Origin of the sequence: Microvirga sp. CF3016 (assembly GCF_036314085.1) — a bacterium.
GTDB lineage: Bacteria > Pseudomonadota > Alphaproteobacteria > Rhizobiales > Beijerinckiaceae > Microvirga.
This window is the reverse complement of sequence record NZ_JAYGGM010000006.1, coordinates 281,823-339,493: the sequence shown is the minus strand read 5'-3', so window position 1 is coordinate 339,493 and position 57,671 is coordinate 281,823. Positions and strand designations below refer to the sequence as shown.

At 62.3% G+C, this 57,671-nt stretch carries 43 protein-coding genes and 3 pseudogenes (2 of these 46 cut by a window edge); 26 read left to right on the top strand and 20 right to left on the bottom strand.

The annotated features are described in order from the left end of the window. The 3 genes and pseudogenes from VB672_RS11715 to VB672_RS11705 form a co-directional block, all read right to left on the bottom strand. Nucleotides 1–957 (bottom strand): annotated as a pseudogene (locus VB672_RS11715) (NADPH-dependent assimilatory sulfite reductase hemoprotein subunit); its annotated part reaches 753 nt to the left of the window's first position; the annotation flags it as partial. 21 nt (nucleotides 958–978) lie between these two features. Then, on the bottom strand, nucleotides 979–2,730 hold the full coding sequence (locus VB672_RS11710) for a diflavin oxidoreductase (RefSeq protein ID WP_329784363.1): 1,752 nt from the start codon (nucleotides 2,728–2,730) through the stop codon (nucleotides 979–981). A gap of 175 nt (nucleotides 2,731–2,905) precedes the next feature. Continuing rightward, on the bottom strand, nucleotides 2,906–3,367 hold the full coding sequence (locus VB672_RS11705; RefSeq protein ID WP_329784362.1) for an Lrp/AsnC family transcriptional regulator: 462 nt from the start codon (nucleotides 3,365–3,367) through the stop codon (nucleotides 2,906–2,908). 184 nt (nucleotides 3,368–3,551) lie between these two features. On the opposite strand from VB672_RS11705, the gene VB672_RS11700 reads away from it, so the two are divergent. From VB672_RS11700 to VB672_RS11685, 4 genes are all read left to right on the top strand, one after another. Beyond that, entirely contained in the window at nucleotides 3,552–4,316 is a 765-nt protein-coding gene (locus VB672_RS11700) for a phosphoadenylyl-sulfate reductase (protein WP_329784361.1), read from the top strand. A gap of 52 nt (nucleotides 4,317–4,368) precedes the next feature. Further along, complete coding sequence (gene cysD, locus VB672_RS11695; protein ID WP_329784360.1) at nucleotides 4,369–5,286, top strand: sulfate adenylyltransferase subunit CysD; 918 nt, start codon at nucleotides 4,369–4,371, stop codon at nucleotides 5,284–5,286. Further along, a complete protein-coding gene (gene cysN, locus VB672_RS11690) occupies nucleotides 5,286–6,902 on the top strand; it encodes a sulfate adenylyltransferase subunit CysN (protein WP_329784359.1) in 1,617 nt (538 codons plus the stop codon). The genes cysD and cysN overlap by 1 nt, the downstream gene beginning before the upstream one ends. Before the next feature lie 87 nt (nucleotides 6,903–6,989). Next, entirely contained in the window at nucleotides 6,990–8,186 is a 1,197-nt protein-coding gene (locus VB672_RS11685) for an O-succinylhomoserine sulfhydrylase (RefSeq protein ID WP_329784358.1), read from the top strand. 4 nt (nucleotides 8,187–8,190) lie between these two features. Here the strand turns inward: VB672_RS11685 and VB672_RS11680 are convergent, their stop codons facing one another. Both VB672_RS11680 and VB672_RS11675 read right to left on the bottom strand, forming a co-directional pair. Next, on the bottom strand, nucleotides 8,191–9,054 hold the full coding sequence (locus VB672_RS11680) for a sulfurtransferase (RefSeq protein ID WP_329784357.1): 864 nt from the start codon (nucleotides 9,052–9,054) through the stop codon (nucleotides 8,191–8,193). Between the two features lie 10 nt (nucleotides 9,055–9,064). Continuing rightward, nucleotides 9,065–9,730: a peroxiredoxin gene (locus VB672_RS11675; RefSeq protein WP_329784356.1), complete on the bottom strand. Its 666-nt coding sequence runs from the start codon at nucleotides 9,728–9,730 to the stop codon at nucleotides 9,065–9,067. Between the two features lie 704 nt (nucleotides 9,731–10,434). On the opposite strand from VB672_RS11675, the gene VB672_RS11670 reads away from it, so the two are divergent. The 5 genes from VB672_RS11670 to VB672_RS11650 all read left to right on the top strand — a co-directional run bounded on the left by VB672_RS11670 (nucleotide 10,435) and on the right by VB672_RS11650 (nucleotide 15,697). Next, nucleotides 10,435–11,427 (top strand): sulfate ABC transporter substrate-binding protein, encoded by a 993-nt coding sequence (locus tag VB672_RS11670; protein WP_329784386.1) that lies wholly within the window; start codon nucleotides 10,435–10,437, stop codon nucleotides 11,425–11,427. Between the two features lie 3 nt (nucleotides 11,428–11,430). Continuing rightward, on the top strand, nucleotides 11,431–12,279 hold the full coding sequence (gene cysT, locus VB672_RS11665; protein WP_329784355.1) for a sulfate ABC transporter permease subunit CysT: 849 nt from the start codon (nucleotides 11,431–11,433) through the stop codon (nucleotides 12,277–12,279). Then, on the top strand, nucleotides 12,272–13,153 hold the full coding sequence (cysW, locus tag VB672_RS11660; RefSeq protein ID WP_329784354.1) for a sulfate ABC transporter permease subunit CysW: 882 nt from the start codon (nucleotides 12,272–12,274) through the stop codon (nucleotides 13,151–13,153). The genes cysT and cysW overlap by 8 nt, the downstream gene beginning before the upstream one ends. Then, on the top strand, nucleotides 13,146–14,204 hold the full coding sequence (locus tag VB672_RS11655) for a sulfate/molybdate ABC transporter ATP-binding protein (RefSeq protein WP_329784385.1): 1,059 nt from the start codon (nucleotides 13,146–13,148) through the stop codon (nucleotides 14,202–14,204). The genes cysW and VB672_RS11655 overlap by 8 nt, the downstream gene beginning before the upstream one ends. A gap of 359 nt (nucleotides 14,205–14,563) precedes the next feature. Further along, the gene (locus VB672_RS11650) at nucleotides 14,564–15,697 is read left to right on the top strand and encodes a spore photoproduct lyase family protein (protein WP_442931998.1); all 1,134 of its coding nucleotides are present in this window, start codon (nucleotides 14,564–14,566) and stop codon (nucleotides 15,695–15,697) included. A 280-nt stretch (nucleotides 15,698–15,977) separates the two neighbouring features. Here the strand turns inward: VB672_RS11650 and VB672_RS11645 are convergent, their stop codons facing one another. The 7 genes and pseudogenes from VB672_RS11645 to VB672_RS11615 form a co-directional block, all read right to left on the bottom strand. Further along, nucleotides 15,978–17,357, bottom strand: a complete 1,380-nt coding sequence (locus VB672_RS11645) for a phosphatase PAP2 family protein (RefSeq protein WP_329784352.1) — start codon at nucleotides 17,355–17,357, stop codon at nucleotides 15,978–15,980. Between the two features lie 444 nt (nucleotides 17,358–17,801). Continuing rightward, nucleotides 17,802–18,572: a 2-keto-4-pentenoate hydratase gene (locus VB672_RS11640; RefSeq protein WP_329784351.1), complete on the bottom strand. Its 771-nt coding sequence runs from the start codon at nucleotides 18,570–18,572 to the stop codon at nucleotides 17,802–17,804. A gap of 168 nt (nucleotides 18,573–18,740) precedes the next feature. Continuing rightward, a complete protein-coding gene (locus VB672_RS11635; RefSeq protein ID WP_329784350.1) occupies nucleotides 18,741–19,724 on the bottom strand; it encodes a Bug family tripartite tricarboxylate transporter substrate binding protein in 984 nt (327 codons plus the stop codon). Nucleotides 19,725–19,939: 215 nt separating this feature from the next. Continuing rightward, a complete protein-coding gene (locus tag VB672_RS11630) occupies nucleotides 19,940–22,363 on the bottom strand; it encodes an AI-2E family transporter (protein WP_329784349.1) in 2,424 nt (807 codons plus the stop codon). Nucleotides 22,364–22,572: 209 nt separating this feature from the next. Further along, a pseudogene (locus VB672_RS11625) lies at nucleotides 22,573–22,704 on the bottom strand (helix-turn-helix domain-containing protein); the annotation flags it as partial. A 382-nt stretch (nucleotides 22,705–23,086) separates the two neighbouring features. Continuing rightward, nucleotides 23,087–23,305: an alpha/beta hydrolase gene (locus VB672_RS11620; protein WP_329784348.1), complete on the bottom strand. Its 219-nt coding sequence runs from the start codon at nucleotides 23,303–23,305 to the stop codon at nucleotides 23,087–23,089. A gap of 41 nt (nucleotides 23,306–23,346) precedes the next feature. Then, nucleotides 23,347–23,796 carry a helix-turn-helix domain-containing protein gene (locus VB672_RS11615; protein ID WP_329784384.1) on the bottom strand — a complete coding sequence of 150 codons (450 nt, stop codon included), beginning with the start codon at nucleotides 23,794–23,796 and terminating at the stop codon, nucleotides 23,347–23,349. 67 nt (nucleotides 23,797–23,863) lie between these two features. Between VB672_RS11615 and VB672_RS11610 the strand changes: the two genes are divergently transcribed. The 3 genes from VB672_RS11610 to VB672_RS11600 all read left to right on the top strand — a co-directional run bounded on the left by VB672_RS11610 (nucleotide 23,864) and on the right by VB672_RS11600 (nucleotide 29,582). Continuing rightward, nucleotides 23,864–25,096: an MFS transporter gene (locus VB672_RS11610; RefSeq protein ID WP_329784347.1), complete on the top strand. Its 1,233-nt coding sequence runs from the start codon at nucleotides 23,864–23,866 to the stop codon at nucleotides 25,094–25,096. A gap of 296 nt (nucleotides 25,097–25,392) precedes the next feature. Further along, nucleotides 25,393–28,650: a PAS domain-containing protein gene (locus tag VB672_RS11605; RefSeq protein WP_329784346.1), complete on the top strand. Its 3,258-nt coding sequence runs from the start codon at nucleotides 25,393–25,395 to the stop codon at nucleotides 28,648–28,650. A 269-nt stretch (nucleotides 28,651–28,919) separates the two neighbouring features. Beyond that, complete coding sequence (locus VB672_RS11600) at nucleotides 28,920–29,582, top strand: DUF6766 family protein (protein ID WP_329784345.1); 663 nt, start codon at nucleotides 28,920–28,922, stop codon at nucleotides 29,580–29,582. 60 nt (nucleotides 29,583–29,642) lie between these two features. Here VB672_RS11600 and VB672_RS11595 read toward each other — a convergent pair whose 3' ends face one another. Next, on the bottom strand, nucleotides 29,643–30,035 hold the full coding sequence (locus tag VB672_RS11595) for a response regulator (protein ID WP_329784344.1): 393 nt from the start codon (nucleotides 30,033–30,035) through the stop codon (nucleotides 29,643–29,645). Nucleotides 30,036–30,667: 632 nt separating this feature from the next. On the opposite strand from VB672_RS11595, the gene VB672_RS11590 reads away from it, so the two are divergent. Next, on the top strand, nucleotides 30,668–34,051 hold the full coding sequence (locus VB672_RS11590) for a PAS domain S-box protein (RefSeq protein ID WP_329784343.1): 3,384 nt from the start codon (nucleotides 30,668–30,670) through the stop codon (nucleotides 34,049–34,051). 18 nt (nucleotides 34,052–34,069) lie between these two features. Here the strand turns inward: VB672_RS11590 and VB672_RS11585 are convergent, their stop codons facing one another. From VB672_RS11585 to VB672_RS11570, 4 genes are all read right to left on the bottom strand, one after another. Beyond that, a complete protein-coding gene (locus tag VB672_RS11585) occupies nucleotides 34,070–34,411 on the bottom strand; it encodes a SemiSWEET family sugar transporter (protein WP_329784342.1) in 342 nt (113 codons plus the stop codon). A 3-nt stretch (nucleotides 34,412–34,414) separates the two neighbouring features. Beyond that, nucleotides 34,415–34,693, bottom strand: coding sequence for a SemiSWEET family sugar transporter (locus VB672_RS11580; RefSeq protein WP_329784341.1), 279 nt, complete (start codon nucleotides 34,691–34,693; stop codon nucleotides 34,415–34,417). Nucleotides 34,694–35,303: 610 nt separating this feature from the next. Then, on the bottom strand, nucleotides 35,304–35,603 hold the full coding sequence (locus VB672_RS11575; RefSeq protein ID WP_329784340.1) for a hypothetical protein: 300 nt from the start codon (nucleotides 35,601–35,603) through the stop codon (nucleotides 35,304–35,306). Nucleotides 35,604–35,790: 187 nt separating this feature from the next. Further along, complete coding sequence (locus VB672_RS11570; protein ID WP_442931995.1) at nucleotides 35,791–36,858, bottom strand: PhnA-like protein; 1,068 nt, start codon at nucleotides 36,856–36,858, stop codon at nucleotides 35,791–35,793. A gap of 176 nt (nucleotides 36,859–37,034) precedes the next feature. Here VB672_RS11570 and VB672_RS11565 point away from each other — a divergent pair, with 176 nt between their 5' ends. The 5 genes from VB672_RS11565 to VB672_RS11545 all read left to right on the top strand — a co-directional run bounded on the left by VB672_RS11565 (nucleotide 37,035) and on the right by VB672_RS11545 (nucleotide 42,326). Continuing rightward, nucleotides 37,035–37,526, top strand: a complete 492-nt coding sequence (locus tag VB672_RS11565) for a YsnF/AvaK domain-containing protein (RefSeq protein ID WP_329784339.1) — start codon at nucleotides 37,035–37,037, stop codon at nucleotides 37,524–37,526. Next, entirely contained in the window at nucleotides 37,523–38,482 is a 960-nt protein-coding gene (locus tag VB672_RS11560; protein ID WP_329784338.1) for a YsnF/AvaK domain-containing protein, read from the top strand. Before VB672_RS11565 ends, VB672_RS11560 begins: the two co-directional genes overlap by 4 nt. Before the next feature lie 293 nt (nucleotides 38,483–38,775). Further along, nucleotides 38,776–39,954, top strand: a complete 1,179-nt coding sequence (locus VB672_RS11555; protein ID WP_329784337.1) for a cell surface protein — start codon at nucleotides 38,776–38,778, stop codon at nucleotides 39,952–39,954. Next, nucleotides 39,947–40,930, top strand: coding sequence for a DUF6384 family protein (locus VB672_RS11550; protein ID WP_329784336.1), 984 nt, complete (start codon nucleotides 39,947–39,949; stop codon nucleotides 40,928–40,930). The genes VB672_RS11555 and VB672_RS11550 overlap by 8 nt, the downstream gene beginning before the upstream one ends. Before the next feature lie 4 nt (nucleotides 40,931–40,934). Beyond that, nucleotides 40,935–42,326 carry a hypothetical protein gene (locus VB672_RS11545; RefSeq protein WP_329784335.1) on the top strand — a complete coding sequence of 464 codons (1,392 nt, stop codon included), beginning with the start codon at nucleotides 40,935–40,937 and terminating at the stop codon, nucleotides 42,324–42,326. Between the two features lie 178 nt (nucleotides 42,327–42,504). Here the strand turns inward: VB672_RS11545 and VB672_RS11540 are convergent, their stop codons facing one another. Both VB672_RS11540 and VB672_RS11535 read right to left on the bottom strand, forming a co-directional pair. Then, nucleotides 42,505–42,795 carry a hypothetical protein gene (locus VB672_RS11540; protein ID WP_329784334.1) on the bottom strand — a complete coding sequence of 97 codons (291 nt, stop codon included), beginning with the start codon at nucleotides 42,793–42,795 and terminating at the stop codon, nucleotides 42,505–42,507. A gap of 43 nt (nucleotides 42,796–42,838) precedes the next feature. After that, nucleotides 42,839–43,048, bottom strand: coding sequence for a hypothetical protein (locus VB672_RS11535; RefSeq protein WP_329784333.1), 210 nt, complete (start codon nucleotides 43,046–43,048; stop codon nucleotides 42,839–42,841). A 263-nt stretch (nucleotides 43,049–43,311) separates the two neighbouring features. Here VB672_RS11535 and VB672_RS11530 point away from each other — a divergent pair, with 263 nt between their 5' ends. From VB672_RS11530 to VB672_RS22615, 7 genes are all read left to right on the top strand, one after another. Then, a complete protein-coding gene (locus VB672_RS11530; RefSeq protein ID WP_329784332.1) occupies nucleotides 43,312–43,593 on the top strand; it encodes a hypothetical protein in 282 nt (93 codons plus the stop codon). A 95-nt stretch (nucleotides 43,594–43,688) separates the two neighbouring features. Next, nucleotides 43,689–44,537: an SDR family oxidoreductase gene (locus VB672_RS11525; RefSeq protein WP_329784331.1), complete on the top strand. Its 849-nt coding sequence runs from the start codon at nucleotides 43,689–43,691 to the stop codon at nucleotides 44,535–44,537. A 143-nt stretch (nucleotides 44,538–44,680) separates the two neighbouring features. Then, nucleotides 44,681–45,529, top strand: coding sequence for a type 1 glutamine amidotransferase (locus tag VB672_RS11520; protein ID WP_329784330.1), 849 nt, complete (start codon nucleotides 44,681–44,683; stop codon nucleotides 45,527–45,529). 902 nt (nucleotides 45,530–46,431) lie between these two features. Continuing rightward, nucleotides 46,432–47,643 carry a tyrosine-type recombinase/integrase gene (locus VB672_RS11515; protein ID WP_329784329.1) on the top strand — a complete coding sequence of 404 codons (1,212 nt, stop codon included), beginning with the start codon at nucleotides 46,432–46,434 and terminating at the stop codon, nucleotides 47,641–47,643. A 928-nt stretch (nucleotides 47,644–48,571) separates the two neighbouring features. Next, on the top strand, nucleotides 48,572–49,150 hold the full coding sequence (locus tag VB672_RS11505) for a hypothetical protein (protein ID WP_329784327.1): 579 nt from the start codon (nucleotides 48,572–48,574) through the stop codon (nucleotides 49,148–49,150). After that, nucleotides 49,147–51,030, top strand: coding sequence for an AAA family ATPase (locus VB672_RS11500; protein WP_329784326.1), 1,884 nt, complete (start codon nucleotides 49,147–49,149; stop codon nucleotides 51,028–51,030). The genes VB672_RS11505 and VB672_RS11500 overlap by 4 nt, the downstream gene beginning before the upstream one ends. A gap of 79 nt (nucleotides 51,031–51,109) precedes the next feature. Beyond that, nucleotides 51,110–51,559, top strand: coding sequence for a helix-turn-helix domain-containing protein (locus VB672_RS22615; RefSeq protein ID WP_442931994.1), 450 nt, complete (start codon nucleotides 51,110–51,112; stop codon nucleotides 51,557–51,559). A gap of 4 nt (nucleotides 51,560–51,563) precedes the next feature. Here VB672_RS22615 and VB672_RS11495 read toward each other — a convergent pair. Continuing rightward, nucleotides 51,564–52,110 (bottom strand): annotated as a pseudogene (locus VB672_RS11495) (helix-turn-helix domain-containing protein); the annotation flags it as partial. A 2,425-nt stretch (nucleotides 52,111–54,535) separates the two neighbouring features. Between VB672_RS11495 and VB672_RS11490 the strand changes: the two are divergent. Next, nucleotides 54,536–57,671: the start of a hypothetical protein gene (locus VB672_RS11490; RefSeq protein WP_329784325.1), read on the top strand. The gene runs 3,275 nt beyond the window's last position; the window shows 3,136 of its 6,411 coding nt (coding positions 1–3,136); its start codon is at nucleotides 54,536–54,538; the stop codon falls past the right edge of the window.

Sequence of the window (57,671 nt, the reverse complement as noted above, 5' to 3'; positions counted from 1 at the left end):
GGCTTTGCCGATGCGCCGCTCGACCTCGGCGCGGAATGCCTCGAGACCGCGATCCTCGATGGTGTATTTGAGGCGCGCGTGCTTGCGGAGCGTGCGGTCACCCCAATCACGCTGCACCGTCACCACCGCCTCGGCGACCGCCAGCGCATCCTCCGGCCGGCAGAAGCCCATCACGTCGGCAGTGCGCGGATAGGTATCCTCCTCGCCATGGGTCATGCCCATGCCGCCGCCGACCGTCACGTTCCAGCCTTTGACCTCTCCTGCATCGTCGAGGATCGCGATGAATCCGAGATCCTGCGCGAAGATGTCGACCTCGTTCGATGGCGGGACGGCTACCACCGTCTTGAATTTCCGCGGCAGATAGGTCCGGCCGTAGACGGGTTCGACCACGTCCTCTCCGCCGACGACCTTCTCCCCGTCGAGCCAGATCTCCCGATAGGCCGCCGTCTGCGGCAAGAGATGCTCGGAAATCGACCGGGCGAGATCGAGGGCTGCCTTGTGGGCGCGGGATTGATGCGGGTTGGTCGAGGCCAGCACATTGCGGTTGACGTCGCCGCAGGCGGCCAGGGTGTCGAGAAGCGCCGTGTCGATAGCCTTCATCGTCGCCTTGAGGTTCGCCTTGATCACCCCATGGAACTGGAAGGTTTGCCGGGTCGTCAGGCGCAGCGTTCCATTGGCATAGTCCTGGGCGATTCGGTCGAGCTGGAGCCACTGGGTAGGCGTGCAGACGCCGCCGGGAATGCGCAGGCGGATCATGAACGAATAAGCCTTCTCGAGCTTCTTCTTCGTGCGCTCGGCCCGCAGATCCCGATCATCCTGCAGATACATGCCGTGGAACTTGACCAGTTGCTGGTCGTCCTCGGTGATGGCACCGGTCACGATGTCGGTGAGGCCTTCCGCGAGCGTGCCGCGCAGATAGCCGCTCGCTTCTTTGATGCGCTCGTTGCGCGAGAGTTCCTTGGACATCGTTTGTGCTTCTCAATAAACGTCTTGGTGATAGCGGCGGCCGCGTTCAAGCTCGACGACGGCGAGTTCGGCAGCCTCGGCAGAAAGGGCTTTCACGTCCGCATAGGTGGCCACGAGCGCTGCGCGGACATCCTTCGCCATGGCCTTGGCATCGCCGCAGACATAGAGCTGCGCTCCGTTGTCCAGCCAGTCGACGAGGGCGTGGCGCTGCTCCCAGATACGATGCTGCACGTAGACCTTCTGCGGCGTGTCGCGCGAGAAGGCGAGATCGAGCCGGGTCAGCGATCCATCCTTCAGGGCATCCTGCCATTCCAGCTGATAGAGGAAGTCGTGCGTGTAGCGCCTGTCGCCGAAGAACAGCCAGGATCGGCCGTCGGCTCCGATGGCGCGCCGTTCCTGCACGAAGGCGCGGAAGGGAGCAATGCCGGTTCCCGGGCCGATCATGATGATGTCGGTCGAGGGATCGGGCAATCGGAAGTGCTTGTTCGGCTTCAGGCGAACGCGGGTCGCTGCGCCCGTCTTGAGCCGGTCGGCCACGAAGGTCGAGGCGACACCGCCGCGCCTGCGGCCGTGCGCATCATAACGGACGGCTGCGATCAGAAGATGCGCTTCGTTGCCGACTTCCTTACGTGATGAGGCGATGGAATAGGCGCGCGGCGGGAGAGGGCGAGTAAGAGCCGTGAGCTGCTGGCCGGTCAGCGCTGCGGGAAAGGCTTCGACGAGATCGATCAGCTGGCGTCCTTCGATCCAGGAACGGGCCTGTCCCTCGTCCAGAAGCCTGCGCACCTCAGCATGCTCTGTCTCGGCGGCAAAGATTTCGAGTGTCTTGACGGAAAGGGTCGTGATGTCCCGTTCACGGGTCAGCACCCTGCGCAGGGTATCGTCGGCATGAAGTCCTGTTGCCGCAAGAACGGCATCCACGAGGATGGGAGCGTTTTCAGGAAACAGTTCGAGCGAGTCGCCGGGTTCGTAGGCAGGGACGGCGCCATCGAAGCCGAGTACCAGATGGACCGTCTCCTTGTCGGAACGCGAGGAGTTCAGGTTGACGTGTTCGATGATTTCGGCGGCCACCGGATCGCGGTTGATCTCGGTGCTGGCGTGGGAGCCGAAATCGATCGACACTACATTGTCCGAACTCTCCTGAATCGGAGCGAAAGCATCGAGCGTGCTCTTGATCCAGGCCGCTGCGGGGGCTTCGAAATCGAGATCGCAATCGATCCTGTCGACCGTGCGTACCGCCCCGAGCTCGGCGAGCCGTGCATCGATGGCTTTGCCGACGCCGCAGAATTCCGCATAGGCGGTGTCGCCCAAGGCCAGCACGGCGAATGTCGTGCGTTCGAGGCGGGGCGCCGATTCTCCCATGAGGTCCGCATAGGCCCGGGCGGCCCGCGCTGGCGGCTCGCCTTCGCCCCAGGTGGCGGCAATCACTATCAGCCGTTCATGCTTCGGCAGGTCGGCGATATCGAGATCCGCGAAGTCGACGACCTTCGGCTTGAAGCCGCCCTTCCGGGCGAGCTTCGCCACGTCCTGGGCCAGCCGCTCCGCATTACCCGATTCGCTGGCAAAAAGGATCGTGAGCGGCTCGGCCGCGCGGGTCGGGGCATCCACCCGGGGAAGGGGCGCCTGACCGGCATCGATTCCGGCAAGGAAGCCGGCAAGCCACGCGCGCTGGACGGGGGAGGCCGCACTCAGGACGCGGTCGAGGCTGAGCCTGGCGTCGTCTCCAAAGGGCGCTGTTTGGGGCAGGAGGGCAAATGCTGACATGGCTTGAGTTTCGCGCGGTATCTTAGAGCAAGTCAATGAAACGTTCTTTTTAAAGAACTTCAGCCGGTAGAAAAATCTTTCTCCGGTCATCGCTGACGGAGAAAAGGATTCTTATGGGATCTGAGCGTCGGGATGGGGCGTGCAGCCCGAGCATGAATTTAGCTGCATTCCAGTCCTAGACCGCGATCTCGATCGGCAGGGCCGTGGTGGACTTCACGCGCTCGACGCTGAAGCGGGAACTGACGTTCTTCAAAGGAACTATGCCAATCAAACGCTTGTAGAACAGGTCATAAGCCTTGACGTCCGAGACGACGACCCGGAGCAGGTAGTCCACGTCTCCTGCCATGCGATGGAACTCGACCACTTCGCTCATGGTCGAAATGACGTTTGCGAAGCGCTCGAGGGACTCCTGCGTATGATCGCCGGCTTCGATGCACACGAAGACTGTCAGGCCGAGTCCGAGCTTTTCAGGGTCCAGCAGGGCTACCCGCCGCTGGATCACTCCCTGTGTTTCGAGGCGCTGAATGCGTTTCCAGCATGGGGTTTGGGACAAGCCGACCCTCTGGCCGATCTCTGCGACAGAAAGTGTGCCATCCTGCTGAAGAAGATCTAAAATTTTTCGGTCGATGCGGTCCATCTCTGCATCCCGTCCTCTGGCGAATATTGGTCCCGTGGCTCTGACCCCTCAGGGAAGAATATTCTCTTCTTGCGACGTCTTAGTCATCCGGCTGAACGGCCGGTGGTTCGGTTCAGAACGACCTGACCTTGACATCGTTCTTTATTAAGAACAAGTTCGATTTTGCGTTTTGGAGGTCTTCACGATGGATTTGGGCTCACGAGGCTCAGGGGCCGACGATTTGGCCCGCGCCATGACGGACGCAAGCCTAGCGGACAGGCTCGCTCTCGCCTCGCGCTCGGTCGGCGGCCGACTGGTCTTCACAACAAGTTTCGGTCTTGAAGACCAGGCAATCACCCATGCGATCTTCCGGACGGGCCTGGACCTTCACATCGAACTCGTGACCCTGGATACCGGCCGGCTGTTTCCCGAGACCTACGATCTTTGGGCGCAGACGGAGGAACGTTACGGACGCCGGATCAACGCGGTCGGTCCAGACCGCTCCGATCTGGAAGCTTTGGTGGCCCGCCAAGGCATCAACGGGTTCCGTCAGTCCGTCGACGCGCGGAAGGCCTGCTGCGATGTTCGCAAGGTGGAGCCCCTGGGGCGTGCGCTTGCCGGGGCTGCAGGATGGATCACGGGCCTTCGCGCCGAACAATCGGCTTTCCGCGCCGCCGTGCCGCTGGCCTCGCGGGACGAGGCTTATGGCCTGATCAAGATCAATCCTCTCGCCGATTGGAGCCGGCAGGATCTCGTTCGCTATGTTGCCGACAACGCGGTTCCCTATAACCCGCTGCACGACCAGGGATATCCCTCCATCGGCTGCGCACCCTGCACCAGAGCAGTCCGGCTGGGCGAGTCCGAGCGTGCGGGACGCTGGTGGTGGGAGCAGGAGGCCAAGAAGGAATGCGGCCTGCACCTCGTACCCACTCATAGAATTCAGGAGCATTCCCATGATCGGCGGGCGTGAAGCAGAAAGCGTGCGCGATGAAAGACGGCCCGCTCCTCACAATTCCTTGTCCTTGGATAAGGAACTCCGATCCGGCCTGACCCATCTCGACCGACTGGAGGCGGAGAGCATCTACATCATGCGCGAGGCGGTCGCCGAAAGCGACAACCCGGTCATGCTGTATTCCATCGGCAAGGACTCCTCGGTCCTGCTGCACCTGGCCCTCAAGGCCTTCTATCCGGCAAAGCCGCCCTTTCCACTTCTTCATGTGGACACCACCTGGAAGTTTCGCGAGATGATCGCCTTCCGGGATCGCCGGGCGCGCGAACTCGGGCTCGACCTTTTGGTGCACACGAATCCGGATGGACTTGCTCGCAATATCGGCCCGATCAGCCACGGATCGGAAGTGCATACCGATGTCATGAAGACCCAGGCGCTCAAGCAGGCTTTGGAGCGCTACGGCTTCGATGCCGCTTTTGGCGGCGCCCGCCGCGACGAGGAGAAGTCGCGCGCTAAGGAGCGGGTGTTCTCGCTGCGCAACGCTCATCATCGCTGGGATCCCAAGCGCCAGCGGCCCGAGCCCTGGCAGCTCTATAACGGACGCAAGCGCCGCGGCGAGAGCCTGCGGGTCTTTCCGCTCTCCAACTGGACCGAGCTCGATATATGGCTCTACATCCATCGGGAGAACATCCCCATCGTTCCGCTCTATTTTGCCGCAGAACGCCCGGTGGTGGAGCGGGACGGCATGCTCATCCTCGTCGACGACGAGAGATTGCCGCTTCATCCCGGCGAGCAGCCGCAAAGACGGGCGATCCGGTTTCGAACGCTCGGCTGCTATCCCCTGACCGGCGCGGTGGAAAGCACGGCAGCCACTCTCCCTGACATCATCCGCGAAACGCTCGAGGCGCGGACGTCTGAACGCCATGGACGCGCCATCGACAAGGACACGGCGGCGTCCATGGAACGCAAGAAGCAAGAGGGTTATTTCTGATGTTGGTTCATTCCGAACCTGAGAGTTTCGATCTGGAGGATTATCTTGCAGCCCATGAGCGCAAGAGCCTGCTGCGGTTCATCACCTGCGGCTCCGTCGACGACGGCAAGTCCACGCTGATCGGCCGCCTGCTGTTTGAGTCCAAGCGCCTGTTCGACGATCAGCTCGCAGCACTCGAGCGGGACTCGCGCAAGCATGGGACGCAGGGCGGGAGCATCGATTTCGCCCTTCTGGTGGATGGACTTGCAAGCGAGCGCGAGCAGGGCATCACCATCGACGTCGCCTATCGCTTCTTCTCGACCGACCGGCGGACCTTCATCGTCGCCGACACCCCTGGACACGAGCAGTACACTCGCAATATGGCAACAGGCGCATCGACGGCCGATGTCGCCATCCTCCTCATCGATGCTCGCAAGGGCCTCACGCGCCAGACCCGCCGCCACGCGCTTCTTGTGTCCATGCTCGGGATCCGTCACGTGGCTCTGGCGATCAACAAGATGGACCTCGTGGAATGGTCCGAGGAGCAGTTCGACCAGATTGCAGCGGAGTTCAGGGCCTTTGCGACCAATCTGGGATTTGATCAAATCACCGCCATTCCCTTGGCAGCTCTGCACGGCGACAACGTCGTCGAGCCGTCGTCACAGGCAGCTTGGTATGATGGGCCGACGCTGCTCTCGTATCTCGAAATCGTCGAGGTCGAGCAGAAGGCGGATACCGAGCCGTTCCGCATGCCGGTCCAGTGGGTCAATCGGCCTAACGCGGACTTCCGCGGGTTCGCCGGCTTCGTCACCAGCGGCCGTGTCCGGTCCGGAGAAAGGGTGCGGATCCTGCCCTCGGGACTGGAGACATCCGTTGCGCAGATCGTGACGATGGATAGAGAACTGAACGAGGCCGTTGCCGGGCAATCCGTCACGCTCACCCTGTCCGACGAGGTCGACATCTCCCGGGGAGACGTCATCGCATCGGTGGAGAGACAGGTTCAAGTCTCCGACAGGATCGAAGCCCGCCTGTTCTGGATGGCGACGGAGCATCTGAAGGAAGGGGACCAGTTCCTCCTGAAGCTCGGTGCCGCAGCCGTGCCGGCCAGGGTCGTGCGCGTGCATCATAGGATCGACCTTGGATTGCTGGAATCTGTCCCTGTGTCTTCGCTCGGGGCGAACGACGTCGGCCATGTGGTTCTTGCCCTGGACCAGCCCGTCGCCTTCGATCGCTATACGGAGAGCCGCCGCACGGGCGGCTTCATCCTCATCGACCGGGAGAGTTTCGATACGGTTGCGATCGGGCTCGTGGACGGCGCTGTGGTCGAGCAGACTGTCAGCCCCCGGGTCATTCGGAACAATGCCCCATGGGCTTGGATCAAGTGGACCGGCGAGCAGAAGCGGCGGAGTGCCGTCAAGGCGATGTCATGGCGGGTCATCGGATCTGTCGCGACGGTTGGCGTCGCGGTCGTCCTGACCCAGGATATTCGCTTGGCCGCGGCAATCGGCGCGACCGAGGTGGTGACCAAGCTCGTGCTCTATTACGGCCATGAGCGTTTATGGGCGCGCATCCGATACGGCCTGTCCGTTGCAACCGGGCAGCATGGTGGTGGGCCCCAGAGTTCGAGCGCCAACTAGGCGCTGGCTCCCGCCCGGAGAACCAATCGTCAGAGCAGATATTTGTCAAGCCGCCCTGAGAGTCAGGGGCAGGTTGAAGGAAGACCAATGAGCGAGCGCTCCCGTCGAGACCGGCCCCTGCATGCGGATACCCGACTTGTCCATGAGGGCACGTTACGGTCTGATTTCGGTGAGACCTCGGAGGCGCTGTTCCTCACTCAGGGCCACGTCTATGCCAGTGCCGAAGAATGCGAGGCCCGTTTCACCGGGGAGAGCCCGGGCTTTCTCTATGCCCGCTTTTCGAACCCGACCGTCACGATGTTCGAGCAGCGTATGGCGTCCTTCGAAGGAGCCGAATCCGCTCGCGCGACGGCAACCGGCATGGCTGCCGTGACGGCTGCTCTAATGGGCCTGCTGCAGGCAGGTGACCACATCGTTGCCGCCCGTGCCCTCTTCGGTTCCTGCCGTTACGTGGTCGCCGAGCTTCTGCCGCGGTTCGGCGTGGCATCCACTCTGGTGGACGGAACGGATCTCGACGCTTGGCGCAAAGCCGTGCGGCCGGAGACGAAGGTCTTCTTCCTTGAAAGCCCGGCCAATCCTACGCTCGAGGTCATCGACATCGAGGCCGTTGCGGGAATTGCCCGTCATGCAGGGGCGAAGCTAGTGGTCGATAACGTGTTCTCGACGCCGGTGTTTCAGAAGCCGCTGCAGCTCGGAGCCGACTGCGTCGTGTATTCGGCCACCAAGCACATCGACGGCCAGGGACGCTGTCTTGGCGGGGTCATCCTCGCGTCCGAGGAGTTCATCCAGACCCATATCCATACGCTGCTGCGGCAAACGGGTCCTTCCATGTCCCCGTTCAACGCATGGGTGCTTCTGAAGAGCCTGGAGACGCTGCCTCTGCGCGTCGAGCGCCAGACCCGGACGGCGGCCCTCGTCGCCGACGAATTGGCAGGCCATTCCAAGATCCGCCGTCTGATCTATCCGGGCCGCCCCGATCATCCGCAGGCCGACATCATCGCCCGGCAGATGTCGGGAGGCTCGACCTTGATCGCGCTCGAGATCGACGGCGGCAAGGCAGGGGCCTATCGTTTCCTCAACGCCCTCGAACTGATCCGGATCTCCAACAATCTCGGCGATGCCAAGAGCCTGATCACTCATCCGGCAACCACGACACATCAGCGCTTTACGCTGGACGAGCGGAGGGAGATGGGGGTCTCGGAGGGACTGGTCAGACTCTCGATCGGCCTCGAGCACACGGACGACCTGGTCGAGGATTTGCTGCAGGCTCTCGAGCGGGTTTGAATGCTCAGGTGCCGCTTTCCAAGTCTGTAGTGACGGGCCTGTCAGGATCCTGCGTCCATTCCGACATCGAGCCGTCGTACAGCGTGACGTCGGGACGTCGAAGCACTTCCGAGAGGACGAACCAGTTCGTGGAAGCAAGATGGCCTGTGTTGCAGTAGCTGATCACCGGCCCAGGCGGAACCTGCTCGAAAAGCTGCTCCAGTTCGGCGGGAGGCCACAGACGTCCTGTGCCCGGTTGAAAGGCCATGCCGTGATCCAGGTGGATGGCACCCGGCAGATGCCCGGCGCGAGCAACCTGCGGGCTCTTCTCACGTCCATCGAACTGCGCCGGCGAGCGTCCATCGAGCAGCGTCGCGTTTGTTCGTGCAATGGCGGTTTCGACACGAGCGACCTCGGCTCTCAAGCTTGCGATAAACTGGACGGGGTAGGGCTCGCTTGCTCTTGGCAAAGGCGGCCCCGTCTCTTCCGGATTGCCGCTTTCATACCAAGCCTTGTAGCCGCCGTCGAGGATCGAGACCCGCACATGGCCTGAGACCTTCAAGGTCCAATAAACCCGGGCGGCGGCGCTGAAATCGGACGGGGTGTCTCCGGCCGATACGATAATGGCATGGTGTTGCGGCGTGAGGCCGATGCGGCTCAGGAGAGTGGACAACCGCGCCGCATCCGGCAGAAGGCCGCCCGCTCCTCCCTCGGCGATCCGCCATCCATCGGCTGCATAGTCGCTGTGAACGGAGCCAAGGATGTGTTTCGCCTCGAAGGATGTCCGGCCGCTGCTCTCCGTCGAACGGATGTCCACGATCAGGAGCGAAGCATCGCCGAGACGGTCTGCAAGCCAATCGACGGAGACGAGCGGTGGAACAACGGTCATGGTCGGCGGCTCAACTCGCTCTCGGCTGAGGCACGATGCGCAGGTAAGGCTTCGGCGCCTTCCAACCGCCCGGATAAAGATTCTTGGCCTCCTCGTCCGAAACCGAGCCTGCGATGATGACGTCCTCGCCCTGCTTCCAGTTCGCCGGCGTCGCAACCCGGTGCTGCGCCGTGAGCTGGAGGGAATCGATCACGCGCAGCACCTCGTCGAAGTTGCGACCGGTGGTCATGGGATAGACGAGGACGAGCTTGATCTTCTTGTCCGGGCCGATGATGAAGACGTTGCGGACCGTCTGATTGTCGGCGGCCGTGCGGCCCTCCGACGTTTCTCCGGCATGGGCCGGGAGCATGCCATAGAGCTTCGAAATCTTCAGATCGGGATCGCCGATGATGGGATAATTCACGGCTGATCCTTGCGTTTCCTCGATGTCGCGCGCCCAAGCCTCATGCTTTTCGACGGGATCGACGGAAAAGCCGATGACCTTCACGCCGCGGCGGTCGAATTCGGGCTTGAGCCGCGCCACCTCGCCGAGTTCCGTCGTGCAGACAGGGGTGAAGTTCTTCGGATGCGAAAACAGCACCGCCCAGGAATCGCCGATCCATTCATGAAAACGAATAGGACCCTCGGTCGTTGCCGTTTCGAAATCTGGGGCGGTCTGGCCGATTTGAAGTGTCATAGGGGGGTCTTTCTGTGAGGTGCGTCTGTTGGCTGATTTCTCGATCAACGAAACTGGGTGCATTCCCGGTCGTCCATCCTGTCAGGTCGCTCGCATTCATAAGAAGCATCTTACAAACCCTCGTGCGGCTCGACATGAGGATCGAAGCGACCCCGCTGCAGACAGGACATCGCGGATCGCCCGACGTGGGAAATCCGAGTAGCGTCACGAGTTTCGAGCGGCAGAGGGACAGAGTCAACAAAATGTTCTTTTTAAAGAACAAAGATTCGGGATAATTTTTGCCTCTTGAACGCTCTTTCCATAGAAAAACATTCTTGGAGGTGCATTGAGAGACCCATAGAAGCACAACTTAGATGCCTTCCATGGCGCGGGAACAAATAAGAATGAACTTCTGCTCAAATCGGCTCAAGCAGAACAGATATTTCTCTGCTGAAGCGACCTATTGAAATACACTTCTCCCGAATGACTGGACTGAATTAGAAGTGGGCAGAAATCCCTTAAACGAAGCGAATCTGACACTCGAGTGAATTTGACATTCGTTCTTTTTAACGGATAGTTCTTTGCTCCATTCCAGCGGGTTCCGCGCTCGATGCTTCACGGCTCGTGCCCGCTGAGGTCAGACCCAGGAGGGTTACGTGCAAGGCAGATCCCTGAATGTCGCCGAAGAATACCTGCATTCCTCGTTCCGGACAGTCCTATCGGCCATCGGCTTGATCGGGCTGAGCGTTGCAAGCCTGTTGATCCTGTCCGGCGCCGCAGCGGCGCAGACGCAGTTGCTGAACGTATCCTACGATCCGACGCGCGAACTCTACCGCGAGGTCAATCAGGCCTTCGCCGATGAGTGGAAGGCCCGGACCGGCGAGACCGTCAATGTTCGCGCCTCCCATGGCGGATCGGGGGCTCAGGCCCGAACCGTGATCGATGGTATCGATGCCGATGTCGTGACGCTTGGCATCCCGTCCGACATCGATGCGATTGCAAAAGCCACCAAGAAGATCCCGGCGGATTGGCGCAGTAGACTGCCCAACAATTCGCTGCCCTACACGTCGACCGTGGTCTTTCTGGTCCGTAAGGGCAATCCGAAGGGCATCAAGGATTGGGACGATCTCGTGAAGCCGGGGATTCAGGTCATCACCCCGAACCCGAAGACCTCTGCGGGCGGGCGGTGGAATTTCCTGGCCGCCTGGGGCTACTCCCACTCCAGGGATGGGAATGCCGACAAGGCCAAGGACTTCGTGAGCGCGCTCTACAAGAACGTGCCCGTGCTCGACACAGGTGCGCGCGGATCGACCGTCACCTTCGCCCAACGCGGTCTGGGAGATGTGCTGCCGGCCTGGGAGAACGAAGCCTTCCTCGTTCTCGATGAGTTCGGCCGCGACAAGTTCGAGATCGTGGTGCCGAGCCTGTCAATCCTGGCAGAGCCTCCGGTCGCGCTCGTCGACGGGAACGTGGACGCCAAAGGCACGCGCAAAGTCGCTGAAGCTTATCTCAAGTTCCTCTATTCCGATAAGGCGCAGGCGATCTTCGCGAAGCATCATTACCGGCCGAGCAAGGCCGAGGCAGCCAAGCCGGAGGATCTCGCGGTCCTGCCGAACCTGAAGCTGTTCACGATCGAATCCCTGCAGGGCAGCTGGGACGACATCCAGAAGAACAACTTCGACTCGGGCGGGCTCTTCGATCAGATCAGCAAGCGTTGATCCATGCGCTCTGCTTCCTTTCTGCCACTCAAACAAGCGAGCGTGCTGCCGGGCTTTGGCGTCACGCTCGGCTACACTCTGCTCTATCTCGGGCTTCTGGTGCTTCTGCCGCTCGGGGCGCTCGTGGCCAAGGCTTCGGGCATAGGCTTCGCCGGTATCATTGCGGTCGCCCTTGAGCCGCGGGTCGCCGCTGCGCTCTGGACGAGTTTCAGCATCTCGCTCGTCGCGGCAGGCGTCGCATCCCTGTTTGGGCTCCTGGTCGCCTGGGTCCTCACCCGGTACGACTTTCCAGGCCGAAGGATCGTCGATGCCATCGTCGATCTGCCGTTCGCCCTTCCGACGGCGGTCGCAGGCATTGCGCTGGCCGCGCTCTATGCGCCCAACGGGTGGGTGGGCGCCTTCCTCGATCCTCTCGGCCTCAAGGTGGCGTACACCCCGGCCGGCATTTTCATCGCCCTGGTCTTTATCGGACTGCCCTTCGCCGTCCGCACAGTCCAACCCCTGATTGCCGAAATCGAGCGCGAGCTGGAGGAGGCTTCGGCAACTCTCGGGGCATCGCGATGGCGAACCGTGTGGAGCGTTCTTCTCCCGCCGCTTCTCCCAGGCGTGCTGACGGGCTTCGCCTTGGCCTTCGCCCGCGCCGTCGGGGAGTACGGCTCCGTGATCTTCATCGCGGGCAACCTACCTTATGTCTCGGAGATCGCTCCGCTGCTGATCGTGATCAAGCTCTCCGAATACGACTATACCGGTGCGACGGTGATCGCGACGATCATGCTGGCGATCTCCTTTTCGGCCCTTCTTGCGATCAACCTGATTCAAGCCTGGAGTCGGAAGAGGTTCGGCCATGTCTGATATGAGTGCCGCTCTCCTTCCATCAGCTCGGTCGGCGGCGCCTGTCGCGACGGAGCGGGACTGGGTGCGGCGGCTGACCATTGCCGTCGCGCTCGTCTTCCTGGTCCTGTTCCTGATCCTGCCGCTCGCCGTCGTGTTCGTAGAGGCGTTCCGGCGCGGATGGGAAGGCTATCTTGCGGCGCTTCAGGAGGCGGATGCATGGGCGGCGATCAGGCTCACGCTTAACGTGGCGGCCATCTCCGTTCCGTTGAATGTCGTCTTCGGCCTTGCGGCGTCATGGGCAATCGCCAAGTTCGAGTTCAAGGGCAAGAGCCTTTTGATTACGCTGATCGATCTGCCGTTCTCCGTCTCGCCGGTCGTGTCGGGCCTCATCTACCTGCTCCTCTTCGGCGCCCAGGGATTATGGGGGCCTTGGCTCATGGCGCATGGCATCAAGATCGCCTTCGCGCTGCCGGGCATCGTGCTTGCCACCGTCTTCGTGACGTTTCCGTTCGTGGCGCGGCAGCTCATCCCTCTCATGCAGGAGCAGGGCATTGCGGAAGAAGAGGCCGCGCTGACGCTGGGCGCCAGCGGGTGGCGCACCTTTGCCACCGTGACCCTGCCTAACATCAAATGGGGGCTGCTTTACGGTGTTCTGCTGTGCAATGCCCGCGCCATGGGTGAGTTCGGCGCGGTCTCCGTCGTCTCAGGGCATATCCGCGGCCTGACCAACACCATCCCGCTTCATGTGGAGATTCTCTACAATGAGTACAACTTCGTTGCGGCCTTTGCCGTCGCCTCGCTCCTCGCTTGCCTTGCCCTCCTCACATTGGCGCTCAAGTCCTTCCTCGAGTGGCGTCACGGAGCCGATCTCGCCGGTGGCGCGCATCGCTGAGCAGCGCCAAGCCGTCGACATCCGCGTCGCCGGAGTGACGAAGGTGTTCGCAGGCGCGGCCGCGCTCGACGACGTCGATTTGGACGTGAGGCCGGGAGAACTCTTGGCACTGCTCGGACCATCCGGGTCCGGAAAGACAACGCTCCTGCGCATTATCGCGGGATTGGTGGAAGCCGACCGCGGGCAGGTGTTCTTCGGCGGCCTAGATGCCACCACTCTGCCCGTGCAGAAGCGTCAGGTTGGCTTCGTCTTCCAGCATTACGCCCTGTTCAGGCACATGAGCGTCGCGGGCAACATCGCCTATGGGCTGCAGGTACGCGAGCGCGCGAGCCGGCCGTCCAAGGCCGAGATCCGGCGCCGTACGTCGGAGCTGCTCGATCTCGTCCAGCTCTCCGGCTATGAGAGCCGTTTCCCGGCGCAGCTCTCCGGCGGCCAACGTCAGCGGGTCGCCCTGGCTCGGGCGCTGGCGGTGGAACCCCGCGTCCTGTTGCTCGACGAGCCCTTCGGTGCCCTCGATGCCAAGGTGCGCAAGGATCTGCGCGCCTGGCTGCGCGACATTCACGAGCGCACCGGGAAGACGACGGTCTTCGTCACGCACGACCAGGACGAGGCGCTGGAACTGGCAGATCGGGTGGCGGTCCTCAATCAAGGACACTTGGAACAGGTTGGAACGCCCGACGAGGTGCAGGATCACCCTGCGACGCCTTTCGTCATGGCGTTTCTCGGTCAGGCGGCTCGCTTTCCCGCGGACATCCGCGACGGGCGTGTGCTGGTTCACGGAAGATCCGTGCCTGTGGCCGCGCCGAGAGCCACCATCGGGCAGGCCAGTCTCTACTGCCGTCCCTGGCACCTGAAGCCGGTGGCCCTCGGCCAAGGGCACGTCACAGGCTCCATCAGCGGAATCCGGCGTCTCGGATCCATGCGGCGGATCGAGGTCTCTCATGTCGATGGAACGAAGCTGGAGGTCGAGGTTCCTCTAGTGACGAGCCTGCGCCCAGGCGAGGAGATCGGCCTTGAAATCCTGGACGGCGTGTTTTTCCCAAGCTCGTGAAGCTCCGATCATGGGGCATCTTAAACAATGCATCCCTAGAAGGGGATCGGATGTCATGCCTCTACGCCTTCTGCGAATAGTCAGGAAAGGCCGCGAGGCAGACCTTGTCCGAAGTCCCGCTTTTGCGGCGTGAGCGGGTCTTCACTTGGTCTCCAGCATTTCCTGGCTCGGCCCTAAGCCGATCTTTGATCGTCCAAACAGCGTCAACGGGGCCATCGTGGCACGATGCACGCTCAGCCTGCGTAGAGGCGGCCGCCGATAGACATCCTTGATCTGCTCGACCGCCTTCCAGCGCAGCTTGGGTATCCGCGGCGCTCTGCCACTTTGGATCTGCGCCTTCGGCTGCTCACATCATCCCGATGCAAACGCTCCCAGCCGGATTCCTATCCAACGGCTCAGCCAACAAAGACGCTAGGCCGACGATCAACTTGCCTCGGCCCAAACTCTGGCGGCCCAAGCGCGTCTTCGTCACACCTTCCGCTCTCGAGTGGGAACATGGCCACGCCATGCTCGCCCGTGCCGAAGCTCTCGGTTGCGAGATCGTGCGTCTGAAAGCCAATCGTCTCGTGAGACTTGCGGGTGAGGACCCGCGGCGCACCTATGTGGATGCCAAGAACACGCTCGCGATCGTCGTCGCTCCACCTGCCAAGCTGCACTTACAGCCCATTCCGCCGAGCGCGGATTGGCGCCTTGATCTGGCGGAGGGCTGCCCGGCTCATTGTCAATACTGCTACCTGGCCGGTAGCCTCACTGGTCCGCCGGTCACGCGTGTCTATGCCAATCTGCCGGAGATCCTGAGTGCGGCGGAGCGTCATCTGGATCGTGGAGCGATCACCTCCCGGTCTGCCAAGCGCCGACATGAGGGCACCACGTTCGAGGCGTCCTGTTACACCGACCCGCTCGGCATCGAGCACCTGACCGGCTCTCTCGCAGAGACCATCCGCTACTTCGCGCAGCTCGATGCTGCCGTTCAACTGCGCTTCACCTCCAAGTTCGATGCCGTGGAGCCGCTTCTCAATCTCGACCACAAGAGGCGCACACGCATGCGTGTGTCGGTCAACGCCCCGTCGCTTGTGTGCTTTGAAGGCGGGACGGCAGGCCTCCGGACCCGTTTGCAGGCGGCGCGCCGGATGGCGGAGGCAGGCTACCGCATTGGCCTCACGATCGCACCTATCATGCCGATGGGAGGGTGGCGGGAGGAGTATCAGACGCTGCTCGACCTTGCTGCCGCGACCCTCGGTGAAAGGCCCGGGGCAGACCTCACCGTCGAGTTGATCACGCACCGCTTCACGGCCGGATCAAAAGAGGTCTTGACGGGCTGGTATCCGGGTTCGAGCCTCGACATGGACGAGGCCACACGGGCGCAGAAGCGCACGAAGTACGGCTCTCTCAAGTATGTCTATGAACCAGAGGTGATGAGGCAGATGCGCGACTTTTTCATGGCCGAGCTGCCCATCCGACTCCCCGACGCACAGGTGCTCTACTGGACGTAGGGTCCTGGAGCCGCTGAGGATTACTAGTCGGAACGGCAGCTCTCGGCGCTGATCTGAGTAAAGCAAACGTCCCCATTTACGCAGTGAGCGGAGCTCCGTCAGGCCACATATACTACTGTGTTTGATCCCCAACAGACATCCCTAAGAGGCGTGTTCGTAGGTTCGGCAGCCAGAATGTGGACGACTGCTATCGGTGCCCGCCGAACGAGGAAGTGTATTCGTCTCCGCTGGACACGACCCGTATCCGCCTCCGAGCGCCATTGGCTCACCCGAACCAAGCCTAGTAATCAGCTCCATCCTCCTTCGCCCGGGCGATGAACCTCCCGGCAACCGCCTTGCCGAGCTGAACGCCGGCCTGATTGTCGATCTCATAATGGAGGCCAGCCCAGACGCGCGAGTCGCCAGCCTCCTTGCCGAGCATGCGGATGAAGTCCGCGCGTGTGGGGAACAGATAGGCCAGGATCTCGCTGCGCGCCGTCGAGAGCACCGAGTGGTTGGACGGGTAGCTCGGGAAGTTCGGCACTGCAAACAGCAGTGGGATGTCCGGGTCGAGCTGGTGCGGTCGCAGGTACCAGTAGGCGTACTTCCCATCGTTGCTCGCGAGAAATGCGTCGTAATACACGGTCGCAAGCAGCGCATAGGCGCGAGCCGCACGGGGCGGATTTTGATCGGTCTTGTCCTCGAACAGCCACTTGCTGGCATAGTCGTACCAGCCGGTCATCAGGCCGGCGGGGCTTTGCCAGAAATAGGCTTTGGAATTTGACACGAAGGTCCGGTCGTATTTGCGGATCGCTTCCGTTTGCGCCTTCACAGCCTCCGAACGGCAATCGGGCGGAGGAGGTGGCCTGAATTCCCCGGCGGAGGTCAACAGGATCGGCTTCCAGTTGGGCAGGGTCACGTTGCCTGGATTGTTTCCGGTCCACAAGCATGGCCCGGTTGGAACCGTGCCGGTCCACTTCGCATCGGATCCGTCAGCCTTTGCAGCCTCGATCACGCGCTCCGCAACGCGCCGACCGAGCGCGAGACCGGCAGCGGCGCCGCTGGGGAACTGCACGCCGGCTTTGACCCGGGATAGCGCCTGCTCCTCAGCCATGGCTTGGAGCGATGCCGCTTCATTGGGAAGGAAATACGCCAGTACTGTCGCGGCAGCACCTGCGGCGGCGGCATGCTCGGAGGGATAAGAGGGACTGTTGGGCGTCGGCAGGACGGTTACGATGCCGGCATCCACCTCCCGTGGCCGTGGCCGCTTGTAGTGGTACTTCGACTCCCACGTGGCGATGGTGGCGTCGTGGATGGCCATGGTCATGTAGGTGTAGATGCGGTGCGACCCAGGTGGAAGCGGCTGGCCGGTGAAGAGGCGCTTGTTGATCAGCTCGATCCATTGGTAGCCGGACGCACCCGCGTCCCAGAACGCAATTCGCGCATACGATTGCTGATCGTTCCTGCGAACAAGCTCGCGGAGCTGTTCAAGCTCGACCGCAGTAGCAGTAGAATCGGGAGGTGCTGGAACCCGGAAGTCCTTTCCGGAGGGGATCACCCACGTTTTCCAAGCTCCGGCATTGGGCTCGATCCCATCAGTTTGGGCAGCCGAGGGTGGAGCGAAAGCGCAGCTCCCGAACAGAAGCAGGGCCATGCACGCACTGCGAAGGGAATGGAGCATGTTGAGTCTCCTGAAGATGGCCCAGCCCAAGAGCAGAACCCACTGTGGTGACCGCGTCCTTTCCCAGTTCGGTAGGTATCGTATAATTCCAATCATACACCCGCAGACCAGGGTTCGGAAGAACCCTGGACGAACCGTTCCTTACCTCTTCCGGTGTGCTGGGAGGTCCGTTCATGACACCACTCGGACCAAGCGCTTGGGTTCCGCTGATGGGGCGGTCCGCGGACCTCATTGCATCGGCTGTTCGTTGCTTATCGACCGGAAGCGAACTCGCTCTTGGGCAAGCTCGCTGAACCTGTGCAGAGCGACCCTCAAGGCAAATTGCACAGGCTTGTGTCGTTAGGCTGAGATCTTGTACGGAGTTGGGACGCCGGGTTCTGGTCTCCAGCCTTTGCTAATGCCTGCTCAGGGCCAAGGACGAGAGGGTCCTCAGTATTTCGGCATCTAGCTGCCGCTGACTTCAACGCTCCCCAGCCCGCTCACGTCGAACCGGTAAGTGAAGGGCGAGGTCGGAAACCGGGTCGTGACGATGCTGCCTGTCATGACGATGTCGCCCTTGCGCAGCCGGCGGCCCTTGGCAGCGAGATGGTTCGCCAGCCACGCGAGCGGCACGAACGGATGCCCAAGAGCATCGGAGCCGCGGCCCCGCGCGATTTCAACGCCATCCTGGTAGGCGATCCCCTCGAGCAGATCGAGACGCGCAGGAGGAGGCGCGAAGTCTCCGAGGACGACGCCGGCATTCCAGGAATTGTCAGCAACCAGAGTGTTGATGTCGAGAACTCTGTAATCGGCCTGACGGTCGTCGACGAGTTCGACCGCCGCCGCAACCGCATCGATGGCCGCGCCTGCCTGCTCGGGCGTGAACGGTTCGCCACGGGCATCCAGGTCTTGGCCCAAACGGACGCAGATCTCGAATTCAAGGCCGAGGTGCCCGTAATCGGCCATCGACAGGCGAACGCCGCTCCTGAAGACTCTTCTGTTGAAAATCGTCCCGCAGATAGGCTGATCGATGCCGCACATCTGTTGCATGCGCTTGGAGGTCAAGCCGATCTTGTAGCCCGCACAGGCGTCGCCGTCGATGATGGCCGCCACATACGCGTCCTGCACGCGGTAAGCGTCCATCAGGGTGCCGATGTCATCGAACGTGTGAAAGTTCACGCCGTTGCGGTGTTCGGCAACCAGCCGTTCCGCGATCGTGCTCCTTGGCTCGCCCAATTCCTTGATTCTCCTCGCTGCTCTCGATGCGGACAAGCAAGGTCCCGCAGCCCATTCGATCTGAACCATTCACGATCGACGTCGGAAGGACTGCAGGTCCTTGGTTCATGGCGCCGGCTCCGAAGGCTTCCGCTGCACGCAAGCCAGGATCCGGGCAGGCCTCCTTTGTCATTCGACCGTAATGTTGGCCCCGCGAATGACGTCGCCCCATTTCGCAACGTCGGCAGCGTGAACCTGACGCAGGGCCTGCGGCGAGCGCTGGTTCTCCGGCGGCGGCTCGGCGCCGAGCTGCAGGAACTTTTCGCGCGAGGCCGGATCGGTGATGGCCTTGATCAGGGCAGCGTTCAGCTTTTCGACGATCTCCGGCGGCGTGCCTTTCGGAGCAAAGAGAGCGTTCCAGACCACCATATCGATGCCGCTCATGCCGGCCTCGCTCGCGGTCGGCACATCGGGCAGGACGGGGGACCGCGTCGGAGCCAGCACGGCAAGCGGCCTGACCGTCTTGGCCTGGACTTGCGACATCAGGCTCGTCACCTGGTCGCACAGATAGCCGACCTGCCCCGAGACGACGTCCTGCAGGGCCGGTCCCGTGCCCCGGTAGGGAACGAGCGTGACCGAGGCACCGACGCGGTTGTTCAGCAGCAGGCAGGCGAGATGGGAGGTCGAGCCCACGCCCGCATTGCCGTTGGTCAGCTTGCCGGCGTTCGCCTTCATATATTCGGCGAATTCCGACAGCTTGGTCACCGGAATTGAGTTGTTGGTGACGAGCATGATCGGCGCGGAGGCGGCGATGCCGATCGGCTCGAAATCCGTCAGCGGATTGAAGGCGAGCTTCGGATAGAGCGCTGGCGAGAAGCTCATCGTGCTCATCGGCCCAACCAGGATGGTGTGACCGTCCGGCTCCGCCTTGGCGACCCGCCCCGCCCCCAATGTCCCGGCCACGCCGGCGACATTCTCGATCACCACCTGCTGCCCGAGGGTACGCGACATGTGCTCGGCCACGATACGACCGACAATGTCAGTCGGTCCCCCGGCCGCGAAGGGCACGATCATCGTGATGTAGCGGCTCGGGAAGTTTTGTTGCGCGAATGCCTGGATGCTGCCAAGCGTCAAAAACGCGGCGGCTGAAAGCGTAATCTTCCACTTGGACATGATTTCCTCCGATTGCTTGGTTGTTTTTCGAAGGCTAGCGACGGGACTCTGCTGCGTCAATTAAGTATCTAACTGGTGAGTTACATCTTTGCCGCTTCGCAGGGTCCGACGCGGCACAGGGGACCAGGGAACTTTTGGCAGGGGCGCTGCCGAGTGCTCGGTCGAACGGCGCCGGATCCCGATCAGCGTGCCCTGGTTCCAAGTGGGGGACTGTCTCAGGTCCTTCCAGCAGCCATGACGGGGTCGGTTTGGCGCTTGCCCGGGTCTCCCGCGGCACGGCGCTCGATCTCGCTCATCAGTTCATCGGCCATCTCCTGTAGGCGCCGGCACTCCGATTCCGGGAACTCGCGGGGCCGGGTGTCGATGACGCACAGGGCACCGATCACCAGACCGGCGGAGGTCCGCAGGGGAGCTCCGGCGTAGAAGCGGATGCCCTTCTCCAGCACGAGCGGGTCGTCCGCGAAACGCGGATCCGTGGTTACGTCCCCGGACACCAGCACCTCGTTCGCCGCGATCACGTATGCGTCGAGGGTTGCGTCGTGATGTCCGTGGACGGCATCGGTCTCACGGGTCTGCCCTGCGGCATCGGGATGGAGCCGATGCCCGTCGTCCATGAAGGACACGAGGGCGATCGGCGCGTCAAATGTCTGCGCGACTTTCCCCACGACCTCGTCGAACTGGCGGCTCTTCGCGGCGGTCAGGCCAAGATCCTGCAGGGCCGCGAGCTGCGCCTGCTCGGAGTCGACGGGAACCGGGGGCGTTCCGCCGGGCGAAGCCGGGCGGCAGAGCCATGCATCAACTTGTTCGGTGCAGGCTTCCAGCGAGGCGAACACCGCATCGGCCGCCATCTGCCTCTTGAGATCCTCCGTCTGCCCTGTTCCGGGCGCCAGGTTCCAGCAGCAGACGACGAGCTTTATATGCGGTGCCCGGCGGCGCAGACGGCGGCAGATGTAGCGGGCATAGACCTGCGGCTGAGGGTGGAGGTAGGAGAGGCACACCACGTCCACGCCCTGCAGGTCGAGCTGCCCCAGGGCTCCTTGGCTGACAGCGATCGGCGGCAGGACCCGTGCGCCGATGTTCCGCTCCTCGAGCACCTGCGCCATCATCTCGGCCGCCGCGCGGTCGAGTTCCGTGCGCCCCGCGAGACAGAGGACGGACGACGGCCGGCTCTGGGCCGACAATGCGCGATCCTCGTCCGTGGCTGTGTCCGCACCGGCCGGGGCGTTGTCCCGGATGTGATCTTCAACCTCCCGCACGACGCGGACCGCCGTGTCGGCCACGAGCCGCCGGTAGTTGGTATCCGTGGTGCTGCGCTGGCGGTCGTTCTCGGCCAGCCGAAGGGCCGGGATGGCCACATTGTCGTAGAATTCGCGCGAGGAGTGCTCGTCGACATAGTCCTCGGCCATCTCGACCGCCTCTTCCAGGTTGCCGGCGAGTAGACGCTGGTAAAGGCGCTCCTCGGGCGCGAGCACCGGATCGCTGCCGAGGAGAACGCCGAGGAATTCGAGCTGCGGCACGTAGCGTCCGATTACGACGAGACAGACCGTCAGGGGTGTCGCGAGAAACAGCCCGACCGGACCCCAGAGGCTGGTCCAGAAGATGGCCGCCATGATGATGGCCAGTGACGACAGGCCGGTGCTGGAGCCGTAGAGCCATGGCTCGATGACGTTGTTGCTGACGAGCTCGGCGACGAGGAACAATCCCACTACCCAGAACAACATGGTCCAGCCAGGATCCACCGCAATGGCGAGGGCGATCGGGAACAGGGCAGCAAGAAATGGCCCGAGATAAGGGACGAACCGCAGCACCGCCGCCAGCAATCCCCACAGCAGGGCATTGGGCACGCCGATGAAGTAAAGGGCAACGCCGATCGGGATGCCGTAGGTCAGGTTGACCACGAGCTGCATCAGCAGATAGCGACTGACCCGGGCAGCCGCGTCGTTGATCGCCTGCGTGCTCTTCTGGAGATCGCCGGCGCCGGCCAGCTTGATGAAGCGGTCGCGCAGGTCTTCCCGCTCGAGCAGCACGAAGATCACGAAGATCACTACGAGGCCGGCGGTGGCGAGGGGTGCGAGCAGCGGACCGACGACGGTTTGGATGATCTCGAGAGGCTTGGCCTGCGGCGCCTCAAGACGGACGGTGACCGGCTCCCGGGCGGGGCTGCCGCCGAGCCTGGACCCGGGTGTCTGCGCCGGCGGGTTTTCAGGCGCCTTGTCTTCGCCCGAAAGCTCCTTGCCGAGATCCTGGATCGTCGTCGTGACCCTGTCCACGACTCCGCCGCCGGGAGCGGACGCCTGCAAGGAGCGGATCTTGTCGGTGATGGTGGTCTGGTAGGTCGGGAGGTTGTCGGCGAGCTGAACGAGCTGGCGCCCGACCACGAAGGCGATGCCTGCGATCAGAATGAACGCGAGGGTGACGGCCACGAGAACCGCCGCGATGCGCGGCAGCCTCCAGCGCCTGAGCCGGTTGACCAGCGGCGTGAGGGCGAAGCTCAGGAGGATGGCCAAGGCGAAAGGAACGAAGATATCCCGGCCGAAATAGAGGCCTGCGATCGCCAGGACGATGCCGCCGGCGGTCAGGATGGGAGATCCTGCAGGCTGTATGGCGGGCTGCGGTGGAGCCGGAGGCGGATCGACCATCTTGCAGTGCCTTCGGTTCAGGTTGGCCGGAGGACAACTCGATGCCGGTGCCTTTGGATCCGATCAGAGGCCCGGGTGGACCGCCATGGTCAGACGCACGGGCTCTGCGAACGTTGCCACAAAGGGTCCAGAATCGACAATGGCCTCGCTCCGGCTGTGATGGATCTGACCTCCAATGGCGCTGCTTATGAGCACAAACTTGCAGCATCCTCATCAGTCAGGCGGATGGGATGGCTCAGGGCCGATTGGGAAACACCCATCTTGGCCGCAGCCCGCGTGAAGCTGCGCTCTCGGGCGACCACCAGGAAGGCAAGCAGATTATTCACGTTGTCGCGCGGCACGCATGGATCCTTCTCTCGTAGGGCACGACGATAATAGGGTGGCCGATGGCCCGAGGACGAGATTTCCGCCTGTCCTGCCACTCTCAGTAATGTTTCGCTTCGTTGTCGGGCGCAGGAGGCTCCGAATGGAGGCCGGCCCAGGTCTGGAAACCGCTCCTGTGCCGGCTCCGATGCTAACCCGGCTCGGTTCGAGAGGTTGACCAGAGAGCTAGCAAACCGGTCCCGCCGGAGGTTGGGCAAGACCATCGCCTACTTGATCTCTCATCAGATTCTCTGTCGTTATGTTTCGGCATTCTCACGGAAATGGCCGCACCCGTCCGGCTGGATCGGACGGCCAAGATATACGTACTCGATTGAATTCAGTCCATCAGATGGCGCGCACTCAAGCCAAGCGCTGTTTGAAGAACGACGTCAGCTTATCGAACGGAATCTTGTCTATTTGGTCATAAAGATCAACATGGTCTGCATTCTGCACAATGATCAGCTCCTTGGGATCGGAAGCCACCTTGTAGACATCTTCAGGGTAGTAGCGTGAGTGAGCGTTTTCTCCTGCCACCAGCAGAACCGGGCGCAGAGAAATCATTTCGATGTTTGCGTACATCGGAAAGCTGAAGAACGATATGGGGAGAAGCCTTTCACGAGCTATTCGCCAAGCTGCGAGCCCCCGCGGCGTCCGACACCAGACGCCGGACGGGTGACGCGTCTGCGCGTTGCTGCTTTCAGGAGCTTGCGGAAGGTTGGACACTCCAGATGCGAGGGAGCGGGACATTCGGCCACGTGCCGCAGGGCATCCCGCAGCATCCGCAGGTCGAGCATCTGACGCTGCAAATCATCCGCCTTGGCGTGCAACTGATCGCGGGGAATGTCGGGCCGGCCGTCCTTCCCGAACATGCCCGCGATCTCGGTGAGGGAGAAGCCTGCCGTCTTCCCGAGTTCGATCAGGGACAGCGTCAAGAGAACGTCGGCATCGAATTGCCGCCGCAGCCCATGCCGGCTGATCGAGCGGATCAAGCCAATCTCCTCGTAGTAGCGTAGCGTCGAAGGCGGCACGCCTGATCGTTCAGAAACCTCCCCGATATCCATCATTCCCATGCTTGACCTCAAGTTGACTTGAAGTCGTACTCTCTCTCGAATCATCAATTCGAGCAAGAGGCGCGCTATGGCCACCACCACAATCCCAAGGCAGACGCAGATCTGGCGAGACCCGCGAGCGATCGCGCTGCTGATGGCGGCATCGCTCACCACCATGGCCAATGCCACGATCAGTCCTGCGCTTCCCGGGCTTGAGCGCCTGTTCGCGGCTGATCCGAACGCCGCGATGCTGGTGCGACTGCTGGTGCCTGCACCCTCACTGAGCGTTGCCGTCTTCGCACCTTTCGTCGGCCTTGTTGCTGACCGATACGGTCGGCGCCGGATGCTTCTTGCCGGGGTCATCCTCTTCGTGCTCGCCGGCTGCGCGGGGCTGTTCCTTCCCGACCTCCCGACCATCTTTGCCAGCCGCTTGGTCCTCGGGATCGCTGTCGCCCTCATCATGACGGCACAGACCGCTCTCATCGGCGATTATTTTACGGGCGACGGCCGGAGCGCGTTGTCAGGTCTTCAGATATCTGCGAGGAACTTCGGAGGCCTCGTGTTCATCTCGCTTGCCGGATGGTTCGCGGCGATCTCGCCGCGCCTGCCGTTCACCATCTATGCGGTTGCCGCGGCCTTCCTGCCGTTGATATGGAAGGTGATCACGGATCCATCACGGACCACGCCCAATCCTGGTGCCAAGTTGGACGACCGCTCCCCGGGGCCCTCCGCATGGGGCGTCCTCTTCGCGTTGCTCGTGCTTCTCCAGGCGGTGACGAACATGATCTTCTTCGTCATGCCGACCCAGTTGTCGTTCTTCTTCGAAGCGGCCGGCTATGACAGCCCGATGATGACCGGTTCCGCGCTCGGGATCCTGATGCTCTCGGGCGGCGGCTTCGCGCTGCTGTACGGGCGGGTCCAGCGGGCCATCGGCTACGGTGGCGTCTTCGCTCTGGGCTATGGTGCGATGGCGAGTGGTTTCGTGTTGCTGGCCCTTGCTGCGACGCCTCTGGCTTGGTTCGTGGCAGCCGCTGCCATCGGCGCGGGCTATGCCTTAGTGTCGCCGAGCTTCGTGACCCTTGCCTTGGGGTTTGCTCCGATCCGGCGAAGGGGGCTGGCTGGTGGTGTCCTGACCGCTTCCGTGTTCATTGGCCAGTTCTGCTCGCCCCTCCTGAGCACACCGTTGGTCGCGGCATACGGTTACGAGGAGCTGTTCCACATCACCTCATCGCTTGCCGCCGTGATGGCCGTTGCGGCGGTCTTGAAGGCCTGCGCGATGAGATTCCAGGCATTGAAAGGCCGGATCTCAACGGTGGAGTGACGTCATATGGCGGAACGAGGACCAGCGCCCGGACGGAATTGTAGGGAATGATGCCTCTTGGCACTCCTGAGACGTAGAGGCTTGGTCCGCTTCGGCAAAGCAGACCTAACGGGTTCCCGAGCCGAAGCGGACCGCATTCGCCATCCCCGGTCGGCGACGAAGGTATTCCCGAAAGGATTGTGCGCACGATGTTCCCAGCCCTGGAAACCCAGTTCCGGAACCCGTCCATTGCCTCGGTGGGACCCAGCGCCGCCTTGCGCGTTACATCCATTCGCAATTGAAGCTGGACGATCAGAATGAACCACGAGCAGCCGGGAGCCGCCTTGGAACACTCCCCGGACCAGCCGAAGACCTCGGTCGATGAGCTGGTCTACCGCCTCCGCCAGCAGGAACTGCTGGCCGCGTTCGGCCGCCTTGCTCTCGAAACGCCGGATTTCAGGAGCCTACTCCAGGAGGCGACCCAGCTCTGCGCTGAAGGCCTGAACACCCGGTTCTGCAAGATCATGGAGTATCTGCCGGACGAGGAGCAGTTCATCGTTCGGGTCGGGGTGGGTTGGAAACCCGGTGTGATCGGGTCCAAGACAGGTGCCGACCTTGATAGTCCCACCGGCAATGCCTTCCAGACGGGCAAGTCCGTCATCTCCAGCCACCTGGAGCACGAGGGGCGCTTCCGCACGCCGCAGATCCTGATGGAGCACGGGATCAGGCGAGCGATCAACGTCCCGATCATCACCCCGAGAAGCCGCTATGGCATCCTGGAAGTGGACAGTCCGGTCGAGAGCCGGTTCACCGAGGCCGATATCGCTTTTATGCAGGGCTTCGCTAACCTGCTCGGGGTCGCGCTGGAGCGGCGCACGGGCGAGGCTGCGCTGCACGAAACCGAGGAGCGCTACCGGCTTGCGGCCAGGGCTACCAACGACGTGATCTGGGATTGGGATCTCCGCGCTGACCGCATCCTGTGGAACGAGGCCGTCACCAAGCTCTTCGGCTATGCAAAGACCGAGACGGACGGCTCCTGGTGGAAGGACCACATTCATCCCAGCGACAGTGAGCGGGTGATCGAAAGCATGCAGTCGGCCATTGCCAGCGCTCACGAGACCTGGAGCGCGGAGTACCGCTTCCTGCGAGCGGATGGCTCGGAGGCCTACGTCTTCGACCGTGGTTTCGTCATCCGCGACGACCAAGGACGTGTGATCCGGATGATCGGCTCCATGCTCGACCTGACCGAGCGTCGGCAGGCCGAGGCGCGGCTCGCCGGCATTTTCGCGCAGGCCTCCGTCGGCCTGTCCGAGGTCAGCCTCGACGGGCGCGCGCTTCAGGTGAACGATGAGCTCTGTCGCATGCTTGGACGCTCCCGGGAGGAGTTGCTGGGTCTCGGGATCACCGACGTCACCCACCCGGACGACCTTCCCGCGACCCTCACGGCCGTGACACGGGTGCTGGAGACGGGTGAGCCCGCCTCGATCGACAAGCGCTACCTGCGCCCGGACGGTGCCGTCGTCTGGGCCAACAGCCGTGTCACCCGCCTTGACGGCACGCAGGGAGAGCCCACCCGCCTCCTCGTGGTCACGATCGATCTCACCGCGCGGAGGCAGGCCGAGGCCGATCTGCGCGAGAGCGAGGCCCGGTTCCAAGCTATAGCCAACTCCATCGACCAGATGGTCTGGTCGACGCGGCCGGACGGCTATCACGACTTCTTCAACCAGCGTTGGTACGACTACACGGGCGTGCCGCAGGGCTCGACCGATGGCAGTGCCTGGGCGGGCATCTTCCATCCGGACGATCAGGAGCGCGCGTGGGGCACGTGGCGGCACTGCCTTGCCACGGGCGAACCCTACCACATCGAATACCGGCTGCGGCATCGCTCCGGCCAGTACCGCTGGGTGCTCGGCCGGGCACAGCCGGTCCGGGACGAGGCGGGCCGGATCACCCGCTGGTTCGGCACCTGCACGGACATCCAGGAGATCGTCGAGGCCCGCGAGGTCCTCACCCGCTCCCGCGAGGAACTGGAACGGGAGATCGCCGAGCGCACCGAGGAGCGCGACCGGATCTGGCAGAACTCGAACGAGCTCATGGGCGTGTTCGGCTTCGATGGCGGCCGCCGGGCGATCAACCCCTCCTGGTCACGGGTGCTGGGCTATGACGAGGAGTGGCTGCTCAACACCCCTATGATGGAGATCACCCACCCGGACGACCGCCCAAGGCTGGCCGTCGCCATCGAGGGACTGGCCCGGGGCGAGCGTCTCGTGGACTTCGAGGACCGCCTCCGGCACGTGGACGGCAGCTACCGCACGATCTCATGGACGGGCGTTCCCGGCGACGGTGTGTTCTACGGCATCGGCCGGGACGTGACGGAGCACCGGCGGGCCGAGGAGGCGCTGCGGCAGGCACAGAAGATGGAGGCGGTCGGGCAGCTCACCGGCGGCGTGGCCCACGACTTCAACAACCTGCTTACCATCGTGCGCTCGTCGGTCGACTTCCTGCGCCGCCCCAACCTACCTGAGGAGCGGCGGATCCGGTACATCGACGCCATCTCCGACACCGTTGACCGCGCCGCCAAGCTCACGGGCCAGTTGCTGGCCTTCGCCCGAAGGCAGGCGCTCAAGCCGGAGGTGTTCGAAGTGCCAGAACGCATCCGGGCGATCAGCGACATGTTGCATACCATCGTGGGAAGCCGGATCCGGATCGTCACCAACATCGCCTGCGAGCGCTGCTTCGTCGAGGCGGACGTCACCCAATTCGAGACGGCCCTCGTGAACATGGCGGTGAACGCCCGCGATGCCATGAATGGCGAGGGTACCTTGAGAGTGCACGTGGAATCCCTTTCCAGAATGCCGTCGCTTCGGGGGCATGCGGGCGGACGTGGCAGGTTCGTGGCCGTGTCAATCAGCGACACCGGGTCAGGCATTCCGCCCGACAGGCTGAGCCACATCTTTGAGCCGTTCTTCACCACCAAGGAAGTCGGCAAGGGTACGGGCCTTGGCCTCAGCCAAGTCTACGGTTTCGCCAAGCAGTCCGGCGGTGACGTTGCGGTCGAAAGCACGGTCGGACAGGGCACGACCTTCACGCTCTACCTGCCGAGGACCGAAAGAGGCATTGCGGCGGACGCCGAAGACAGCGGACGCGGGACCGACCCGAATGAGGAGGGGCGAGGATGCCGAGTGTTGGTGGTCGAGGACAATCTCGAGGTCGGCCGGTTCTCGACGCAGCTCTTGCAGGATCTCGGCTACGAGACCACCTGGGCGGCAAACGCCAGCGAGGCTCTCACGTTGCTCGAGGAGGATGCCAGCCGGTTCGACGTGGTGTTCTCCGACGTGGTGATGCCGGGGATGAGCGGTGTCGAGCTGGGCCGGGAGATACGACAGCGCTACCCGAGGCTTCCGGTGGTGTTGACCTCTGGCTACAGCCATGTCCTGGCCGAAGAGGGGCGGCACGGATTCGAGCTGTTGCACAAGCCCTACGCTGTCGAGGACGTGTCACGGGTGCTGCGCCGGATGACGCGAGGGCCTGTTCCGTCCCATAGCCCCGGGAGCGGCACGGGCGACAGGAGCTAAATCAAGAGAAGATGACCTGACGCAATCGCGGGCGCGGCATCCCGTCCATCGTCGCGACGGGTTACGGCAGCGGCGGGCTCAAAGAAGCCTATTCCGCCCGGCCGACCCTGCAATAGACGTTCGACACGCTGGACCGGGGCAGCATGCCCCGCGCCAAGCCCGACCGGATGTGACGGGCCGGGCCGATCTCAAGCGCAGGGCAGGAGTGGAAACCAAGGATGTCGCTGTGCGTTGTCCAACCGTGGCAGTTTGCGTGTGAGGTCGTGCGTATGCGTCGGTTCCTGCGGGACAACGGATTGTCGGTTACGTTGTTTGCTCTGTTCCTGATCTCCCTCGTGGGACAGGCGCTCACCGGATGGAGGGCGCAGGTCGAGGAACTCCGCCTGCACGAGCTGCCCGCCATCGGCTTTACAGACTACTTGGCCAGCGGCCATTTCATCTCGGCTGTGTTCGAGAATTGGGAAAGCGAGTTCCTCCAGATGGCGGCCTACGTGCTGCTGACCGTCTTCCTGTTCCAGAAGGGCTCGTCGGAGTCCAAGAAGCCCGATGAGGCCAATCCAGAGGAAGAGGCCCCGGAACGGCACAGTGGCAATCCCGACGCGCCTTGGCCAGTGCATCGCGGCGGGCTGCTGCTGAAGCTCTACTCGCACTCCCTCAGCATTGCCCTGGTCACGCTGTTTCTCGCCTCCTTCTGGCTGCATCTGGCAGGCAGCACGCGCCGGATGAACGAGGAGGCCCTTCAGCACCGGCAGCCGCCGCAGACCATGGTCGACACCCTCGGCGATCCGGAGTTCTGGTACGAGAGCTTTCAGAACTGGCAGAGCGAGTTCCTGTCCATCGGGGTGCTGCTGGTGCTGGGCATCTACCTGCGGGAACGGGGATCGCCGGAGTCGAAGCCCGTGGCCGCTCCCCACGCCGCCACCGGTCACTGACCGGGGACCTTGTCCGAGAAGGCATCGGTCCCGTGAGTCGAACGGCACTGGAGGGACTGATCAATCCTGGATGGGGCCGAGAAGACGTCTGATCAACTGGACAAGGGTTTCCGGATGGACGGGCTTGCCGATGAACAGTGCCCCTTCCGGCAAGTCGCCTGGCTTGGGCGCGGCCCGGCCTGAGGCGATCAGGACCCCGATCTCCTGACGATCGGTCCGCACCCTACGGGCGAGCTCGAAGCCGTTGATGCTGCCCCGTGGCATCTCCACATCGGTGATGACGGCATCGATGCCGGAAACGGCACTCAGGACCCGCAGGGCCTCATCGGCGTGAACGGCTTCGATGACCTTGAAGCCGGCATCCTCTAAGACATCGACCAGGGTCATGCGAACGAGGGCCTCGTCCTCTACAACAAGAAGAAGTGGGCGCGTGCTAGGCGTCGGCTCTGGCATACCCGATGAAACAGGGATCAGCGGCCTTCGTTCCCATGGTCGAGATTTCATGCGCCGCGCACGGAAAGATGCAGCGCAACCGTGACGAGGATTGGGTGTACCGCTTTCGGTGTCGCCGTCAACGCCGATCCGTAAGCGGATGGGCTGTGTCTCCTGAAGCCGTCCAGGTTCCGTGAAGTCGGTTTCCCACGGCTGCCCCCGCGGGCGCTTCGCCTGCCGCAGGCGGAATGTCGTATGAAGGACCGCCCTGTCTGCAGGAACTTACCTCGTAGGGCTGCGTCGAGGCACGTTCGCTCCGTGCAATGGGGCAAGCATTCGGTAATGCCTGTGGAGGAAAACGCAGCCCGCGCCGTCCCGCCAAGATCGTGCGCCAAGCTTCGACGAATGGGCAGAGTCGACGTTGAGATCCTTTCCGGGCGCTCTAGATTTTATGAGCCCATACCATCGTTTCGCTCTCCTTGCATCTAATGGCAATCCATTCGCCTTTGAGGAATACCTCTATCGATTGCCCATGATCCTAATCCGTAACACGCAAAGACTTGTTCAGGAGAGCCGCTGCTGTTGGTCCGCTCGGCTTGATCTGTCTCGGCATGCTCGGCTAGGCCCTACCCAAGCTGTCATCGAGGATCCAGATGGATACTAGCAAGAGCGGCCTGAGTCCCAGCGCCACTTACCCCTTCCTGGATAGCGACAGCGAGATGGGCGCGCGCATGCGGGCGCATGACTGGAGCAGGTCGCCGCTGGGTCTGCCGGACACCTGGCCACGGACACTGCGCACCCTCGTGCGCCTGATGCTCAACGCCAAGCAGCCGATGTTCATTGCCTGGGGGCCGGATCTCGCCTTCCTCTACAACGACGATTATGTTCCGATCTTCGGCGCCAAGCATCCGGGTGCCCTCGGCCGCCCCTTTGCTGAGGTTTGGCCCGACATCTGGGAGCAGATCAAACCGCTCGTGGACCAGACCCTTGCCGGCCAGGCGAGCTGGCACGAGGATCTGCTGATCCCGATGGAGCGTCATGGCTACCGAGAGGAGGCTTGGTTCAGCTTCTCCTACAACCCGGTCTGGGACGACGACGGCAGGATTGCCGGCATGTTCTGCGCCGCAACGGAGACGACCGGCAAGGTTCTCGGCCAGCAAGCCCTGCGCCGGAGCGAGGAACGGGCCCGGGGCGTGCTCGATGGCATGGACGAGGCCTTCGTGCTCCTCGACCGGGAGTTCCGCATCCTTCGGATCAACCCAGCGGGTTTGCGGCTGGACACGCGGGCCGAGGCCGAGATCGTCGGGCGCACGCACTGGGAAGTCTGGCCGAACACGGAGAACTCTCCGCTGGGCAAGCTGTACAGGAAGGCCATGGCGGAGCGCGTACCCGTCAGGTTTGAGAACAGGTACACATGGCCTGACGGGCGGGAGGCCTGGACCGAGATCCGGGCCTATCCAGCTCCTGATGGCTTAGCGGTCTTCTACCGCGATATCTCCGAGCGCAAGCACGCGGAGGCCAAGCTTCACGAGGCGGAGGACCACTACCGCCATACGGTCGAACTGAACCCACAGGTCAGTTGGACGGCCCTCCCCAACGGTCAGCTCGATCGGGTCGCCGGTCGCTGGCAAGACTGGACCGGCACCACGGGACTGGGCGAGACCTGGGCACAGGCCCTGCACCCGGACGATTTGGAGCCATCCGTGAAAGCGTGGGCCCACTCCGTTGCGACGGGGGAGCCTTACGACATCGAGCACCGCGTCAGGATGCGCACCGGCGAGTACCGCTGGATGCACTCGCGCGCCTCTCCACGGCGCGGGGAGGATGGGCAAATCGTCAAGTGGTACGGCACCACGGAGGACATCTCGGAGCGGCGCGCCAGCCAGGACGCCCTGCTGGAGGAGACCCGCGCCCTGGAGATCCTCAACACGGCCCTCGCGGCTGCCGCATCCGAACTCGACCTGGATCGGCTGGTGCAAAAGGTGACGGATGCGGGTGTCGAGCTCACTGGGGCCCAGTTCGGCGCTTTCTTCTACAACGTGGAGAATCAGGCGGGCGAGAGCTACATGCTCTATGCGATTTCCGGCGTTCCGCGCGAGGCCTTCTCGAAATTCCCGATGCCGCGCAACACGCATGTCTTCGCTCCCACGTTCAACGGCAAGCGAATCGTCCGGTCGGACGACATTACTAAGGATCCGGCTTACGGACACTCGGAGCCCCACCGGGGCATGCCCCCGGGCCACTTGCCGGTCCGCAGCTATCTGGCCGTTCCGGTGACATCGCGTTCGGGCGAGGTGATCGGCGGCCTGTTCTTCGGACATGCGCAGCCCGGCATGTTCCACGAGCGCTCCGAACGATTGATCGTCGGACTGGCGGCGGGGGCGGCGGTGGCCATCGACAACGCCCGCCTGTTCCAGAAAGCGCAGCGGGAGATCGAGGAGCGCCGGCGTGCGGAGGAGGCGCTGCGGCGTCTGAACGAAACCTTGGAAGCCGAAGTGGAGGAGCGGACCCGGGAGAGGGACCAGATCTGGCAGCTGAGCACCGACCTGATGGATGTGTGTCGGGCGGACGGAACCCTGTTGGCGATCAACCCAGCTTGGACCACAATGCTCGGCTGGTCGGAGGCGGAACTTCTGGCCAGCAACTTCCTGGGTCTGATCCATCCGGACGACGTCGAGAGTACGCTCGCAGAACTTGCACGCCTTGACCAGGGAATACAGACGTTCCGGTTCGAGAATCGCTTCCGGACCAAGGATGGCAGCTACCGGCTGATCTCCTGGACGGCTGTGCCGAAGGAGGAATTGTTCTACGCCATCGGTCGCGACATCACGGCGGAGCGAGCTGCGGCCGAAACATTGCGGGAGACGGAAGAGGCTCTGCGACAATCCCAGAAGATGGAGGCCGTGGGCCAGCTCACCGGCGGCATCGCCCACGACTTCAACAATCTTCTGACCGGGGTGATCGGCTCACTGGATATGCTCCGCACGCGCATTGCGCAGGGACGGACCGACACCGCCGATCGCTACATTACCGCGGCTACGACCTCGGCGAACCGCGCAGCAGCGCTGACCCATCGGCTGCTTGCCTTCGCACGCCGCCAACCGCTCGATCCGAGTCCCGTGCAGGCTAACGCTCTCGTCGCCTCCCTGGAGGACCTGTTCCGGCGCACGGTAGGCGAGACGGTGACTCTGGAGGTGGTTCTGGCGGGCGGTCTCTGGCCGACGCTGTGCGATCCCAACCAGCTGGAGAGCGCACTTCTCAACCTGGTGATCAACGCTCGCGATGCTATGCCGGACGGCGGCAAGCTGACGATCGAGACCTGCAACGCCCATCTCGACGATGCATATGTTGCCGCTCAACGGGACGTGAAGCCAGGCCAATATGTCTGCATCTGCGTAACGGATACGGGAACCGGCATGCCGCAGGACGTGATCGCCCGAGCCTTCGATCCGTTCTTCACGACCAAGCCCATCGGGCAGGGCACCGGCCTTGGTTTGTCCATGGTCTATGGATTTGCACGGCAGTCGGAGGGGCACGCCAAGATCTACAGCGAAGTCGGGCAGGGAACCACGATCAAGATCTACCTGCCGCGCTATCGCGGTGAAACGGAAGCGGAGATCGAATCGGCGACCCTGGCCGAGGCGCCGAGGGCCGAGACCGGCGAGACGGTTCTGGTGGTCGAGGACGAGCCGGTGGTGCGCAGCCTGATTATCGAGGTGCTGGAGGATCTAGGCTACCGGACCTTGGAGGCGTCCGACGGACCGGAGGGGCTCAAGATCCTGCAATCCAGGCGGCGCATCGATCTCCTGATCACGGATGTCGGCCTGCCGGGTCTGAATGGGCGCCAGCTCGCCGATGCCGCCCGCGAGGCGCGCGCCGGCCTCAAGATCCTCTTTATCACTGGCTATGCTGAGAACGCGACCTTGGCAGCAGGCTTCCTGGAGCCGGGAATGCAGATGATCACGAAGCCTTTCGCTGTGGATGCCCTGGCGCAGAAGATCCGGTCGATCATCAAAAGCGATGACGCTGGCGCTTGAGGTATTCTGATCTTGGGCTCAACCCGTCATGGGTTCAGCAGCGCTCGCGTCCTTCCGATCCGGCTGGTGCTGACGGCAGCTTTCGCCCGCGAGCTGCATGCGCGAGCCACGGATCTTCAGGACGAGGATAACGGAGCTGAGTACCAAGCCGAGAGCACTGAAGATCAGCACGGGCAGGCTCCCGAGCGCAAAGCCATAGATTGTCCACAGCAACAGCCCGAAGGTGCGCACCGCGAACATGCGCAAGGAGATGGCCGTGACATCGCTGGTCCGGCAGCATTTCACAACTTGAGGCACAAAGCTGTAGAGACCAATACAGCCCGCGGCGGATCCGGTCAGGGTTGAGAGAGATACGTCCATCGTTCAGCGCGCTCCCGCTGCTTTGAGGCTCCGGAGCTTCAGAACCAGGATGATGCCAGCGAAGACCACGTTGAGGACGTTGAACAGGATAACGGGCATGCTTGCGATCATCAGCCCGTGCACGATCCATAGGCCATAGGCAATCAGCGAAGCCACGTACATGCGCTTCGAGATGGCTTCGACGTTACTCTCGCGCCAAGCTTTGATCACCTGCGGCACGAAGCTGAGGCTGGTGCACAGCCCCGCCGCCAAGCCCAATGCCGTCAGCCACCACGTCTGCATAGTCCGCTCTCCCGTCGCGCGAACGTCATGAACACCGCGGGGGTGGCAAGGTTCCCGGGACAGGCGGTCGTGCCGCACCATTCCCCTTTTCTGTATCCAGGTAGCGGCAGTGCCTCATGGGCCTTTCAGATGTGCAGAGACGAGGAACCCCGTTCGGGCAATGGAACGGGGCCCAGTCTACGGAAGCTGGTCAAGGAGATCTGCGAGAGCGCAGGTTGCCTCCGCAGGAGATCAACCGCACATCCTCATCAGCGTTCCTCCACAGGAGCGTCGGGTCGGACGGGCGACACGGAGCTTGGTAATCGGATGGACGAGAGCTTTTCACCTGTGATCTTCATTTATGGCTTCGCCTTCATCCTGGGTGTGGGCAAGGCCTGCACCCTGCTGATTTGGCGCACCCTCCCGAGACCAAGGCCAGGGTTGCAGCACGAGGTAAGGGAGGCTTGGCATCGCTGGACTCAGCGAGTTTCGCCGGAGAAGACGCGAGAGCTTCCGCCTGGTGGCTCGGACAATCACCCACCGATCCTGCCACCGACATCTCAGGACGGATTATCCCGGCCCTGAGCTGCGGGGCTGACCTCAACGACCTGTCGTTCCGGTGGAAGGCTGCCTACTTGCGCGTGTCGTTGTCGAATACCTTGGGGTGGCTTGTGGACGTCCCAGACGGAGCAGAGGAGCCAAGTGTCGTGCTTGCAGCTGTGCTCCGCGACCGTCCGCGCATGAAGTACCAGATCAAGGCGGCAAGAATCGCCAGGCCAAGGATGATCCAAAGCCACGAGGCGCCGCCGTCATCAGCAGGTGCGGGGGCGGCAGGAGAGCCGGGCGTGGCAGGCGAGGTGGCCTGGGCAAGTGCCTCATTCACCGCAGCGAGCGTCACGAAGGTGGAAGCGTATAGCCTGTTGAGCATCATGTGTTCCTTCCGCCGATAAAGGCTGCGGATCAACGTGGGCCACAACCCCACGTTCCGCTCACAGGGGCCGGAATGCGCCGGCCTTGGGAGATCTCGTTGCCCACGCCACGCTCCCGTTGCTGCCTTGCAGTGATCCAACAGTGCCTTGGTTTCCTCCGCCAGTGTTGAGCTCGCCAAAACCGTGTTGTCATGAAGGGCGTGTGTTTCCGGTCTTAGTCGTTGTGGTGCTTCGCGGCGTGCGCTCCGTCTCGACGGCGGTGTTCGTTCCTCCACTGTGGACCACAGGTTCGGTTGCAGCGGAGCGGCTCATGCCCAGCCGGGCCGTGATGGTGGGCTCCACTGTACCCATGCGCCCGCCGAACCACGCCGCCACAGCTCCCAAGATCAGGCCGAGAGCAGCCAGCAGTGCACCTGTGGAGACAGCCCTTGAGGCGGCATCGGCAGCCTCGGTGGCCCGCTGCCTGGCTTGGTCGAGGGACTGGCGGTACTGCTGTTCGTATTGCTGCACCTGGATGCGGGCCTGATCGACCGGGATGTTCTGTGCCCGGGCGAGAGCCTCGGCGGCGCGGTTGCGGGCGTCCGCCGCCTGCTGCTCGTTGCCGGTCAGGGCCGCGCGAACCGAAGCAATGGCTGCATCGCGCACAGCCGCAGGATCGTTACCGCCGGTGGCGCCACGGATCTGTTGCTCGATTGAGGAGAAGGGATCCGCGGCTCCGGCGAGGCTGGGAGCGGCGGCTTGCGCGGCGGTCTGCGCTGTGGAGCCAACAGCCTGAGTGACGTTGCCCAAGGCGCTGGTCACCGTGCGATAGGCGCCGCCCACAAGGCCGCCCACGGTTGTGGTCAGCAGATAGAAGATCACCAGCGTGGCAAGCGCCCAGGCGGTAAGACCATGCCAGCTTGCGGTCGACTCCTTCGGCTTGCCGGCCAGCCGACCTGCAGCGTAGCCGCCCGCGAGCGAGGCCAGCACGCCGGCGACCACGAACCAGATGCCTGCCCCGATGGAGAAGCTGGAGGCGGATGGATTGCCGTCCGCACCAGCGGCGGGATCCAGGGTGGCGGCTCCAATGCCGATGCCGAGCAGGTTGAGGATGAGCTGGGTGACGAGCATGACCACCACGCCAGCGAACACTGCGCCCCAGGTGACCTTGTTCAGCATGATGGTGCGGGCGTCCTCGGCCGGGGTGACCGGGCTCATGTGAGGGGCGTCACTGTCGCCGCGGTTGCGTGGGGTGTCGGGATGATGGGCGTCGGTCATGGCGGACCTCCTGTTCGCGGGCCAACCCCCGGGTATGGAAATGGTTCAGTGAAAACCGACGGAATTCCTTGCATGGAGAACAGTTTGCCGTGAACGCCGCCAAGGTTGGATGGGGATCCGGCACGGGGAACTCCCGGTACAGGCACCCGTTGATCCTCGCCGACCGGAGTGCAGCCATGGCCGATCCGATCCCTCCCGCGAGCGGACCTCCGCAAGACGGGGAGCAGGCGCCTGTTCTGGACGATGCGTTGAGGAGTAGCGCTCGCACCGTCTCCGAGGAGGTCATTCAGCTGGTCGAGGAGACGGCGTCTGTCGGCAAGCGGCAGGTCGTCACCGGACGCGTTCGCGTGCAAACCGTGACCGACACCATCGAGGAGCTGGCGCATGCGGACGTGGAGCGGGAGACGGTGGAGGTCACCCGTGTACCTGTCGACAGGATGGTCGAGATCGCCCCTGAGATCAGGACCGAAGGCGATGTGACCATCGTGCCGGTCTTGGAGGAGGTGCTCGTGGTCGAGAAGCGCCTGGTGCTGAAAGAGGAACTGCATATCCGGCGCCGCGTTGCCGCCGAGACCGTCGAGGTGCCGGTCACCTTGCGCAAGCAGCGCGCCATCGTGGAGCGGATCGCTCCGGATGCTTACAACCCGAATGAGGAGAAGGCCCCATGAGCTCTGGAGCGACAACAGGATCTGCAGCCCAACGGCTGGTAACGGCCTTCTTCGACAGCCGCAGTGATGCCGAACAGGCGATCAGCCGCCTTCACGCCGCCGGCATCGCACGGGAGAGCATTCGTTTGACTCTCAGCGAGCAGGATGGCGGTACGACTCGCGGCACAGATACACAATCTTTCCCGGAGGCCAGTGTTGGCCTGTGGGAGTCCCTGCGCGACCTGTTCCTGCCGGATGAGGATCGCCACACCTACGCCGAAGGCCTGCGTCGCGGCGGCTATCTCGTGTCGGTCAATGCGACCGATGCGGACTACGAGCGCGTGATCGACATCCTGGATGACGAGGGCACGATTGATATCGATGAGCGCTCGAACTCGTGGCGCTCTGAAGGATGGACGGGAACGTCGGATGTAGGCACGTCGGATGTATTGTCAGGCAGCACGGCCAATCTGACCACCGGCTCCTCGACGACGTCAGGGATTGCCGCGAGCACCGGGACAGGCCTTGGGGCTGCCGCGACAAGCACCGCCTCGCAGCGCGCCACGAGCGGCGATGAGGTTATTCCGATTGCCGAGGAAGAACTGCACGTCGGCAAGCGTGACGTGAGCCACGGCCGCGTTCGCATCCGCTCCTATGTGGTCGAGCGTCCGGTAAGTGAGCAGGTCAACCTGCGTGAGGAGCACGTGGCGGTGGAGCGTCGGCCCGTGTCTGGTGCTACCCAGACCGGAACCCTTGGCGGCGATCCGTTCCAGGAACGCACCATTGAGGTCGAAGAGCGCAGTGAGGAGGCGGTGGTCTCGAAAGAGGCTCGCGTGGTCGAGGAAGTCGTCGTCCGCAAGGAAGCCGAGCAGCGCACCGAGACGATCTCCGACACGGTCCGACGCACCGAGGTCGACGTCGAGGACGAGCGCGGCACGGGTGTCAGCCGAACAGGGACGACGGATCGGAATTCCTAAACTCTGACGCGGGCCCGATCTTGACGGAAAGGGCCCGCCCGATGGCCGAGACCGCAGCATGCTAAATGACGAGGATCAGGCCGCAGTGCACCGCTAAGGTTAAAGAAGGGGCCTTTCTGAAAGGCCAGAGGTTTCCAGGTCTGCCTCGGAAGAGACCTTCCGACCTGGACTAGATAGGGAACCCTCCCTCATATCGGACATTAGCCCGCTGTGTTTTCACCACCATACGAGAGCGAGCGCGGCATTTCCGTTTCACAGAACGTCCGAAATGCTGCGCGATCGGAAGAGGCGCCATGTCTGACATCGTCGTTAAAAGCCCCATGCAGTATCTCGACAGGGCTACGTCAGCCCTGCGTGACCTTGGCATTGTCCCTCCTCAGGCCATGGACGCTCCCATCAACGGCCTCCTGGAGAAGATCTCGGACCTGGATCAGGACCGGATCGTGATCATTGCCCGCACTCTCGGGCAGACCAGCGTCTTCAACGAGGTCGTCCGCGAGCAGACGCAGGCGATGGAGATCGGCGAACGCTATCGGCAGATCACCGAAGCCTTCAACTCCATCCGCGATGACACGAAGAAGATGGTCGACCAGCTTGACGACCAGAAGATCGACTTCTTCGAGCGGATCAACAACGTCTGGATGAAGCTCTCCCGGGGCGACGTCGCGGACCGGTTCGACGACATCAGGGAAATCTATCTCGACGTGACCCGGTCCACCAAGGATCAGATCGAGCGCGAGCAGATCATCCTCGATGCCTATCGGGACTTCCGCGGTGCGCTCAAGCACGCCGAGGTAATGGCCCTCGAGGTGCTCCGGACTGCGGAGCAGAAGCTGGAAAAGGCAAAAGCCGATTTGCAGAGAGCATCCGATGCGGTCGTCAACTTCAAGGGTACGGAGGTAGCCGAACGCGCCCGCCTCGAGCTCACCCGTGACGAGCAGCTCCGCCGCACGCAGGACGAGGAGAAGCGCTACCAGATCGCCAAGGATCTCTCGGACAATCTGACCGTCAGCTACAACACCTCGGAAGTCATCATGGCACGGCTGATGCAGATGACCAACGCCAAGGAGCGCGTCTATGCCCAGGCCGTGACCTTCTTCTCGACCAACGATTCTGTGTTCACGGCCTTGAAGGCGTCGTTCACCGGCATGTTCGGCCTGAACGAGTCGACGCAGACCCTGAACGAGATGAAGGAAGGCGTCTCCCGCAGCCTGGAGGTGCTGGCCGAGATCGGCGATCAGGTGGGTGAGGCCGCCGTGAGGGCAGGTTACGGTCCGACCATCCGGGCCGACGCGGTCAGGAAGCTCGTGGATTCGGTGATCACGTTCCAGGAGCGCTCCCAAGAGATCATCGGCGAGATGCGCCGGCTCGCGACTCAGAACTCGGCTGAGATCCGTGACGCGGTCGAGGACGGCAAGCGGCGCATCGCCCGCTTGGTGGCGGAAGGACAGGCGCTGCCGGCCAATGGCTGAGATGGCAGCATCACCGTCCGCGGGTCCTCCCGCCAAGTCGTCCCAAAACCTCGATGACGTGATGCTCGCGATGGACGTGGTGGACACGCTGCGCCACCAGGAGACCCTTGTCAGCCGAGAACTCGGCGAGGAGGACCGCAACGCTCAGCTTCTGCAACGGCTGCGAGAGATTTACCGCGGGCAAGGCATCGAAGTTCCCGACCGGATCCTGCAAGAGGGCGTGCAGGCCCTCAAGGAGCAGCGCTTCGTCTACACCCCGCCGGGTCCCAGCTTCGCCCGTACCGCGGCTCGTGCTTGGGTCAATCGCGGACGCTTCGGCCGAATGCTCATGGCGATCATGGCGCTTCTCGGCCTCGGCTGGGGCGCCTATCAGTTTGGCGTTGTAGAACCGGCGCGGCAGCGGGTGGCACAGGAGCAGGCCCAAGTTGAGCGCAACCGGATCGAACTCGCCGAGAGACTGCCGGCCGCTCTGGAGCAGGGCCACGAGGACGTGCTGCGGGAGGCGCAAGTGCCGGCTGCACGGGAACGGGCCGCCCAGCTCTTGGCGGACGGCAGGTCCGCCATCTCGCGCGGCGACGCCGAAGGCGCTCGGCAGGCGATCAATGATCTTGAGGTTCTGCGAGCGGATCTGCGACGCGAATATGCCCTGCGCATCGTGTCCCGTCCGGGCGAGCCCACTGGGGTCTGGCGAGTGCCGCAGCGCAATCCGGCGGGCCGGAACTACTATCTGATTGTGGAAGCGGTCACCCCGGATGGACGCCTTCTCAGCCTGCCGGTCACCAGTGAGGAGGACGGCCGAACCGTGACGGCCCCGAAGTGGGGGGTGCGCGTGAGCGAGGAGGTGGCCATGCAGGTACAGCGGGACAAGAACGACGACGGTATCGTGCAGCGCAACCGTCTGGGCGAGAAGCGTCGGGGGCAGCTCGACGTGAACTACCTGATGCCGGTTCTCGGCGGCGCGATCACACAATGGTAAGACGATGATATCGGGACGGCAGGCGCTCGCGCAGATCGAGCAGTTCATCGAGAAGGCTCGCCAGCAGGAGGCGCAGTTCGAGCGAGCCTATGCCATTGCAACCGAGGAGGTCGGCCGCCTGCGGATCGAACGCACGGAACGCTTCCGTGAACTGGCGCGGCTGAAGCTGGATGCGATCAGGCAGGACCAGGTCGTCGGCGAACTGGATGCCGCTGAACGCCAGGCCATGAACGTGCTCACCAGCCGCCAGGAGGCCCTGCGGCAGTTGACCGAGCGACGCCGACAGGCAGAGGAGCGCGTGCGCCAGGCAGAGGCAGGTCGGCAGGCCGCGTTGGACGCCCTGGAGCGGGCCTTGGCCGATGTCGAAACGGTCCGCAAGAACGTCGAGGCTAAAGTCAGCCTCAATGCGGATTGGGTCATGGCTAGAGCTCAGGTCGGTGAATTGACCGGGCAGGCGCAGCAGGCCGAGAAGAAGGCCGTGCAGGCGGAAGCCGATCGGAGTGAGAAGGGCCGTCCCTATGAGGAGGACCCCTTGTTCATGTACCTGTGGAAGCGGAAGTTCGGGGCCGCTGCCTACAGGGCCAATCCCTTCACCCGCACCATGGACCGCCTGGTAGCGCGCGTCGTGGGCTATGACAGGGCGCGGGCGAACTACACCCTGCTCAACGAGATTCCCGAGCGCCTGCGCGAGCATTCCCGCCGTCTCATCGCCGACTTGAGGGACGCACGGGACAGGCTGACGGCCCTCGAGCGCAAGGCACTCGTGGACGCGGGCATCGAAGCGGTCGAGGCGGCTGCGGCGAAGGCGCGGGATGCAGTGGCGGACGCTGAGGGCAGGCTTGCTGAATCTCGGGAGGCGCTCGCCACATTGGACCGCACCTATGACGCCTCGGTTTTGGAGGGAGAGGCCCCATACCGCGAAGCCATCGAGGTCCTGGCCGCCGCCGACCAACGCGAAAACCTCAATCGGCTCTATCAGGAGGCGCTGCGCACGCCAACGCCGCGCGATGAGGAAATCGTCCGGCGCGTCCAGGCGACGGACGACATGATCAATCAGGCGCTGCGCAAAGCCGTAGATGCCCACCAGCGCCTCAAGGAGGTCACCCAGCGCCGTGCGATGATCGAGCGCGAATGGGAGGAGTTGCGGCACCAGGGATATGACACGCCTTACGGGACCTTTGGCAACGAGGCCGCGCTTGGCAACGTGCTGGGTGGCGTGCTCACAGGTGCGATTGGCGGTGCCATCCTGGGGCAGGTTCTACGCGGCGGCTTCCACCATGGGCCGAGCCCATGGGATTCCGGCTTTGGCGGCGGGCTGCCCATCCCTCCCCTGGACGGATTTGGCACCGGCGGGTCCATCGGCGGCGGCGGCTTCAGGACAGGGGGATCGTTCTGAGCGGATGCGACGCGGACGGTTGCCCTGACCCAAATGATCGAGCCAGTGTTGTTCAGGATAGCGATCCAGTCGCGAGATAGCGCTTCTGGTGCGCGGAAGGCTTTAAGGTTTGTTCTTTGCCCAGCGCCAAAGCGCGCACCTTCAGAAGGATAGGGAGCGTCCCTCACGGCAGCCTAAATCACCTGGAAACATCAGGGGCATGCTCCTCCTCGTCCTGGCTGCCCGGCTGCTCGGGCGGTATCACTGAATCGAGCGGGTTGGGCCTTCCGACAGTCACTGGGTTCTCGCCGACGACCTCCTGGTAGTCGCGCGTCGAGCCGCCACTGCCATAGCCTGCGGAGTCGCCGAAGTCGCGTCCGGCTGGATCCGACGTCGGACCAAGGTTCGGGACGTCACCTTCGATCTGTACAGACTCGCCCTGTTCCCCGGCAAAGGGAGGATTGGGTTTCGGATCGTCTGGATCTGGCATAGGAGGTCTCCTTAGATCGGATGTCGGGTCGCAGGCGTGCCTCCTAACCGTGCCCGCGGTTCTGCTTGCGGTTGTCCACGCCTTCATTCGCTTGGCCTTGGCCCTGCGTTTTAGGGACGCCACCGCTGCCATCACCATGATGCGGGTGATGCCCGGCATCCTTGCTGTGGCCCTTCGGAACAGCTTCGTCGCTTCGGTCGGGTACGTGCCCCTTCTGCTTCTCGCTGCGGTTGTTGTGGTTCCGAGTAGTCATGAAGCACCTCTTTGCTTGATGCACGACCGCTGGGTTCGCCGGCTTGAGCGCTCTGACGGTCCCTAAGGCTGCTGTTGGGAAGCAAGACCGGATTGAACCAACCTGGATCGGAGGCCGACGTTCCCTGTTCAAGTCAGTTCTGAACGACTTGCCGCCTGATGGGCGTTCGGACGGAGGCAAGCCGACGATCCCCGATAGGAACGGTGTGGCAATCTTTGTGTTTGAGGACTTGAGGCCGAGCATCGCCCGAGGGAGCCGTCAGCATGACCGACAGCAAGGATCAGAAGACCACGATCACCCTGGAGCCCGGACAGGTCGCTGTCGTCCTGAGCATGGAAGATGGCCAGATCAGCCGCCAGCTTTTCGCCAGCCCAGAGGTCGATGCCATGCTCGACGATGAGCAATCCGATATCCCGTTCCACTACTTCCTGGCTTCGGCCTTCCTGGTGCGCCTGGATCAGGATGAGGATTTCGCCTCCGACTTGGTCGAGTGGTACGAGGAGAGACTACAGGGAGAGGCTGGCAGGGAAGAAGATCGATCGTAAGGGTGTAGTCCAAGCTTGCCACCCCGATCGTGGCATTAGGGGGAACTTCCCATGTTGCCGATGATTGACGGGTTCTCGCAAGCAGGAGCCCCCGCATGAGCCAGTCCGACCAGGAACACATCCAGCCGCCCGGCACCGAAGCCGAGATGACGCCCCAGGCCGATCATGGCGAGACAAGCTACAAGGGTTGCGACAAGCTTGTCGGGCGGGTGGCGGTGATCACCGGAGGTGACAGCGGGATCGGTCGCGCGGTGGCCATCGCTTACGCGCGCGAGGGCGCCGACATCCTGATCAGCTACCTGAACGAGCAGGAGGACGAGGACGCCCGCGAGACTGCGCGGCACGTCGAGGCGGCAGGACGCCGTTGCGTGCTGGTGCCCGGCGATATCGCCGAGGCCGCGCATTGCCGCGCTGTCATCGACCGGGCGGTGAGCGAGTTCGGCCGCATCGACATCCTGGTGAACAACGCCGCCTTCCAGCGCACGTACGAGAACCTGGAGGATATCCCGGACGAGGAATGGAGCTATACGTTCCGCACCAACATCGAAGCCATGTTCCACCTCGCCAAGGCGGCCGTTCCTCACATGCGCCCGGGCTCATCCATCATCAACACCACTTCGATCCAATCGGACAAGCCCAGCCCCATGCTGCTGGCCTATGCCTCGACAAAGGGTGCTGTCTCGAATTTCACGGCGGGCTTGGCCCAGATGCTGGGCAGCAAGGGCATCCGGGTTAATGCAGTTGCACCGGGGCCGATCTGGACGCCGCTGATCCCTTCCACCATGCCTGACGGAAAGGTGAAGAGCTTCGGCCAGGACACGCCCCTCGGCCGTGCCGGCCAGCCCAAGGAGCTGGCTGGTATCTACGTTCTGCTCGCCTCTGACGAGGGCAGCTACATGACAGGCGGCATCTATACCGTCACCGGCGGAACCCCGCTCCTGTAGGAGCGGGGTCATTATCTGCCAGTCGGCCTGTGGTCCGGTGGCCGAACAGCCTCTAACTCAGGAATAGCGAGCGGGAACCAGAGGAAGGTCTGGAGTGTTTCGTACTCCCTGCCGCTTCGGCTCCTCCTTCCGGAAACCTCGCTTTGCCAGACCAGTTGCGTTTCCTCGTTGCGGAGAGTGAGCCGCCGCAAGCCCGTGAAACCCGTCGTGAGAGCGTGGGACGCAGCTCCGGCGAAACTTACATCGACACCTTGCGCTTTCTCGCACCCACGGCTGCTTGCCATCGGGTGAAGCCTGCGGACAGGGGAGCCACGCTACCTGACCGGGCAGGATTGATGGGCTATGATGCAGTGTTTGTGACAGGCTCGCCGCTTCATCTCTATCAGGACACGCCCGAGACACGCGGCGAGGTTGATCTGATGCGAGCCGTGTTCGAAGCGGGTGTCCCATCCTTTGGATCCTGTGCAGGCTTGCAGGTCGCCACCGTGGCGGCCGGTGGGGCGGTTCGCCCCAGCCGCAGAGGGCGGGAAGCAGGCTTTGCTCGCCGCATTACGCTGACGGAATCAGGGCATCGACATCCGCTTCTTGCGGGGAGGTCCGCCTCGTTCGACGCTCCGGCGTTCCACTCCGACGAGGTTGAGACGCTGCCGCAAGGAGGGACGTTACTGGCCTTCAACACCGTGACCGAAGTGCAAGCGCTTGAGATCCGGCATGGCGCCGGAGTGTTCTGGGGCGTGCAGTACCATCCCGAGCTCGACCTGTATGAGATCGCCGGAGCCCTGCGGCGTCAGCGTGACGACTTGGTGAGTGAGGGATATGCGAGCAGCCCTGAGGCTCTTGAGACGTATGTTTCCATGGTCGAGGCCCTCCACGAAGCTCCTGATCGAAGAGATCTCGCTTGGATTCTTGGACTCGACGAACAGGTCACCAAGGTGGAGTACAGATTGACAGAACTGCGCAACTTCATTCGGTACGTGATTGAAGGGCAGTGACTGCCTTCGGATCCGCGTTAAGGATATGGTGCTATTCTGCTGCTTGCACGCACGACTTCCGGCAAGGTCTCCTCTTGGCACGGGAACATCGATCGAAATCCTCAGGGACGGATCTAAGGCAAGCGAATTTCCGTCTCACTGGATATCAACCATTCGGCTCGTTTGCGACACATGGGTGGGGCCGTCGAAGAACCCCTCGTGCAAGAATCACGGAGGACGAGGCACGCCCTGTTCGTAGGGCGAACTCCTCCGTCAAACCGAGATCCTCGAAGGCGAGTTCGCTCGATTATTCCCGTGTCCACCACGCGAGCGGACCGCCTCGCATCAGCGTCAAAGATCTTGCTAATCCCGTCGGCGCTGGGCCCGGGCGACCGCCTTCAGCGCGCCCCAACCTTGGGCTCGTCATCGAAGATCTCAACCGAGAATTAAGGATCTAGGCGTCTTGGCGATCGGGCAAGACTCGACGGCAGTTCACCGTAGAGATGAAGATAGCAGACAAATGGAATGTCGTGTCAATCTTCGATGCTCTGCTGGGGCAACTCGCAGATCAGTATCTACGGCTGAACGCGGGTCGGTATGGCATCCTTCGTGATGCGCCCGGATCCTAGGCGCACTTGGCAGCACCCGGACATCGGAACTGAGCATCGCTGTTAGGGCCTTGTTAGCTCGAGCGCCAAATTCAAATCATATATCAGTGGCTTGACGTGCAGTGGTGGCGGAGGGAGCGTCCGCCTTGTTTGCTGATCATACTGGTCCGGACTGGTCCAGAGAAGTCCAGCAACACTTTGGGAGATAACGGCTCTTTGGAGATTGGTTGTCCCAAGCTGTCCATTGAAATGCACCCCCATCCGACCTAAAATGTGGGTTGGAATGTGGAGTATTGCAATTCGACGGACACTCCCATGAAGGGGCGGGGCAAGCATCCTGACAGGGCGCTGACGGCGGTTCAGATCCGTAACCTGAAGCAACCCGGCCGGTATGCAGATGGCAATGGCCTCTATGTGGTTGTTGACCCTTCGGGCGCAAAACGCTGGCTGCTGCGCGTCGTGGTGCGCGGCAGGCGGCGCGACATCGGTCTGGGTGGCCTCTCCCTGGTGTCGCTGAGCGAGGCGCGCGAGACAGCCCAGAGCTACCGCAAGCTGGCGCGCCGGGGCGGGGATCCGCTTGACGAGAAGCGGAAACAGCGCCGCGACATTCCAACCTTTGCCCAAGCCGCCGAGCAGGTTCATGCCGAGCACAAGCCCAGTTGGCGCAACGACAAGCATGCTCGGCAGTGGATCAACACGCTTCAGCAGTATGTGCTCCCACTCATGGGCGGCATCCCGGTTGATCGGGTCGAAACACCAGACATTCTGAGGGTCTTGGCCCCGATCTGGCTCACTAAACCGGAAACAGCCCGGCGTGTGCGCCAGCGCATCGGCACCGTGCTCGACTGGGCCAAGGCCGCGGGCTTTCGCACCGGCGACAACCCGATCAGTGGGGTCGGCAAAGGGCTGCCGAAGCAAACCGGCCAAGACGATCACCACGCGGCGCTCCCGTACACGGACGTGCCGGAATTCATGCAGCGTCTGCGCGGGTCAGATGCTGGTGAGATGACGCGGCTGGCGTTCGAATTCCTGGTACTGACCGCCTCCCGCACGAGTGAGGTGCGCGAAGCTCGGTGGAGCGAGTTCAGCGAGACCGAGCGGCTCTGGACCGTGCCGGCGGAACGCATGAAGTCGGGCCGGGCGCATCGGGTGCCACTCAGTCACCGCTGTCTTGAGATCCTGAAGCGCGCGAAAGCCCTCGGTGGAGGCAGCGCATTCGTGTTCCCAGGGCGCTCGCGCGACAAGCCGATGTCGAACATGGTGTTCCTGATGCTGCTCCGGCGCATGAACCAAGCCATCACGGCGCACGGCTTTCGCTCCTCCTTCCGCGACTGGGCGGCCGAGACCACCAGCTTGCCCCGCGAGGTGGCCGAAATGGCATTGGCGCATGCGGTCGAGAACAAGGTTGAGGCGGCCTACCGCCGTGGTGACCTGCTCGAGAAGCGGCGGCAGCTGATGGAGCACTGGGCACACTTCGTTGCCGGCGAAGTCGAAGCCAACGAGGCTGAGCGCGCAAGCAAGCCCTGATAACACGGGAGCCATCCGGCATTCTCCTGCCGATCAGCAGGGCGCTGCAAACTCTATAACACTGGAAATCGCGACAGAACAGCGCACCGTTGGGGCTAAATCTCACGCACTAGCGTGAAAGAATTTGTAGAGATTTCACTCCTTAGTGGCGAATAGTCACGGAATATATTGAAATATATAAGCTACAAACGAAAGGGTGGGTACGCAAAATATTGAATATATGAGAAAATTTCGGCAGCGACCAATAGTTGTAGCGAAATTGAAGGACGCCATATCAAAGCACATATACTGACAAAATGCCACGAAGTTATGATTAGGATATGTATATTCTGCCTTATCCGTTGGCCTAAATACATCCTTGACCAATGGAGGGGTGAAGTCTTTATTCACGCCTGTCCGCTTCCAGCCGAGGCGGTACGTAGAATTCCAGTCAAGGATTGCGTCATGTCCTCTTCAGGTGACGAACTTGGGCTGCCCAGCGAAGGTTTCGTCCGCCTTTCCCAGTTCCTCGGGCCTGGGCGGGCCATCCCGATAAGGAAATCAACCTGGTGGGAGGGAGTCCGGAACGGCCGGTTTCCGCAGCCGGTCAAGCTCGGACCAGGCATCACCGTCTGGAACGTCAGCGATATCCGCGCCCTGTATACGCGCATGTCACGGGGGTCGCTGTGATGCATGCCCGGGTGTTCAAATGGAACGCGCCCAGTCGCTCCGCAGTGACAGCACGGCTTGGAGCGACTGGCTGCGCAGTGGAGGCGGCAGGACCGACCGGACCGATCTCTGTTCAAATTGTCATCACGCAAAGTGTCCGCGCTGCCAGCCGTAAGAGCCTGGAACTCCGCGCCCTTTTCGGCCTCCCATCCTCTAGCACAGCAAGCTTATCTTTCTTTAGAGGGTTGAGGGAGAGAGCTCTCCGTGAGGAGCAGGTCCGATGAATCAGCGCAGGGTCTCCCACGCGCTTGGTCCTGCGGATGTCAGGATGCTCAGCGAGGCCCCGCATGCTGCGGAGCGTCTGGGGCTGTCATTCACGGCGCTTGTCACCATCCACTTCGGGCTCGTCGTGCCGCCCCCGGCCGATCCGGGCCAGTATCTCCGGCGTGAGGTGATCAACCGGTTCGGGACCTGGTTCCGCCGTCGCGGCATCATCTGGACTGCACTCTGGGTCCGGGAGAACTTCGTCGGACAGGACCGTGAGCACGTGCACCTGCTCGTCCATGTCCCGCGCAAGGCCTGGCGTGCTTTCGCCACCGCCGCATGGCGATGGTGGCCGCAGCCGGGGGCTGTCGACGTGCGCCGGGTCTACAATGTCGAGCGGGCCCTTCGCTACCTGTCGAAGCAGCTCTCGCCGCAGGCTCATTTCGCCTTCCGCGGTCTCATCCGGCGCGAGAGTCGCTGCCGCTACACGGGCGCCCGCCTCGCGCCGGTACTGGGTCGCCGCTTCGGCATGACCACAAACCTCAAGAGGCATCTCCTGGCCGCGAGGCCGCAACGTTCGAGGAGCGAAGCATGACAGCCGTGTCTGCAGCAGGCGAACCGGTGAAGGCTTCAACCGAGGCGATCGCGCTGGGCGCGCGGCTCGACGACCTCCGCGTAATCGTTCCGGCTCCCGAGAGGCCTGACACGACCCACCGCCGACAGAACCCCGCGTACATCTGGCCCATGATCGAGCCGACAGGTCAACGGATCGGCTTTCTGTGCGTCTATGGCTCTGGAGAAGCCGAGGAGATCGGTGTCTGGATCTACGGCGAGAACCGCGCCCGGGCGCAGAGATGGTCATTCAGGCGCGTTCCGGAGTTCAGGGACGCGATCGCTGCGAACAGCCTGAAGAGCCGTCCGGATGCAGTCATCGTTGCCCTGGCTCCGCAGCAGACTGCGGGCGAGACCCTGCCGAGCCTTACTTGCGACAGGGACTTCGTGCCGGTGGTCGTTACCTTTGACCAGCCCATCCCAAGACCGAGGAAGCCCCCAGTCCGATCGCTGGAGAACCGCAGGTCCGCGTCCCTTGAGGAGAAGCCCGCCGGCGATCCTGCTCCTGGCCCATTGCCGGTTGCTGAGGAAGAGGCGGGTACGAGCGGCCAGACCCAGCGCGATGCGGAGCGACCGGGTATTCCGGCGCCTTCTGAGGGAGAGGCTCGGCGAGGCAGCATGCTGGCCGACAGGGCTGAGATGCCAATGCCGCCGCCGCTTGAGACGGCTCGCAGCAGCGGCAGCCGGTCTGGCGCATCAGAGCTGCTCCAGCAGCCGCAAGCGGTACAGATATCGACCATTCGCGCTGCCGACGTGAATCAGCAACGGGTCTCCTGGCTCTGGCCGGATCGGATCCCGCTCGGGAAGCTGACGATCATTGTCGGTGATCCGGGACTGGGCAAGTCGCTGTTGGGGGCTTACTTGGCCGCGACGGTATCCCAGGGAGCGCTCTGGCCGATCACAGAGGACCCAGCGCCGAAAGGATCAGTCCTGCTAGTATCGACAGAGGATGATATCGCCGACACGATCGTGCCGCGCCTGCACGCTGCTGGCGCCGAAACGCAAGCAGTACACCTGTGCCAGGGGACGGAACACGGCAGCGGCCGCTGCAGCCTGGACCTGACGCGCGACATCGAGGCGCTCGAGCAGGTGGCGGCCGATCTTAGCGACCTCAAGCTCATTGTCATTGATCCGATCACTGCCTGCCTCGGCAGGGCGAACCAGAACACGGCAGGCGCTGTCCGAGCCGTGATGACCCGTCTTGCGGAGTTCGCGGCTCGGACCGGAGTCGCGGTCGTGGTCATCTCGCACCTGAACAAGAGCGCATCACGATCGGCCATGATGCGGGCGACTGGCTCGCTCGCATTCGTGGCAGTCGCCCGCGCCGCATTCCTCGTCACCAAGGATCCCGTCGATTCAGACCGGCGCCTGCTTCTGCCAATCAAGAGCAACCTCAGCGCGGATCGCCAGGGCCTGTCCTTCCGTGTCGAGAGCGCCGGTGTCGGCTCGGGGACGGCGCCCCACCTTGTCTTCGATGACGAGCCTGTCGCCATTTCGGCTGACGTGGCCCTGAACGAAACCCGCAGCATCAGGGAGGCCCGCTCCGCCTTGGACGAGGCAAAGGACTTTCTCCTTGAGTGCCTCGCCGATGGGGCAATGCCCGCGTTGGAGGTGAAAGCCGCGGCGCAGGGGATGGGCATCTCCTCCGCCTCTCTTCGCCGTGCCAAGGAGGAACTGGGTATCACACCGAAGAAATCCGGGATGGCAGGCGAGTGGAGATGGATGCTGCCGGAGCATCCGAAGGCGCTCACGACGGCCGAAGATGCGCACTCCGATACCATGAGCACCTTCGTGACGGATGAGCATCTTCGCCTGGGACATGATGCACGCGCATCGCAGGGGAGGGCGGATCAGCATGAGTGATGAGGGCCTCTGCAGCGTCCATGAGCAGACCGTCCCGACGGAGCACCAGGACGAATGGTATGAGCATAAGGATTGAACAATGATGGACATTAAAGAGTTCGCCGCGCGCTATCGGATCAGCCCTTCGTGGGCGCGCCGGCTGGTCCGCGCGGGTGAGATTAAAGCTGAAAAAGCCGGTGGTCGGTATCTCGTCGCGCCGGAGGAGGCCGAGCGATGGATGACAGAGCAGCCATCGCGCTACTGGGTCAGAAACATCAGTCGCCCCGACCTCCCGGCCCTTGTGCTGGACGATGATGAAGCATTCGCATTGTGTCTCTGCTCAGAGTACTTCGGCGCTCGTGTCGTCAATGTTCGGAGAGAAAGATGGGAACCACGTATACATCGGTTACGGGAGCTCGGCTTCACAATTGAGCGGGGCTGGCGCCGTGGCACTTATCCCTACTATTGCTTAAAGGACATTGTAGAGATCGAAACTTCGGAAGGGACGGACCGTATAGGGCCTCATCCAGACTGCCAAGACCCGAGGTAAGTTGTGCGGCTTCTGATGACGCAAACCGCGACTGCATCAGTGTGCTGGTCGCATCATCAATGAAGACCAGCAGCGAGCATGGTTCACTCCGATCCTCGAACCAGCGATGGTCGGAGCCGTCGATCTGCACCAACTCGCCATAGGCTTCGCGCCGCAGCCGAGGCTGATGGAAGGTGCGGCGCTGTTTGCGGGTCAACCAGAGACCGGCCTAAGCCATCCACTGGCGCAAGGTCTCGCGGGAAACCCTCAAACCGAGCCGTTCGGCCAGCTTCTCGGCGGCGAGGGGCGAGTCAAAATCTGCATAACGCTCCCGAATGATCGCCAAGGCATAATCCCGCACGCCGCTGATGCGATTGTTCGAGGGCCGGCTGCGCGCCTTGTGCCGGATGGCGGCAGCGCGTCGGCTTGCAACCGCTCCAGCAGTCGGCGGACCGGCCGGGGCTCAGCGCCAGGACATGGGCCATCGCAACGATCGTCATGCGGCGCTCGACAACCTTCGACAGAATCTCGATCCGCTGCAGGTCGCGCTCGCTCATCGCAATCAGTCCCATCCGCCTTCTCCCGCATCGTCCAGGAGCGGGCAGTGTGACATTCCTACTTTGCAGGATCAGGACATTCTAACTTTGCGGCTACAGTTCGATTTCGCGTAAGTCCGTCTATGGAATGAGCAGGTGTGTCGTGGTTATGGGTGTTCTGATACTGCTATAATCCATGGACATTCCCGACCTGCCGCCTGACCTCAGCTTCAATCATCTGCCCCAAACGCCTGAAGTGATGGATTTCGCCTTCGAGGTCAAACAATCGGCTCCGGGTCCTAACATTATTGCCCGATGGGGGTGGGACGAGGTTTTTCAAAGAACCTTTCATGAGTAGCGCAGCCGCATGGTCTCGCCGGTGAGCGTATCGACGAGTGAAACTTAGAGCGCACTGCGTGATGTCGACCCGAGAGTCCTCACAAAGCGTGGCGCGCAACTAGGCCCCAGTCTGCTCCCAGGCCGGTTCAGCCCCGAGGACGCAAAAACCTCCCTTGTGCGTAAGCTCTATTCGGAGGGTGCTAGCAGCGGCGAGCCAAACCAACGCCGATCCGGGGCATGATCAGGATAATGCACGGCGTCAGCAGCATGGTGTGAACTCCATCAAACCATTATTCAGAACTAAATCTAGGTCTAGAACGATGGTTGCCACTGGCTATCGAACACCGAATAAAAGAGACGCTTCGGGCGGGCGCATAATGCGAACCAACTACCTCAGGGTACGCACTCGGCCACATAGAAAGCTCCAGGACATTGCGAGCTTTGACGGCAACAGGGATTGCTGCCCGTGATCTCTCTGTTTGTTCCAGAGCAATGTACGTAGAGGTAGCGAGTATCTGTTACTTTTCGGCATTCAGATTTTCCCTGAACTATACTCCCCGTACCGGTCGGTCGTGCACACCAATTTGGTCGGTTATCCATTCCCAGGTCACCGCACGTTTGAATGTCTTGGGAAAATGCGACACTGCAAATCGAGATGCTAGCTATGACCGTGAAAGCACGAAGCAAAATCATGGGAACCCCCATAAGGATGTGCCCGCTCAGGGACGCCGCTCCTCAGTAAGAAGCATTAACAATCCTTAGTTTGTCATAATAACGAATGTCCATCTGGATGTAAATCGAGCGATGCGATCCTAAAGTATAGGCTTTCATATGCAGTCACGTTTCTATCCTCGGAAAGCTCTACCCCCAAAGATTTGCTGACAGCAGTAGAAACAGAGAATTAGTTTACTCTCAAACAAGGTTGCGCCTTTTCGAGTTGGGAACGACGACGCTACACTGTGTCACGGCCCTAGCTATACTTTTGGTTACCAGTGTCTGCCATGCGGCAGATTTCCGTACCTATACTTTCAACACAGAATCCGACGATGATAAAAATCATTCCAAGGTGGCTAAAGCCATCACATAGGCGTCCGGTGTCCAGATCTGGGCTCTTCAGGAAGTTGAGAGCGAGGAAGCTCCGCGCACCTACTTTGACGGCGTCAGAGGAACAACTTCAGAGCCATGGCGCAATGTAATCAGTGAAAGCGAAGTATTGGGCGTTTCAAACGATATCGGTTGCAGCTTTATTTTAGCGTTTCTCCTCTGACTGATGGGGGGTGGCTTGAGCCGGAGCAAGGGAACAGAATTAACGCGGCGCACAGTTCTTGCCGGAATTGGCGCCACAATTGTTGACACTGCGCTTGCGGGGACCGGGCTAACCGTTGCGTCAACCGAGGACGGTGGTTTTAGCGTACGGCTGGATTTTTATGAATCCTGGAAGGTCGGCTACGCTGAGGTAGAGCGGGGTTGGGGACATGGCGCAACCGTAACATGTAGCGTACCCCCGTCATCGCCTGGTGTCGTGATCCGCGGTAACTTGCTGGGAAAGCGAGCCGAGCTCAATCTTTCCTTTTCGGCTGTTCACGGAACGTGGACATGCCGTTGTCATCTCACTTTGGATGGGCTTGGTACCATCCGAACGGTGGTTCCATTTCCCTTCGCGCAACCGTCATCCTCGATTGTTTCAATTCCGGTGGCCGGAGTTCCCTGGAGCCGGGCGGCCAGACTTCCTTCCGGGATCACGATTGTGCATCCGCGATTCGAGCTGGAGCACCATCTCAAGCCGACCCTTGCGGGACATTTTCGCTTCAAATGCTTGCGCGGGTTCACGGCCCGAGGTCCTCTGCAATTGCTACCTGGGACAGTTGGGCCGCTGGCGCGTTTGACCTTTGGTCCAACAGATTCAATCGGTTTAATGAAAGGGTTGTGTCTGCACGCGGATCAGATGTTCGCCGAATTCCCGATCGCGCCGCCCAACTACCTTCGGCTTCACGGCGAAGGAACCCTGCAGGTTGGCTCGACTAGGTTCGCGGCGGATGCGAGTAGCTCAATCCGTTTCTTCCGGCACCCGTCTCGGGGCATGTGTTGGGCGACAGACTGGCGCCTACCGGACCGGGAACAGATGATCGAAACCCCGCAGGCGCGCGTTAACGTGATTGGTACTGGAACATCGGACATTGATGCAGAAGGTACCTTCCACAAGCTCTACCGGTTTTCCGCAACGGCCCAACTTGGCCATCTTGCGCTGCGCCTCCCAATCTCTGGCAAGGGTGGAGGCTACGCTGATCTGGGCAGGCTTGATTTCAAGCCTGGTAGCACCCCGGTGGCCTTTGCATTCGGTGGATTTAGTGGGCCGGCATTGCGGAGCCGGATAACGCTCGACTCCGGCGACGCCAACCACGTTCGAATCCAGCTCGATGGTGCAAGGCTTTACGTTGCGCGTGAAGCCGATATGTTTCACGGCAAGTTTCACTTTTCGGGCTTGGCACTAACCCTCGGGCGGAACGGTCAGGTGCTTGTCCAGTCAACGTCTAATCCCGACGAACGTCCGCTGTTGCGCGTTGACCTGCCTTCGCAGCACATTAAGGAGCAGGCCTTCTTCAAGCAACTGCCAGTATTGCCGGGCAGGGAGCTGGTCGCAACGGAGTTGCCGAAGCTCTTCGACTTGGAGCCACGCAAGGAGCTGCAGAAGGCACTCAGAAAAAATGATCCGGACTTTGATAGGTTCGCAACGCGCTATGAAAAAGCATACTCGGAGTACAGCAATACCGAACTTCCAGTTCCCGCGGAGGCAACTAAACAACTTGAAATGATTTATGCGGGTCGAGAGGGACTCTTCTCCCTCCGGAGCCGCCGTGTGGCGAACGAACTGGCCTACAAAATCCGCAGCGAGCAGGGCATCAAGCTCGAGGATGTCAAGCTTGGTCTCGGTCCCATCCTCGTTGCAGATATCTTGCGGCGACACAAGCCCGATCCCCAGCAGCCCTGGCAAAGTCCGCTCGCGCAGGAAGCGTTCCAGGAGTTGCTGGCAGAGGCGGAGAAACGCAGCGAAGATCATTCCATTATTCAGAAGGACTACCGCGAACGAAACCCAGGTGCCACAACACGTTTCTATGCCGCCGCCTGGCTTGACAAGTGGCCCGAAGAATATCCTTCTTTGCCTGCCGTCCGGCCAGACGCTCCGAAGCCCACACGCGATGAACTATCGGCGATGCTGGTTGTTATCAAGCGTGACACGCCCCCGCTACCGGATGGGAGCCAGCAGGCCCTCAGTGATGCATATAAGGACGAGCCTCCCAACGCATTGCCGGTGAAGCGGAAGGCGGCCGGATCCACGCGCCTTGTCTTTGATCTCAGCGCGACGAACAAGGCAAAGCCTGGCGGAAAGCCGCCAACTAGCTGGCACTATTCTCTCGAGACATTGCTGGCCTGGGATCGTTACGAGCTAAAAGTCACGCAACGGGCAATGCGCTTCGACGTCGACTCCGACTCATCAAATACGCAGAAGCTGATCGATGGGCTCAAATCGCAGGGTATTAATCCGACCACCACGATCGACGCGCGCTTTATCGATATCGTAGCTCAAGCCAGCCGCAAGCCCGACGAATTTGATACCCGGATCGAATTACCTGCAAGACTTTATCTTTCGCCCGCCAGCGATGCACGATTCGATCAACGCCGCGCTCCCAAGGTGGGGCAGGATCGTGTCCCGATTTGGCAGGCCGAGATGCACGAGGTGCCTGGCAAGCGCTTTTCGCTGCGCGCTGTCGGATCGCCCGACTTCGTGCCGGGAGCGTTCAACAGGACGGCTAAAGCCCCCCTCCGCGGCGTCTACGATTTCCGGTCCACGCTGGATGGTTTCGACAGACATCAACTCGTTGGGTTAAGCAGCGTCTACGGTCTGCCCGTGATTGCGAGGCAATCGCCAACGGACGGGCTCGAGCAGACCAGCCAGGTTCTGCCCCCGGACGGATACAAGCTCGCCGATGTCATGGACAGCGACAAGGACGGCCAGGCTCTGTATGTGCCTCGGCCACTGGCGCATCGGTTTCTTTCGCTTTCACCAATTGGTGCCAGCCTCGATCTACAGGCGGTTTTCGTTCCGCCCGCATCGCTTCGTGACCAGCAAACGAAAAACTTATTTGACGCCTTCAGCGTAGAGCGCTGGCGGAGCCTGATATCCTTTGGCCGGGATGTTACGACCGAGGTTGTCTACAAAGGCTTCCTCTACCCGATTGGCTTTCGCGCCACCCTGGTCAAGGTTACCGAGCGTGTTTTCGGTCCCTGGACTGATCAGCGACGCTTTCCGGTCGCGTTCCTGAGGCAACGTCTCTTCATTCAGATATCAAATCCGACGAAGAAGTTCCCTGCGGTCAATCAGCCCTATGACAGCCGGGGCTGGCCCGCACAGTCGATGACACTAGACATGGATCATACGCCCGATCTACTAGATCCAGTCGGTAGGGGCGACCGCCGATCCACGGATCAAGCGTGGACGGAACAGGGCAGTGGTCGTCTGGATCATGCGCTGCGGGTCGGACTCGTCTTCTGGCCGCGCACGAGTCCGGGTGAGGCCGGCAATATTCAGTTTCGGATGAAAGTCGATGAGCGGCCGGAACCAGTCTCTATGCCGCTCATCTTCATCGACAACGAGGCGGCGCACGACCCGGCCACGATGCGCACATTGCGCAACTATTATAACGACGACGCCCAGGTCGCTCCAAGACTGAAGCTGCTCCAGCATAACGGGGTGCGTCGGCGCTATGCAGCGGAGGAGAAGCCGGGTGATACCACCTTCGAAACGCTCGAATGGAGGGTAGGGGCTGATTGCCGCGAGGAGAGAGAGCTAGGGGGCGCGGACCCGGACGACAGTCAATTTCTGATGGATTCACCGATGGAAAGCGTCGATCAGCCGCCGGTTTATCCGCGTCTCCGAAGCGCCCTCGTTCGCCACGATTCTTCCGCGCGCTTCAGCGGCAACGCGCAACCACCCACCGAGGTGTTCTTTTACAATCAATATCTGAAGCGCGGATTTTTAGATCGTCGGCCCGGTGACAAGCCCGATCCTGATTCAACGAAGCAGACGTTTTTTATCGTAGCAAGCCGGGACGCGCCGGCGCTTGAGATGGGCAGCAACGGTGACCGGTCCGGGGGCGTTGGACGTCCGAATGCGCCCATTCGCGCGATTGGCCGCGACGGGCCCATCGGAGGTGGGAGGCCGGACGGACCTCCGGATTCCGCAACGGCGGCACCGCCAA

What these genes read in the sequence shown, in the direction of transcription:
- VB672_RS11565 (WP_329784339.1), top strand. Translation starts at nt 37,035, where the DNA reads ATGGCCGATCCGATCCCTCCCGCGAGCGGACCTCCGCAAGACGGGGAG.
- cysW (WP_329784354.1), top strand. Translation starts at nt 12,272, where the DNA reads ATGTCTGATATGAGTGCCGCTCTCCTTCCATCAGCTCGGTCGGCGGCG.
- VB672_RS11710 (WP_329784363.1), bottom strand. Translation starts at nt 2,730, where the DNA reads ATGTCAGCATTTGCCCTCCTGCCCCAAACAGCGCCCTTTGGAGACGAC.
- VB672_RS11675 (WP_329784356.1), bottom strand. Translation starts at nt 9,730, where the DNA reads ATGACACTTCAAATCGGCCAGACCGCCCCAGATTTCGAAACGGCAACG.
- VB672_RS11650 (WP_442931998.1), top strand. Translation starts at nt 14,564, where the DNA reads ATGCAAACGCTCCCAGCCGGATTCCTATCCAACGGCTCAGCCAACAAA.
- VB672_RS11615 (WP_329784384.1), bottom strand. Translation starts at nt 23,796, where the DNA reads ATGGGAATGATGGATATCGGGGAGGTTTCTGAACGATCAGGCGTGCCG.
- VB672_RS11590 (WP_329784343.1), top strand. Translation starts at nt 30,668, where the DNA reads ATGGATACTAGCAAGAGCGGCCTGAGTCCCAGCGCCACTTACCCCTTC.
- VB672_RS11630 (WP_329784349.1), bottom strand. Translation starts at nt 22,363, where the DNA reads ATGGTCGATCCGCCTCCGGCTCCACCGCAGCCCGCCATACAGCCTGCA.
- VB672_RS11545 (WP_329784335.1), top strand. Translation starts at nt 40,935, where the DNA reads ATGATATCGGGACGGCAGGCGCTCGCGCAGATCGAGCAGTTCATCGAG.
- VB672_RS11575 (WP_329784340.1), bottom strand. Translation starts at nt 35,603, where the DNA reads ATGATGCTCAACAGGCTATACGCTTCCACCTTCGTGACGCTCGCTGCG.
- VB672_RS11555 (WP_329784337.1), top strand. Translation starts at nt 38,776, where the DNA reads ATGTCTGACATCGTCGTTAAAAGCCCCATGCAGTATCTCGACAGGGCT.
- VB672_RS11680 (WP_329784357.1), bottom strand. Translation starts at nt 9,054, where the DNA reads ATGACCGTTGTTCCACCGCTCGTCTCCGTCGATTGGCTTGCAGACCGT.
- VB672_RS11530 (WP_329784332.1), top strand. Translation starts at nt 43,312, where the DNA reads ATGACCGACAGCAAGGATCAGAAGACCACGATCACCCTGGAGCCCGGA.
- VB672_RS11605 (WP_329784346.1), top strand. Translation starts at nt 25,393, where the DNA reads ATGAACCACGAGCAGCCGGGAGCCGCCTTGGAACACTCCCCGGACCAG.
- VB672_RS11550 (WP_329784336.1), top strand. Translation starts at nt 39,947, where the DNA reads ATGGCTGAGATGGCAGCATCACCGTCCGCGGGTCCTCCCGCCAAGTCG.
- VB672_RS11535 (WP_329784333.1), bottom strand. Translation starts at nt 43,048, where the DNA reads ATGACTACTCGGAACCACAACAACCGCAGCGAGAAGCAGAAGGGGCAC.
- VB672_RS11620 (WP_329784348.1), bottom strand. Translation starts at nt 23,305, where the DNA reads ATGTACGCAAACATCGAAATGATTTCTCTGCGCCCGGTTCTGCTGGTG.
- VB672_RS11560 (WP_329784338.1), top strand. Translation starts at nt 37,523, where the DNA reads ATGAGCTCTGGAGCGACAACAGGATCTGCAGCCCAACGGCTGGTAACG.
- VB672_RS11585 (WP_329784342.1), bottom strand. Translation starts at nt 34,411, where the DNA reads ATGGACGTATCTCTCTCAACCCTGACCGGATCCGCCGCGGGCTGTATT.
- VB672_RS11595 (WP_329784344.1), bottom strand. Translation starts at nt 30,035, where the DNA reads ATGCCAGAGCCGACGCCTAGCACGCGCCCACTTCTTCTTGTTGTAGAG.
- VB672_RS11645 (WP_329784352.1), bottom strand. Translation starts at nt 17,357, where the DNA reads ATGCTCCATTCCCTTCGCAGTGCGTGCATGGCCCTGCTTCTGTTCGGG.
- VB672_RS11705 (WP_329784362.1), bottom strand. Translation starts at nt 3,367, where the DNA reads ATGGACCGCATCGACCGAAAAATTTTAGATCTTCTTCAGCAGGATGGC.
- cysT (WP_329784355.1), top strand. Translation starts at nt 11,431, where the DNA reads ATGCGCTCTGCTTCCTTTCTGCCACTCAAACAAGCGAGCGTGCTGCCG.
- VB672_RS11570 (WP_442931995.1), bottom strand. Translation starts at nt 36,858, where the DNA reads ATGACCGACGCCCATCATCCCGACACCCCACGCAACCGCGGCGACAGT.
- VB672_RS11700 (WP_329784361.1), top strand. Translation starts at nt 3,552, where the DNA reads ATGGATTTGGGCTCACGAGGCTCAGGGGCCGACGATTTGGCCCGCGCC.
- VB672_RS11505 (WP_329784327.1), top strand. Translation starts at nt 48,572, where the DNA reads ATGAATCAGCGCAGGGTCTCCCACGCGCTTGGTCCTGCGGATGTCAGG.
- VB672_RS11500 (WP_329784326.1), top strand. Translation starts at nt 49,147, where the DNA reads ATGACAGCCGTGTCTGCAGCAGGCGAACCGGTGAAGGCTTCAACCGAG.
- VB672_RS11525 (WP_329784331.1), top strand. Translation starts at nt 43,689, where the DNA reads ATGAGCCAGTCCGACCAGGAACACATCCAGCCGCCCGGCACCGAAGCC.
- VB672_RS11540 (WP_329784334.1), bottom strand. Translation starts at nt 42,795, where the DNA reads ATGCCAGATCCAGACGATCCGAAACCCAATCCTCCCTTTGCCGGGGAA.
- VB672_RS22615 (WP_442931994.1), top strand. Translation starts at nt 51,110, where the DNA reads ATGATGGACATTAAAGAGTTCGCCGCGCGCTATCGGATCAGCCCTTCG.
- VB672_RS11685 (WP_329784358.1), top strand. Translation starts at nt 6,990, where the DNA reads ATGAGCGAGCGCTCCCGTCGAGACCGGCCCCTGCATGCGGATACCCGA.
- cysN (WP_329784359.1), top strand. Translation starts at nt 5,286, where the DNA reads ATGTTGGTTCATTCCGAACCTGAGAGTTTCGATCTGGAGGATTATCTT.
- VB672_RS11610 (WP_329784347.1), top strand. Translation starts at nt 23,864, where the DNA reads ATGGCCACCACCACAATCCCAAGGCAGACGCAGATCTGGCGAGACCCG.
- VB672_RS11600 (WP_329784345.1), top strand. Translation starts at nt 28,920, where the DNA reads ATGCGTCGGTTCCTGCGGGACAACGGATTGTCGGTTACGTTGTTTGCT.
- VB672_RS11635 (WP_329784350.1), bottom strand. Translation starts at nt 19,724, where the DNA reads ATGTCCAAGTGGAAGATTACGCTTTCAGCCGCCGCGTTTTTGACGCTT.
- VB672_RS11580 (WP_329784341.1), bottom strand. Translation starts at nt 34,693, where the DNA reads ATGCAGACGTGGTGGCTGACGGCATTGGGCTTGGCGGCGGGGCTGTGC.
- VB672_RS11515 (WP_329784329.1), top strand. Translation starts at nt 46,432, where the DNA reads ATGAAGGGGCGGGGCAAGCATCCTGACAGGGCGCTGACGGCGGTTCAG.